The organism is Halosegnis longus (genome assembly GCF_009663395.1).
In the GTDB taxonomy this organism is placed as follows: domain Archaea; phylum Halobacteriota; class Halobacteria; order Halobacteriales; family Haloarculaceae; genus Halosegnis; species Halosegnis longus.
Genome location: NZ_QKNW01000001.1, coordinates 2,368,294 through 2,425,964 on the forward strand (window position 1 = coordinate 2,368,294; position 57,671 = coordinate 2,425,964).

The following is a 57,671-nucleotide window of genomic DNA, read 5'->3' on the forward strand; positions in this document are numbered from 1 at the left end:
TCTCTCTCTTCTTCTCCACCATCTGTGAGGACAAATTGCTCTTCAAACCACTGGAACTCACGGGAGAATTGATCGATTTCCTTGAGATTCCATGGGTCACCGTCCTCGACGTCAGGCCCTTCGTAATACGACTGGACCATATTCCAAATCCAGATGATTTGTGCGAACATAATAAAGAACGCGCCAATTGTTGCGACTTGGTGGAGCGTTGTTACTTGTGCTAACGGTGCGATGAGGCTGTTAAATTCATACGTGGCGTACCGACGGGGCATTCCAAGATATCCCAGAAGCAACATTGCGAAGAACGTCAGGTTCACACCGATAGTTGTGAGCCAGAAATGCCATTTCGCGAGTGCGCCCTGGTACATCTTTCCGGTCACAAGTGGGTACCAGTAGTAGATCCCGGCGAACACTGCATACACTGTTCCTCCCATCAAGAAGTAGTGGAAGTGACCAACGACATAGTAGGTATCATGCAGGATCAAATCCACAGGGATTGCGGCAAGGAACACGCCGGTAATGCCGCCAATAACCAGATTTGCAACGAACCCGATCGAGAACAGCATCGGTGCAGTCAGCCTAATTCTTCCATTCCACATCGTCGCAATCCAATTGAATAGCTTGACGGCTGTTGGTATCGCAATCGCGAGGGTGATTGCCATGAAACTCGCCCGAATGCGGGGGTCAACGCCAGAAGAGAACATATGATGAGCCCACACACCGAAGGAGAGCACACCGATTGCCAGTGTCGAGTATATAACGAATTTGTACCCGAACAGCTCTCTCCCCGAGAACTTCGGAATAATCCATGAGACAAGCCCCATCGCTGGGAGAATAAGGATGTACACCTCGGGGTGCCCCCAAAACCAGAACAGGTGTTGGTATAAGATTGGGCCTCCCCCTTCAACTGAGAAGAACGTTGTAGCGAAGTTACGATCAAGTAGTAACATAATCAGGACGCTTCCCAACAGCGGAAATGCAAACAGAATCTGTCCAGACTGAACTAGTACAGTCCACGAGAAAATATCAAGATTCGCCCACGTCACTTCGTCTCCACGTTCGGTGAATATTGTGGTGATGAAATTAATCGCCCCCATGGTAGCGGAAATCCCGGTCAGGTGCAACCCGAGTAGCATCAAATCAACACCCGGATTTGCCTGTTCCACTGACAAGGGTGCATACATTGTCCACGACGTTTGAGCTGCCTCAACAGCCCCTCCCGTCAGTGGGTCTAAGAAGAAGCCTGCCCAAACAAGGATTGCCCCCGGCGGGAGTAGCCAGAACGCAATAGCATTGATACGGGGGAACGCCATGTCATCAGCCCCGATCAGTAGCGGAATCAGATAATTTGAGAACGCAGCTAGAATTGGCGTCCCAAACAGGATGAGCATCGTGATTCCGTGACTCGTGAGAAGGCCATTGTACAATGCACTTCCACCTAGACCAGCAAGTGCATCCATCCCTGGAGTTGAGAGTTCGATTCGCATTATCGTCGCTGCAACTCCTGCCCAGACAAACATCGCTATGGCATAGACGCCATACATAATCCCGATATCCTTGTGATCAACTGTAGTAAGCCATCGGAGAACGCCAGATGGTTTCGCGTTGCTCACCGTCGTTCCCCCTCCAAAGGCTCCTCGTATATCCAGTGACCGAAGTGTTCCTGCCCTGGACAGGTACGTCACCACCACGACAAGAGCGACTCCCATCAGTACTGTCCCAGCCAATTGTTCGCCTGCCATGGATTTCGTTCATACAGGGGGAGGCATATTCCCACGGTTGGTGTAGAACAACTCTATATTTCTCTGTGAATCTAGCCGTTGTAATCGTGCAGTATTTGAACAACAGTACCTGGGTGAAAAGTCGCTTAGTTCCCTTCTGTGCGTTCTACACTGCTTAAATATTGTAAAAAGTTTGCAAACCAACAGAACAATTTAAGATGCCAGATCCCGTGGCATAGTGTATGGAAACAAACGTCGGCTCAATAGATCAGAGCGTACGTACTGCCCTCGGAGCATCTGCAGGTGGTCTCTCTCTAGCTGTCCTCGCTGGACAGGTAGAACTCCCGATGATTGCTGCTCCAGTGCTTGGCGTTATCGCACTCGTCGCACTGTTTACAGCAGCGACCAAGTCCTGTGGTGTTTACTCAGTACTCGGTGTCAGCACCTGTCCGAGAGACGCACGATAGACCGTCAGTGAACTACCCTGCTCACTCACCGCTGACGCGGTTCGCTCCTTGAGGATAGGGCTTCCTGATTCCACGACGCGCTTTGCAGACACGGAGGTGTCCACAGGGAGTGCAGTCCCCATAGGCGTTGATTCGGAGTGTCCCACTCCTACGTCGTTGAGGCCGCTAGAAAGGATGTTCCATGCCGCGTTCGCGTCTCTGTCCGCCTCGAACCCGCAGCCACGCCTCGAATGAGTGTTAGATATATGGAATGAACATACCAGTAGTGAGGTTTGCAGGCACAACGTCTATTTCTGTTCGTGGGTCCACTTGGCTTAGATGAGTCTGTACAAGAGACTGAAGCAGGGGATTCAGAACATATGGGCACAGTCACCTCATCAGCGGATGTCAAGGGCGCTCATCAAGACGCTCCTATATCGGACACTCATGGTGGTCATCACTATCTCTGTCGCGTTCTTTTTTACTGGGAATACCGGTGATGCCCTCAGTATCGGCCTTGTCTCAAACGTCATCAAGACAGGGACCTACTATGGGTACGAGCGGCTGTGGGATAGAGTCTCGTGGGGAGTAGCGACTACTGATTGATAGGCAAGTCTACTGAGCAATTGGTCCAGAATCTATGATAGACACAGGGCTCTCCCGAGGTCAAGATTCAATCTACTACCTGAACGTCCAGCCGTTGGGCTATTGTGATCGCGGTGGACTCCGTTCGACCGTACTCGTGGATGTGTCCCCTGAGCGCCCCAGCCAGCAAGCTGAGCCAGAGCGTCGTCGTGGACGCAGTATACCCGAAATCGCTACCCAAATCGGTGCCACTATTGGCAGCCAGAGCAACTCCGACAGCGGCCCGGCGGACCCGACAGCCAACAGTTGAAGCGGCAATACGACCACCACGTTGAGTAGGGCGCTCGCGGGGTACATCAAGACCATCGCCGTGAGCCCGGCTAGAACGCCACGCCACACGCGAAGTCGCGGGACTCGCCAGACGACGAATCCAGCGAGGAATCCCTCAGGAACCGTCCCGGCCATTCCAATCACCTGCCCGAACAGCGGTCCATCGTACGCCTCGTCCCCCGAGGATATGATCGTCGAGATACCGACGAGTCGTGTCACTATACTAAAAGCAGTCTTGGTGAGTGCTGCGACAGTTGCCATCGCGTAGTCGGCGCCCGCATCCTGTCGGTGTGGGTACGGAAGCCGGCTCGGGCCGTACGATTAATACTGGACAGGCACATACCGGGTGTCGAGTGTAAACCGAATCACAATCTAACCGCTCGTCATCCTCAGGCATCCACATCGAGTTATGCATGGTAAGCGTCACGGCGGCGGCGAACTCCAGTGTCATCGTCGGGGCCCCGTCCGCGTGCATTGGCGTCACAGTGAGTTCGATACTGCTCACAGTGACGTATTCAGCGACGTCTTGTTTCAATCCCGCGTCGGGTTTTGTCTTTCTCGCATCTTCTCTCCCACCACCCCTCTCCCCACTTTTTTTACGAGCGTTCGTTGTATATTTCTTTCCTATCTAGAATAAGAGAATCTGGAAAGTTTACAGTAGTTAATCTGGCTCTGTTGAAATCCGTTACTGCTGTTACGAAATCGGTGCTGAATACAGGACGCATCCACCAGCCGAAAGCAGTGGGCCGACCAATCTGTGTAGTTCCACCAAGCCCTTACGATTATCTCGACGAACCAGTTGATCAGCCACAGCCCCAGTCCCGAGCCGTGTTCTAAGGCGTGTTCTTCGCCTTTCGATATGACGTTTGCCTCCATGTCGTTGATCCCTGGCCCGTTGTCCGTGACCGAGAGCACGATCCACTCGTCGTCTTCTCTCACGTCGATCGTGACGCGTGGCTCTGGGGCCGTGTTGTGCTTCACGGCGTTTTCGATGAGTTCAGACAGCGCCTCTTCGATTTCGTCGCCGGCACAGAGCGCGCGGTCGGTCCGGACGGACATGTCGAACCTGACATCCGGGTAATCACTGCGATACGATGCAACGATATCCGCAAGGAGCGAATCAATATCGACCCGTTGTGGGTCGATATCTCGATTCGCGATCACTTCGAGGTCACGTGCTTTCTCACCGAGCTCCAGCAACTCCTTGGCTTGCTTTTCGATTCTCTGCCCGAGTTCCCTGCTGTTTTCGTGGGCACCACTGCTGAGTAACGCGCCGTGTCCGCTCACGACGCCCAAGTCGTTTCGGAGATTGTGTCGAAGCACCCGATTGAGGACTTCGAACAATTGCTCCCAGCGTTTCTGCTCGGTGACATCGTTCTGAATCCCGAGGAAGTGCGTCACGGTACCCGTCCCGTCTCGAACCGGGGTAATTCGGACCTGATTCCAGAACGGCGTTCCATCGTTCCGGTAGTTGGCGAGTTCGACAGACACGGGCTCGTGTGCATCGATGTGTTCCCGCAGTGTGGCAACGGCGCTTGGATCAGTCTGCTCACCCTGCAAGAACCGACAGTTTCGCCCGGTGGCACTCGATGCGTCGTAGCCAGTCATTTCCTCGAACCCCTGATTCACGTACACTAACGGCTCGTCCGGCTGCATCGCGTCCGCGAGAGTGATTCCGGCCTGTGCTCCGTCGATCGCCCGATCTTTGATCTGTAAATCGCGTAGCGTCTCTTTTCGCTCCGTAATATCACGAGCAACACCGTGGACGCCGGCGATATCACCATCTTCGATGGCCGGTGTGCCGTTCACTTCCAGCGTCACCGTCTCACCGTCAGCAGTCAGTATGTCGAGCTCGACGTCCTCGATATCGCCGCCGTCAAGCACTGATTCGAACGCAGCCATCGCTTTCGACGCCGACTCTTCGGTAGTGTATTCGACGAACGGCTCGCCGATCATCTCGTCAGGTGCGTATCCCAGAATCCGTTCAGACGCCGAGGAGACGTACGTGAACCGGCCGTCGCGGTCGAAGCGGAACAGCAGGTCGAACGTCGTGTCCGCGATCGCCTTGAACCGGTCTCGCTCGGCTTCGAGATGCGAGCGCGTCGTCGCCAGTTCACTGATTTCGTGGACGACGCCTGCGATCGCCAGATCTCCCGACCCGATTGTCGTCGCGGAGAATTCGAATTCGACAGGCCGCACGTCCCCGTCGTCGGTTCTCAGTTCAGTTTCAACGGTCGTTCTTCCCGACGTTCGAACCCTCTCAAGGGCGGCCTCGTATGTGGATACCTCACTGGAGGGAACGAGTTCGGAGAGGGATGACCCGTGGAGGCTGGCCGCGTCATGGCCCAAGTAGGTTGCCAGCAGTTCAGTAACAAACGTCAACACGCCCTCCTCGTCCAGCAGGAACACTTTCTCGTCGAGCTGACCGAGTGCGCGCTGCAGTCGGCGCATCTCCGTTTCCCGTTCAAGCCGGTCTAAGGCGCTGACTGCCGTCATCGCCAGGAGTTCGACAAGCGCAGCGTCGCCCTCCTCGAACGCGTCCGCTGCCGTCGACCCGATGCCGAGCACCCCGTGCTCACCCAACGGGAGAAACATCCCCGACTCGACCGGCCCGTAATCGACACCCGTCGCCCCGGACAGATCGTCAATCACGACGGGTTCCTGTGACTGGAACGCCCGCCCGGCCGGTCCCTCGTCGTCCTCGAAAACGGGTGGGTCATCGATGGTCTCGCGCGCTTGGGCGGAGTATCTCGTCGGCGGGAGGGTCCCAGACTCGGGGTCGTGCAGTCGAACCGACGCGATTCCGCATTCGAACACGTCTTCGACCTCGTCGATAAGGACCCCGATGAGTTCAGTTTGGTTCGCGACTTCGATGAACGCCTGTGAGGCGGCGAGCAGATCGTTGAGTGTCTGCTCGCGGTCCTTACGCTCCGTCACGTCTTGGGCCGCGCCACGAATCATCACCACTTCCCCGGCCTCGTCGGTGATCGGCACGCCCTGAACGCGAAGCCAGCGGATCTCGTTCTCGGACTTGCGGTAGCGGAGATCCACGTCGAACGGTTCCATCGATTCCATCGCCTCCTCGACGGCCTGCTCGATGATCGGCCGGTCCGCCTCCAGGTACACGTCCAGCGCCTCGTCGAGTGACGGTTCCTCCTCGTACTCGACGCCGAGGAGTTCGAACATGTACTCCGTCCAGAAGACGTCCATCGTCGCCACGTCGATCTCCCAGCCGCCGACGTCGGCGACGCGCTCCGTCTGATTGAGCAGGTCCTGGAACCGGGCGAGTTCCTGTTCTTGCTCTTTCCGCCCAGTGATGTCCGTGAAGTACACCGACAGTCCGTCTTCATCCGGATACGCCCGAACTTCGAACCACACCGCAAGCGGCGGGAAGTACTCCACGAACGAGACGGACTCCTGGGTGTCCAGTGCTTCGTGGTACTTTTGATAGAACGTGGTTTCGACAGCTTCGGGGACGTTCTCCCACAGATGCCGGCCGACGACGTCGGCATCGGGGTCGATCGCCATCGCTTCCCGAAGCACATCAGTCCCCATCTCGTTGCTGTACGTGACCTGCCACTCCGTATCGACGCTGAAGAACGCGTCGTCGACCCGTTCTAGTGTTTGCGCCAGTTCGTCCCGCGCGGATTTCAACTCCTGGCGATACTCTTGCTGTTCGAGCTGTTGGCGCAGCCATTGCGCCATGATCTCGATCAGTGCCTCCTCCCCCTCAGAGAAGTCCGACCGGTGAGGATTTTCGTCCGCGAAACACAGGGTCCCGTACAGCTCTCCGTTCACGTCGATACGGGCACCCATGTAACACCCTAACCCGAACTTCTCGAATGCCGGGTCTGTCCCCATCTCTTCTGCTGCGTTCTCGACAGCGTACGGCGAGTCAGTCTCGGTAGCGATGGTTCGACGACAGTACGTCTTCGACAGCTCACTGGTCAGTCCCGCCTGGATCAGCTCGTGCTCTCCCTGTGCGGCGACGATCTCGAAGTCATTCGATTCCGCGTCGATGTGTGAGAGGAACGCGATATCCACCCCGAACACGTCGGCCCCGAACCCGAGCAACTGGTGCAGTTGCTCGTTGAACAATCGCTCTGGATTCGACGTGATTTGGTGGAGTCGCCGCAGGGTCTCTTGACTCGCTTGTAGCTGTGCCTCGTACTCCTGGCGTTCACGGACCCGAGACACGACGGACTCAATCTGGTTAGCAACGAAACCGCTGTGGACCTCGCCATCGGTCATCTCGACGATCCCGGTCGCTGAACCGTCGAGCACCTGATCGGCGTGTACCGCTCCGGCTGCGATCAGAACCGGGAGTTCCGGATACTCCTCTCGTAACGCAGAGAGTACAGCGACCCCGTCGATCTCGGGAGGGTCATGCCGAGTGATGACACAGTCGATATCCTCGCCAGCAAGAACAGCTCGTGCTTCCTCAAGACCAGAGACCGTCTGAATGTGAAGGCGTTCCTCGTCTTCGAAACTCAACTGCGACGCAAGATTCGTTTCCTCGGCAGGACCCGGCTCGACGATAACCGTCCGGATACTAAACTCAGGTTCCTGTACCATCCAATAATTTGAAATTTGCGGTTAGTGTTGATAATGTTGCCGAATCACGGGGTCACCCCCTGAGAAGTACGTTCGGAGTGGTGAGACAAACGTCTCGAACGGATCGTTTCAATGTCAATTGACTACTGGAAACGATTAAATGTTGCGCAATTGTACATTACAGCTTCTGCATTGCGACTCTAACTGGTAGCGAGGCCGGTCTCACTTATCGGATAGGTCACTCGCTGAATCAAGATAGAGCCGCTGCCCACCACGAATCCTCGATTATACAACAGCGTACAAACAGATAGACGAGGAGGGTACGAACACTGTCGCAAGAGGTGCCACACGTGTCCGAATCCTCGCGAGGCAATCTCGCTCAGTTCGTCACTGAATCATCCCCTCCGTCTTCGTGAATCCAGACCGTCGAGATTCGGGCCCCCTCAGTCCCAGTTACCTCAACGACGTACCCACCGACCTCAATGTAATCGCCACGTTCTGGCGCACGGTTGAGCTGCTCAAGTACGAGCCCACCAATCGTTTCGACCTCGTCGCTTGTGAACTCCTCGTCAATCACATCGCGGACCTCCGATAACGGGACGCCTCCATCGACGTCGTACCCGTCAGTACCATGCTGGCGAATCGAGGCTTCACGCTCGTCCATATCAAACTCATCGCGGAGGTCTCCAACGAGCGCCTCAACGACGTCTTCAATTGTTGCAATCCCCTCAAATGCCCCCCATTCGTCGATGATTGCGACCATTTGCTGCTGATCTTCCTTGAACTGTCTCAGGAGACTACTCAGTGTCATCGTCTCGGGAGCGATGATGATCTCTCGGACGATGTCACCGACTACTTCGGCATCTTCGTCCTCCACTTCGGCTCGCAACACATCTTTGACATCCACGAAGCCAACCACTTGATCGCCGTCGTCGGCATCAAGAACTGGATAGCGGGTGTGACCAGCCTCAAGAATAATCGACTGAATATCTGAGAGCGTGGCATCGGCCGGAACACTCACCACATCCGGTCGTGGAACCATGACCTCTCGCACCACGATATCGTCGAGGTCGAACACCCGCTCAATCATCGCCACTTCTGCAACGTCGATATCTCCTTCCTCACCAGATCGGGTTAGCACCCGAAGAAGTTCCCGTTCGCCGAGCGTCTCATCCGTTTCGGAAGCAGGGGGCACGCCAAGTGCTCGTGTAAATGTGTTTGCAGCTCCATTGAACACGACGATTCCCGGATACAGGATGTAATAGAAAAGTTTCATCGGCGGGGCGAGGAACAGAGAAAGCCGCTCGGTTTGGGAGATAGCGAGCGTTTTCGGCGCGAGTTCACCAAAGACGACGTGGAGGAACGTGATGATACTAAAGCCGATTGCGAAAGCGACGAGATGGATAACACCTCCCGGTAGAATCGGTTCCAACACGGGTTCGAGGAGTGCCGCCACGGCTGGTTCGCCGACCCATCCCAACCCCAAAGAGGCAATGGTGATGCCGAGTTGTGTCGTTGCGAGATAGTCGTCAAGACTCCCCATCACTTCCTGAAGCGTCTTCGCACCGGTGCGTCCCTCCTCAGCAAGTTGCTCGACCGCTGTCCCTCGTATCCGAACGAACGCGAACTCTGCGGCGACGAAAAACCCATTCAACACCACAAGAACCAGCGCAAGGGCGACTTGCGCCAGCGATAACGCGATATTTACCATTGGTAGAGATGAGATCTATGACTGATCGATTCTCGTGTGTCCATAGAGGGACCTCTCGTTCTGTATACTAAACAGGGTGGTTCAGAGGATGTGGTTGAACGGTACATCAAGGAGACAAAACACTAACTCAAGTGTCCGGCTTCACCCCGCTGGTGTCGGTAATCGCGCTGCTGGTAGGTTGTCTCCGGTATCGCGAATAACGGATTCCACCATCCATTTGAGAGAACACAGCAGAGCTCAAGCTCCTCACTGTGGATAGCGACACTCTCGGCGGCACTCCTGACGGACGCGCTGGAATCGACGCCCATCCGTATCACAGACCGGGTAGCGATACCGTTCTCACGCTCCACGTGTGCCTGGGTGTCGAGCGGTATCACTGCCCGTGATAGCATCGGTGTAACCATCTAACACCGGCGTCCGCGAGCGCTTATTGGATTCCCCGTCGTACCTCAATTCGCTACGGATTCACCGTATACATACACATGTCTCAACAGAAATCTGACTACGCAGACGACACTGCTATTGACGGATCGCTTGATGAACTGCCAGCCGAGGAGACGATCGACGCGACCGTGGAAAACCTCGAGGCGAACGGCTTCAACGTCATCGTTGTTGACTCTGCTGATGAAGCGCTGGAGGCGTTGCAGTCGCACATTCCTGCTGACGTCTCGGTCATGAACGGTCACTCGACCACACTCGAAGAGATCGGCTTCATCGAGTATCTGACCGACGGGGACCACGAGTGGGACGCACTCCCGAACGAGATCTGGAGCATCGACGACGACGCCGAACGGCAGGCAGCCCGCCGGCAGTCACAGACGGCCGACTACTTCCTTGGTGGGATCAACGCCATTGCACAGTCCGGTGAACTCGTTGCGGCCGACCTCTCGGGCAGCCGAATCGGTGCCTACCCGTTCGCTGCGAGCAATGTCGTCATCGTCAGCGGAGTCAACAAGATTGTCCCGACGCTCGATGCTGCACTTGACCGACTCGAGTCCGTCGCGTATCCGCTCGAAAACGAGCGCGCGCAGGAAGCGTACGGCGTCGAATCGGCAATCGCCAAGCAGCTCATCTTGCGCCAAGAGCCCGAAGAGGACCGAACGACGATCGTCCTCATCCGCGACCAGCTGGGGTACTAACACGCTCTCGCGACGCTCTCTACACTGCGTAGCTCCCCACATGTCGGGGTCGTCATGGTGGCAGCAGGCTGGAGTGGGCTGGCCTCCGGTGCCAGTCGACACCACGTAGCCACCGCACCCTGTTGAACGCACTGTACGAGCGCGATCATGACGGCTGGGGAGTAACGAGCAACCTCACCGTCCAAATCCGCTGGGGTGAGACGGAATCGCTTCGTAGGGTGCTCGCGTTCGGCAACTCGAAGGTGTATGAAGACAGAAATCATCAGACAGAGACCGCTTAGCAGCCGGATTGCGAGTTGCCTCACCACCTCAAGGACGGGGTCAACCGGAGGAAGCTGCAGTCAAAACGGGATGTCCACTGTCGTATACGAGAAGGCCCCGTCGTCGGGGCGAAGCGTGAACTCAGCCACACCACGGAAGCCCAAGTTGACCAGATGTGGCTGCCCCGCCGGTCCCGTGCCGACATCGTACCCCTGTGCATGGGTATGGCCGCTCACCGCTGTGAAGACGTCGTGAGACTGAATGGCCAGCTGGATGGCGATTGAGCCGGTATGGAGTACTTCGAGTGCTGCATCCCGGTCGCCAACCGAGTGGTGCCGGTCGAACGACGTATTGTACGGTGAAAGGTGAGTCGCAAGCAGGGCGTGTTCGGCGTCGGTGAGTACCCCTTCGAGCGTGTCGTATCTTGCTGCCACTGTTTCGACGCCAGTCTTGAACCGTGCCTGCTCTTCTCGAGTCAGGCCAAGCTCTGTCGCGACTGTAGAAGCTGGCTGCTCCTCGATGATGACTGCCGCACAGGCCTCGAGTAACTGGTCTGCAGCTGCATCCGCTGCGTAGCGTCGTTCACTCGGCGGCTTTGTCGTCGGGTCGAGCGGCTCGAAATCACGCACGTCGAGGGGCGGTTCGAGCGACCGTTGCGTACATCCCCATCCAACGACCGAGAAGTCTCCCGTCTCGAAGGCAGTTTCGTGGGCGACTGCTGCGTCGTTAATGCCGTCGACCACCCGCTCCGGCATCGGCATGTGGTCGTGATTGCCGGGGACATACAAGAGCGGCACCGCGTCGGTGACGTACTCGACGAATTCACGCGCGAGGGCTACGTCATCGGGGCCATCGCGATGCGTCAGATCGCCTACAACGAGTGCAAAATCGATCCCATCCGCAATCGGGATGCCCTCGATAGGGTGGGCCTCGCCGCCAGGCTTGAGATGTAGGTCCCCGCAGACGAGTAGCTCCATGCTTGGAGGCGACTCGCTGCCGGCATCAGTGCTTCGCCGGCTTGTACACCATTCACATCGTCAGTCCCCGTCTATGCGCCGTCCGGAAGTCGGTCGCCAACTCACCCCTGTCTGGAGGTACCAACGCCGTGACCGAGTTATTTGTCGGTCCAAGCGAACAACGACACTAATGAGAGGACTCGCATATGCTCGATGACGACGTTGGCGTTGCGGCGATTGACCGCCGTCGTACCGGCCGAGTACACGACCAACGCGTTGGTGCGACGGCACCCACACAGGCGTGGACGACGGTCGCGGGAGGTGGAGTCGAGCGTGGTCCCGTTGGCATCGACGAGTGTGCGTACGTGTGTACGACCGAGGGGGGCCTCCACGCGATCGATGCGACGACTGGCGAACGTCGGTGGCAGGCTAGTCTTGACGGCCACCCCGTTGGGGCACCGACCGTCGAGCGCAAGTTCCTGTACACTGGCACGAGCGAAGGCACGTTCCACGCCTTCGAGGTTGCAACAGGCGAGCGAGAAGCGACCGTCAGCATGGATGCTGGCTTTGTTGCGCCACCGCTGATTACGCCGAACGGGTGGTACCTGTTTCTGACCGATGCGACGATTCGGAACTACCAACCGGGACATGACGAGGCAGTCATCGATGCACCAGGACGAGCACTCGGTGTCGCTGCGGCCGCAGACGGGATGGTGTATGTTGCGACCGGCTACGGGACGGCAGACGATTCGTTGACACAGCCGGCGATACTGGCAATCGATGAAACCGCCCGCAGCGTTGCGTGGCAGCAAACGCTCCCAGCCGCCGATGGCGTCGAGACTGTAGTCGTCGCTGGCGAGCGACTGCTTGTCGTTGCCCGCGGGCAAGTGCGTGCGCTCGATCGCTCGACCGGAGAGCGTGCGTGGGACCTCCCGCTCAAATCAGTAACCGACGGGAGTGATGACGACCAGACTGGGGGACCTCACCAGCCGCGGCTGGCTGTCGATGCCGAAACCGGGATTGGGGTTGTGAGCTGCTGGGCCGGTCAGCCAGTCGTCGCGCAGTTTGAGCTCGATGCCCCAACGGGATTCGACGAACAGTGGACGCACTCAGCCGACACTGTCACACCCAGTGTCCGGGATGGAACTCCAAGTGGTGGCGTCTCCACGCCACTGGTGTTTGACGATGCCATTGTGGTCTGTGGCCCCGGGTTACGACTCCATGCGCTTGACCGAGAGTCACTCTCGACTCGATGGACTGTCCCGCTTCCGGTCGACAGCGACCGGCCCCTGGCGACGCTGACGGCAGTCGAGGACCGAATCATTGTCGCCGACAACCACGGGGGACTCCACGCGTACCAGCTCACAGGTTGAGCCGGCGTAGCGAGCGTGACTCGTGTCTATCATACGACCACGACAGTACGCAGGGACGTAGTCGTGTGACCCGTTCATCTCCGACGACCGCGGTCGTGTCGCTGGGTCCGCGCTGTCTCACCGGCTCCCTCAGGTCTATATCAGAGGGACAACACACCTTGCTCGATGCGCCAGGTTCGAATGCACAACCCGACCCATCGGTTTGATCAGGACCTCAGGAGACAGACGCCTCTTTCCGCGGAGCCGACGGTTGCTTGGCAAGATGAGTTTGGGGGCCATGTCCGAGAGATTTCGTACTGGGACGGGACCGTCTACTCAGCAACTGGCGAAGATATCGTTGCGGTTGGAACCGATGGACGCGAGCAGTGGCGATTCAACGCAGATGCGACAGTAAACACATCCCCGGCAGTGGTCGATGGGACGGTCTACGCTGCGAGTTACGACCGGCATCTATACGCGCTGAATGCAGCGACTGGACGCGAGCAGTGGCGATTCGAGACGCTTGGAGATATTGGAACCTCACCCGCAGTCGTTAACGACACTGTCTATTTCGGGAGTAACTCCCGTACGGTATTTGCTGTCGACGCAAACAGTGGGCGCGAACAGTGGGGGTTCGATACTCAAGGGGGACTTCAGTCGTCACCGGCCGTCGTCGATGGGACAGTCTACATTGGGACTACGAACCCCGAGAGTCGAATCTATGCTATTGACGCTGGGAGCGGGCGAGAGCGGTGGCACTTCGAGGCGAATGGACCAGTGTGGTCCTCACCAACAGTGATCGACAGCACCGTCTACGTCGGTGACAAAGCTGGCTCTGTTTTTGCACTTGACGCGGCAAGTGGCCGTGAGCGATGGGGCTTCCGGGCTGGCGATGAGGTGGCGGGAGCTCCAGCTGTCGTCGATGGGTCCGTGTATTTCGGCAGTCACGATACCGAGGTCCACGCGGTGGACGCAGCGACGGGTCGGGAGCAGTGGGCCTTTGAGGCGGATGGGTCGGTGAAGGCGGCACCGACGGTGGTCGGTGACGTAGTCTACGCTGGGAGTCTCTACGGGACGGTCTACGCACTGGATAGAAAAGACGGGAGCAAGTTGTGGCAGTTCGAGACCGATGGTGAGGTCGTGACATCGCCACTGATGGCCGACGGGGTCCTGTACGTCGGGTTTGCTGATGGGACAGCGTACGCGCTCGAAGCCGATTCTGGGTCCGGAACCCACGTGTCCAGCGAGGCCGCTCCCAGTTCAGCGTCAGGCTCAAAGCCTCCTTCATTTTGTCCAGAATGTGGCGGTGACCTCTCGGATCACCGGAACGCGAACTACTGTCCAGAGTGTGGCTTCTCACTTTGAGCTGCAGAATCCCACAGTTTCGACCTCTCGCTCGCCACACAGAACACGCATCGCTGGTCTGCCGACTATCGTACACCGTGGACCCCGAATCGCCGGCGGATATCCTCGTTCCGGCGGTATGAGGCAAGCCCGGTGAAATCGGGAGCGTACGTTATCGAGGCGAGCCATCGCCGTCTCGTACCGCAAGCTCGCCCGAGAGGTCATGCTGTGTGGTCGTACTCAGGTCAATCCCGGCAGCGTCACATCGCTGTTTGACCGATTGAATGTACTCCGAGCGGGTGACCGAGAAATCCTCTCGATCCGGGTCCGAAATCCAAAATCGTGCCTGCAACAGCACTGCGCTGTCACCAAGCTCAGTAACACGAACCGAGGGCGCGGGATCGGCCAGTATGTCGTCGTGGTCCGCGGCTGCATCGGTGAGGATTCGCGTCGTCTCATCGATGTCGTCCCCGTAGCCGATACCGAGACTGTAGGAGATCCGGAGCGTCTCGTTGCTCATCCGGTTCGTGACGCCGGTCGTCGCTAACTCCGTATTCGGAACGGTGATGGTCTCGTTATCGAACGTCCGAATTCTTGTCACGCGGAACCCGATATCCTCGATGAAGCCGGCCTTGTCATCCCATTCGATCCAATCGTCAATGTTGAAGTTCTTATCCTGAACGATGAACAGCCCGGCGACGAAGTTCGAGAGCACGTCCTGTGCGGCAAAGCCGACAGCGAGGGTAAGGGCGGCGACGATGAGTGCTGAGCCACCCAGAAAGACAGTGAAGCCGGCCATCCACGCACCAATAGTGATAGCGCCGATTATAACCCCGACCCCCAGAACCTTCTCGAACGCGCGTTCCAACGTCGGTTCGAACTCCTGTCGCTCGAACACCCAGCGCACCGTCGGTACGACCACGATCCGCCCGATCCCGTACACGAGAAGCGAGACAACAACGAACTCGGCCAGCTGACCGAAAAACCCCGTATATTTTGCTACGATGTCGTCGGGAAGCGTTTGCGGGGCCATACCGTGCCAACTTACGGCTGCAAAATGAAGCTTGGCAAAGCTATGCGATGAATCAAGACGTGGGCATAGTTTGCGCGTGAACCGCCTGAAATCGAGACCCTGAGGCACTCGGCCTACTCAGCCTGTAGGCCAGCAACATTCCCGACAGACAGCTCCAACCATACCAAGCTCGTAACGATCCCGCTTGACGGGCTCGACACTCATCCAGTAGCGGGAAGTAGCTCAACGCCACCGATTTCGATCCGGACCCCGTCACGATACGTCGGATCAATTTCGACTGTCCATCCGTGACTACTCGCAATCGCCCGCATTGTCGGAAACAGCATCCCGGTCTCGGCGGACGGCTTCGCCTCACCGTAGGCGAACACATCCTCAATCGTCTCGGCTGGTATCGGCTCCCCGTCAGTTGTGAGCGTAATGATGGTCCCATCAGATTCGACGGCTAACTCGGACGCGCCGTGCAAATCAGCGAAGCGGACGACAGTGGAGAGCAACTCAAGCAGTAGTGACTGATCGGCCCGGAGGGAGATGTCCTCACAGTTGCGAAGTGACAGTCCGTCCGTATCGACATCGGAAAATGCGGCCGCAGCGACCGAACTAAGCTCACACGCCTCCATCTCATCGATTGTCTGTCCACGGCGAGCCAATCGCGCTAAATCGGACACGATGCGTTCCATCCGCTCGTGGGTCTCTTTGACCGTCTCGACAGCCTCGTCGCTACTGTCTTCTGGCCGCTCTTCGGCGATCATCCCGAAGTAGCCGATCGCGATTGTCAGCGTATTCCGGAGCTCGTGGGTAATCGCATCAGCGAAGGCATCAAGTTGCTCGTTTTGTCGGTCGAGTTGCTCGTTCTTGCGTTCGAGCTGTCGGCGCTGGCGTTCCAGGTCGGTTACGTCTGCACACACGACAGCCTGTCCGACGACGACATCGACCTGCGTCAGCGGCGTCTTGGTGACGTAGAGATACCGTTCCGTCTCGTCGTCAGGCTGTCCAACAGTAATGATCTCTCCGCCTTCTTCGGCCGCACAGGCTAGCGATGACACCACATCGGTCAGCGGTGTATCTTCGCGGCCACGCAACTCGGGGAAGATCTCGAGAGCCCGTCGGTTGTAGTCGCGGAGCCGACCGGCACCGTCAGTGACCACGATCGCTTCGTTAATCTCGTCGAGGATCTGCGCGCGCCAGAACCGTGGAATCGCGGTGAACTGCTCGTCAACGAAGTAGAGAGCACCGACAGCGAACACAGCGACACCAAGCGGTTCGTAATGGAGGGTAACGAGGCCGCCGGTGTCGACGAGCGTGGCCAAGTAGAAAACGATCGGTAAGGCCGTTGTTGCCATGAGTGCCCCGAGCATTCGAACGTCTGATTTCGACCTGCTGAGCATCTCGTACAGGAGATAAAATCCGATTGCAGCAAGTGCGTACGACAGGCCAGTAACAATCCAGTGAATCGTGCTCAGTTCAATTACGACGTGGGGAAATGGCTGTGTCGTCGTCGTAGTCTCGAAGTAGAGCCCGTGGAGTGGGTTGGTGATTTTGATAGTGATAATCGCGACGTAAAGACCGAGCGCAGCGCGGCGGATCCATGGTTGTCTGTGGTGGTCGTGGCCAGTATAGGCAGAACAGAAGTACAGCCACGCTCCAATCGTCGCGAGACCGACAACGAGGCCCGTAACGTAAAATCCGAGCTGGCCTGCCGGCGAGATTGGAAGCAGTCGGCCGACGTGCGTAATCGCCCAGAGTCCACTCAGTCCCAACAGCGCTCGGAGTCCGCGCTGTGTGTCCGGGTCGCTAACTCTGGACACCCGTCTGAGGCTCAAAAGACAGGCTACAGCCGCAAAAGTAAACCCCCCGATATACGCCACCCGGACGGCGTCCATGAATAGCCATGCGTATCTGAAATCAAATAATACCTGCCTAATCGGAGTCTATTACATCAATATTCTATCGGAGCCAAGTTTCTCAACCAGGATAGATACGATTAATATGAAAATTCGAAAAATAGAGCTGGGATAAGATACGCAAATACGGGATAGACAAGTCCGGCGGTGAGGTCCGAAGAAAGAATACCGCCCAACGGGCTCCACTCTGCAGTGCTCACTGCCACTTCAGACTGAATCTTCCCATCGGATTCGTACTTGGTGGAGGGACGTGCCACCCAGATGCAGTTCCGCGGCGCTCTTGGAGTGTGCGTCCAAGCGGTACAATAAAATTTCAGCCGACGAGAGTACAGTTCATGGACGACCGCGTCTCCTCAGTCGACAGTACTGATTCTACCCCACCAATCGTCCACATTAGCGACATTCACGGGTATCTTAGCGACGCCCGGAGTGCGCTTCAGGCGCTCGACGACACCGATGAATTCGCCCCAATTGTGACGCAGGACGCCGATGGCACACTCCACTGGGCCGACAACGACTACGTCCTCGTCGTCAACGGCGATGTGGTCGACCGTGGTCCCCGCAACGAGGACTGCGTTGCGCTGGTCCGACGCCTCCAGGCTGAGGCACCGGCCGGCCGGGTCCGATATCATATCGGCAACCACGAGATGGGGATTCTCTTGCCCGACATCTTCCACTGGCCCAACACCTATTCGACATCTCTCGCGGCTGAAAAGCGGGAAGATTTCCTCCGGTACGTCACCGATGGGTGGGTGAGCGCGGCGTACGACGGCTACAGTTACACCTACACGCATGCCGGCTCGAACGACGCGGTCGCTGCTGCGGAACTGAACCAGCAGCTCATCGACGCAGCGACGCAGCTACTCGATGCCGGCTCATCGCTGTCGGAGACCGCCCAGCGAGAGTACATCAACGAGTATCCAGACCTCTTCGGGCTGGGCGGAAGCGGGGGGCGTGGTCCAGGGGCCGGCATCTGTTGGCTGGACTTCGAACACTTGGACCCCGGAGCGCCGTCCCAGATCGTCGGCCACTCGATGCGGGAGTACCCCGTTCGGAACGGAAACGTCGTCTGCGGGAATATTATCCGGCTGAACCACGAGCGGGCCGGAGGGGAGGGCGTCATCGTCGAAGAACCGGACGGGTTGACCGCTGTCACGCGCCGTCCAGACGCGTCCGTCAAAACAGCCGAACTCTGACCCGTTCTCCCCCCGGTCAGCGAGGAGTTACTCCGCTTCGAGAAGCGCCAGCGTCTGCTCGTCGCGTTCGCCATCGTAGTACTGGGAAAGTGCGGCTGTGAAGCTGTCCGTCTCAGTCCCGACAGTCTCGAACAGTGTCATCGACGAACGAAACTTCAGATCGTCGGGACTGCCAAACACCGCTGTCGGGTCTTGCTTCTCAAGCGAACACACGAGCTGCGTGCACTCGCGGAGCCGCGGGCCCAATACAGGATGGGCGAGATATGCTTCTGCCTCGCGTCGCGAATCGATACCGTATCTGTTCGAGGTGGGGCTGCGTCCGAGTCCAGTTAGCTGCGGAAAGATGAACCACATCCAGTGGCTCTGCTTTCGACCGGCTCGTAGCTCGCGCGTGACTCGACTGATTGTCTCAGCTTGCGCGTCGACGAACCGCTGTAGATTGTATGGATCTCCCGACATTCGCTGCGAGCATCTGCAAGCTGAGTGTGACTAAACGTTCTGGCCGAATGCTAACTGCTATTACATCGCTAGTATCACAGCTGTGTTCCACAGGAAGGACAGAAGTTCGTCGCAGAGAGCGCCGAGAGATCTTGGCCACACGTCGGACAGAAGGTCGGCGTGGTTTCTGAGAGCTGTCTCGCAACTTCGTACAGTGCACCGTTGGACGTTCCGTAGTACAGTGACTCTCCGCTGAGTACGAACTGGCTGGGTCGCTGGTGGTCAAATCGGCGCGTATCCTGAACGCGTCCCGTTTCCTTCTCAAGGAGTATGAGCCGACCATCGAGTGCCGCATACACGTACTCGGAATCTACGATGACCGACCCATCACATTCCATCGAGTCAGTTTGTGCGTCCCCCTCCGGGACTTCGTGGTTCCATTTGATATTGCCCGAGTCTGGCTCAAGAGCAAAAACCCGCTTGTTCAAATCGTCAGTGGTGAACACCGACGTGCCGTCGTACGCAACTTGGCCCCCAGACTGGCCGTGTTCCCACTCAATCGTTCCCGTCTGCTTGTCGAGTCTGCTCACGCCGTCTCCCATCGGTGTTCCGTCGGATGAATACTGAGAGAGGTAGACACCGCTGTCGCCAACGGTGACGCTCGATGCCACTTCTCCCCCCTGAACGTGGCCAGCCACGCCCGTCTTCCAGCGCCGTGTGCCGTCGTAGCCGAGGGCGTGGATTTTCCCCTCGACACTCGGCTCCGGGACGTGCGCAACGACGTCCTCTGCGAGAAGATACACGGAGCTATCGTCGGCAGCCGGATGATAGAACTCGCCCGTGGAGCGTCCCGTTTCTTGATGAATCTCCTCTACCGGCGTTGGTTCCAACTGATATCGCCAGAGTTCGTCACCGTCCGTATCGAGACACACCGCCTCGGCGTCACGTGTCGCGATAATCTCTCCAGATGGGGCCACTACTGGACGCCAGTACCGTGAGCTTCCGACGGTATCTGTCGTGCTCGGTTCGATGTATGTCGTCGCTGGCTTTCCTGTCGTCGTCGCATAACCGACGAGTCCGGTCCCGCCGACGAGTAGTTCCTGCCCCCGAAGACACACCCACGGCGAACGGGGATACTGTCCTGCTGTGCCCGGTGCTGCCTGTCTCGTCCAGCGAATCTGCTGGTCTGCTGTGTCAACTGCGACCAGACAGCCATCTGCGCGGGTGAAGTACGCGATGTCCCCGTTCATGACGAGGCTTTCAACCCGTGGATTGGGCGTCACCCGGTTATCACTGTCAGTGCTAGGCAGTTCGGCGGGACCCGTAGCTCGACTCATCCCACGTCGACGTGGCCCTCCCGCATCCATCGTCCACCGGCGAGAGCGTTCTTCAACCATGACCGACCGGTCACTGCCGACCTACTCAACAGTTCGGGTGCCCAGTTGAACCGTTCGCCCGATACATGTCTGTTCCAACTGCGGAACGTGGGGAAGCGGGCCATAGCTCAGCGTGTATCCCAGTGGTCGCTTGGCTGAAACCCTGCTCTGTGGCGCACGGAAGCCGCTGGAATAGTATTATTATCACACAACATAGAAGCTCGTACAATGCCACGGCTGAGTGCGAACGACCTGCGCAAGCTGGGAGTGTACGATGTAGATGCGCTCGCGGGCGAGATCGATGCACTACGATGGTATCTAACGTCTGGCAGTACAGCAGAACAGAACGATGTGAGCGAAGCGATGCGAAAGCTTGCGTACGCATACCCCGACAGAGCCAACGAACTCCGGTCCGAGCTCAACCAACTACAGCGTAATGCGGGGAACAGACGCATCCGCGTGAACCTTCGGAAGGCAAAGTCATTCATCGACGAGCGTTCGACCGGGGTGAAGGACTCAATTCCCGATACCCACTCGAACGATGGATCACCATCGGGTGGGACAAATGTCCACACTCCGTCGTCGAACAACGATACCGAGGTGTACACCGACGATGCGGCCGGCGATACAGCGGTCTATACCGATACCAGTTCGAACACCGCAAGCGGAAGCGCAGGCTTCGACACGAACTTTTGTCCGGAGTGTGGCACCGACCTTTCGTCGCTCGACGGGGGCTCATACTGTCCGGAATGTGGGAACGAACTCCCCACCTGAGCAGCCCACTCAGGGCGTGGCATCCTGCTAAAAACAGACGGGCGCTATCGACCACCCTTTCGGACAGTCACTCCCACTGTGCGCGGATTCGCCGATGGAACACGATCGCCGAGTCAAACCGATCAGCGACCGGCTCTCGTGTCGCACGTTCAAGCACGGACCCGATGGCTGACTCCCGGCCGTAGTCGACGGGACTCAGTCCCTGTTCTGGTCGGTCCTGTGGCAGAGTGCCTACCCGAAGGAAAATCCCCACCAGCCCGAGCTGATACACGTCGGACGCTGCACCAATCGGCTCGTCCATCTCCTCGCGTTTCTCACCGACTTCCGGCGGCGTATACGGCGTCTGTGGGTGAAGAATCGGTCCCGATCCGGCCAGATCAATTGCGATATCGAAGTCGACGAGTGACACTGTCCCGTCGGGCTGGAGAATGATGTCTTCGGGGAGGAGATTCTGCACGATGATATCGTTCGCGTGGCATGTTGCGACGATATCGGTGAGCTCTTCGAGAATGTACACAACCTCGTCGTCGGCAAGTCCCCCCTCCGTCTCGACGAGTTCCTCCAGCGTCATTCCCTCGATGACCTCCTTGACGAGGATGGCTCCGTTCTCGCGCTCGTACTCAGCGATGACCGCTGGCAACGTCTCTGCTAGCTCGGTCTCCTGTAACTTCCGCAGGATTGCGGCTTCGTTTCTGACAAGGTCGGCCCCGTCCCCGGTAGCGAGCTTCAGAATGACGGCGTGACTCGTTTCCGTATCAGTAGCCCTCCAGACGCTCGTCTCTGACTTCCCGCCCAGGGCTTGTTCCAGCCGATAGCGGTCTTCGATAACTGTCCCTGGTTCCAACGTCGACGGGTCGAGATTCATTGTTGCTGGCGAGTCGGTCGTCGTCTCTGCTGTCTGTTCGGCGGCCGATGCTGATTCCTCATCACTATCACCGGAATCGTCTGCGGAACTCGACAAGCTGGCGCTGGCAGTCTCTCGGAGCTCGTCTAACGCATCGTCGTCGGTCTCGGCTCGTCGATAAAACACCTGAAACCCGCTGGGAGTCCCCGGTGCCGGAACCAATCGTCTGGAGAGATACCCGTCGTTCACCAGCTCATCGAGGACGAGTCGTACCGCTTGCGTCGTGAGCTCGAGCTCGTCGACATCGAACCGCTCGGCGACGCGCGTTTCGGTCGCTGTCCGTTGTCCGTCGGCTGGGAGCCCGGTGAGCACATCACTCGGGGTGGACGGTTCCGTGACCTGCTCGTACACCAGTGGCGCAACAATTTCAGCTAGCTCGGCCACGTCTCGTCCCGTCTCAGTGAAGATATCGTCTGAGATTGGCATCTACACTGGCCATTCCATGGTATGCTAATAGTTGTGTTGCCGACTCACAGATGCGGCCTACAGTTCGGTGCCACAGTCCGGACAGAACGCTCCATCCGGGTACGCGGAGAGGTCGGTGCCACAGTAGGGACAAAACCGCGGCGACGCGTCCGTGCTGTCGTCGGTAGTACCGGTCGGCTCCTCCGTAGCCGTAGCTCCACCGGGGTCGTAGACAGACGTCTCGTCGTTCGTGCCTCCGGCGTCGTAGACTTGGGTGTCCCCTGTCTGGTCGGCTGAAGCAGTCGACGTTGTAGCTGTCTCCGATGGCGGAGCGGACGAGGCTGCTGAATGTCCACGCCGAACGTTCAGCGTTCGGGGTCCCTTTTCCGCGAACTCGACCTCAAACGTAACATCGGTTCCTTCGGTTAGATCTGGCCCGTCGAGATCTTCCATGTGGAAGAAGACGTCCTCATCGATTGCTGGTGCTTCGATGAATCCATACCCGCCAGTGTCGTTGAAAAAGTCGACTGTCCCTTCGTACTCGGTGGCGTTCCCGCTGGTGGCCCCGCCGGACGCTGTCGACTGCGCCCGGGAGAGGTCCTCTGCACGCGGCCCCTTGTCCGCCTGCACGATTCGAAACTCGACGGGGGTCCCTTCCGGAAGCTCTGTCAGCGAGGTGTCCTCGATGTGGAAAAATACCTCCTCGTCGGTCGCGTCCGTCTCGATGAACCCGTAGCCCCCGGTATCGTTCCAGAAGTCAACGGTGCCTTCGTGTCTGGTCATGTGGTCGCATGACACAGCAACTACCTAAATCGTTCCGCCGATCGCTCACTCTGTTTTCGCCGCGCGGTAGTAGACACGCTCGTTCCCATTTTGCACGACGACCGCCGTTTGGACGTGGCCCTCGGCGACGAGCTGATTGAGGAAGTACTTGATCACGCGTTTTCGACCTGCGCCAGTCACCGCAGCTTTCACTGTTTCGACGACTCCGCTGCCACGTTCAGTGCTTCCCACCGGGAGGTCAACGTTGTCCGCAATCTCAATCAGCGTGAACGCCTGCTCGGCGTGGTCGGTCAAAAACGAGTGAATCGCCCCCGACGGTGCTGGGTTCGACTGTGGCGACGCCTGGACGACATCGTTTCCCTCCTCCCACTCTGCGGCCGAAATCGGCATATGTAGCCATGATTCTGCACCGACATATAATGTGGGCTACCTGGCTGCTCACAGGCGAGTGAGGTCCGTGCCACATCCCGGACAGAATTTGGGGCCGTCGAGGCCGGTGACATCCGTGCCGCAGTGTGGACAGTGCGTGATATCAGGCGAGACGGCGGTGTCCACCGCCGTGAGATGCTCGCCACACGTCGGGCAGTACTCCCACGCCGGAGGCGCAGACGGGGTATTGACGGTCTCGCCCGAATCATAGATCTGCGTGTCACCGGTCGATTCAGTCGTCGTCGGGGCTGTCTTTGCGGTCGTCGACATCTGGAGGGCGAACACGTCGCCGTTGCTGGTGCCGTAAATCAATCCAGACTCCATCACTGCCGGTGCGCGGGTGAGTTTACCACCGGCGTCTCTGGTCCACTGTTCGCTCCCGGTCTTCGCATCGAGACAGGCGAGCTTTCCGCCCTGGTCTCCGACAATCACTGCCTCGTCAGTTGCAACTGGTGGACAGCGAATAATGCCAAATCCTTCGCTCTTCCAGTTGAGACTGCCATCTGCTGTATCGAGACCGTACACGGAGCCGTGGTCGGTCCCCACGACGACCTGCCCGTTAACGACTGCCGGTGCAGTTTGCACGTAGCCACCGACTGTATAGTCCCATTGCTTGACTCCAGAATCGGCTGCGACGGCGTAGACACGACCGTTGTTCGTACCGGCGTAGACGACTCCGTCAACAACTGTCGGCGGTCCCTCGAAGTTGTCAGCGGCTTCGATACACCACAGCTCGGCGCCAGACTCGAGGTCGAGAGCTCGAAGACAATCATCTCGTCCACCGACAAAGGCCGTCCCAGCCGCAACCGCTGGTGCAGTTTGAACCCACTCATCGGTGTCGAATCGCCAGCGAGTCGCGCCACTCTCTCGATCAAGCGCACAGACGCCGTTGTCCCTGGTCGCGACGATGACAAAATCCTCCGTCACTGCTGCCGGCACCGTCGAGAGTCCCTCCAGCGGTTGAGTCCAGAGGAGGTCACCGGTAGCGGTTACTGCCCGGAGTTCGTCGTTGGCTGTTGCGAAGACTGCCCCCGCATCATCTGCAGTTGGTGGTCCTAGCAATCGCTCTTCAGTTGTTGTCGCGGCCATCACAGACCCATCGGCCGTCAGCATTCGCACTGTTTTGCCGGCGGCGACGTAGAGCGTGTCCGCGGTAGCGCTTACGCCGACAATCGAGTGATCGAACGACTGGCGCCACGCGAGCGTCGGTTCGGTCGTCGGAATCCCAGCTAGCTGCCACTCGCCATGGTGTACGGGGTTGTACTGCCATTCGACGCCCATGTGTGGGCCACTGCCTGCGCTGGCAAAGAGCTACTGCTACATCCGAGGGAGAAGCGCGTGGCCGACCGCGCAATGAGAGCCACACCGGCTCTGCAGAATGCATTTACTTCTCCTCTGTGACGACCACCGTATGGGCGAAGACAGTGTCAATCCGACGCACCGAGGAATGGCAGTTGGAAGCCCGGGTAGCACTGTCGAAGTCGCGTGGGAGCGGCAGTTCGAGGGCGAGTTCGCTACCTTGGCAACAGACGGCGAGACGCTCTACGTCACCGATGGTACGCGGTTGTCTGCGCTCTCTCCGCACGGGGAGACGAAGTGGGAAAGTGACCTTCCGGCCGGCCCTACATATGTTCCTGCTATCGCTGGTGACCTCCTGTACACAACCGGCGACGACGGGGCATTATACGCGATTGCGCTCACGACAGGCGCTGTTCAGTGGCGGTTTTCTCCCCGCAAGCACCTCTATGGCGGCCCGGCCGTCGGTGACGGCTACGTTTTCGTTACCGATAACCACGGAACAATCCACGCAATTGACCAGAAGGCTGGTGAGCGCGTCTGGAAGTGGACGTTCCAAGACTCGACCACGGGACCAGTAACACCGGCAGCTGCACAGCAGACGGTGTACTGTACTGGTAAAATGGGGCCCCTCGCTGCGCTCGATACGAGCGACGGGTCGCTTCGATGGCAGCTGTCGACCGAAGGAGCGCCACGCTCAGTCACTGTCTTGGACGATGTGATTGTCTACCCGACAGATTCTACTGTTATCGCGGCCGCAAGTCCTGCTGGCACCAAACAGTGGCGAACAGACCTCGGGAGCCATCTCGCAAGCCACGGCGCGCCGGCAGTCGTCGGTGATACGGTGTATGCAACGACGACGAACATGGCCCCCGATATCGAGGCAACGACGAATCGAGGGACTGTACACGCACTCGACCTCGCGACTGGTGGTGAGACCTGGAGCTTCGAAGCCCCCGGGCTTGTTGAGACACTCCCTGTCGTTGTCGGCGACACTGTTCTCGTTGGCTGCCACGACGGAACGCTGTACGCCCTCGACCGAGCGACCGGTACTATCAACTGGAGCCAGCAACTCGGCGGCCAGGTCACTGTCACCCCAGTAGTGGCTGGCGAGACCATCTACGTCGGTGCTGCAAGCGGTGAGCAGATCACGATATTTGCACTCCGCGACCCATCAACTGGGAGCGTCGCTCAGACCAACAGCTCAGGAACGAACGTATACGAGCGAGACAGTGACTCCACGCAGGTGTATTGTGTCGAGTGTGGGACTGCTCTGACAGCCCAGCCCACCCCCGACTTCTGTCCCCACTGCGGTGCAAAACAGTGACTGTGTTTGCGAATCTCCGGAGGTGTCTCGACCAATGATACCAGTTCAAACAGCCTCACCCCAGGAAGTCGATATTGATCTCCCTCGCCCGCACCGAAAACGAATTCAAGAGACAGCCACGCCGGGAGACGAGGTCGTGTTGTCGCTCGGGACAGCGACGGCGACGCTACTCGGGAATCAGGGTAAAATACGGGAGAACCGGGAGCTTGACACGGAGATTCCACTCCGGGTGATTGAGACAGGCGAGAGTATCAAACTCGGCTCTCTTCCGAGGCGGATTGATGACGACATCAGAGGCGGACACAAAGGCATCGGTGAAGTCGAGCGGGTCTCCGCAGAGGTAGTCGATATCCACGCCGGTGAAACCGGTGGTACGGAACCCGTCACTGGTGTGAGAGACGCCGAGGCTGACCCACCCCGTAGCGACTCACCCGACGTTCCACCAGCGGAGCATCGGTCGGCCGCTGCAATCCAGTTTTGTCCCCAGTGTGGCGTCGATCTGCGATCACACAGCGACCCCGTATACTGTCCTGAATGTGGCACAGAGCTTCCCACTCAGGAGAGCGAGTAGACAGGTCACAGCGCCCCTGTTGCGGCTCAGAAGAGACTCCACGCATTTGCAGGTAAATTTCATATAGGATGAACGACCAGAGCAACAATCATGGGACCATCTCTCGCTGCGGACCTCCGTGATCTGGCGCATTCTACGGGACTCTTCGTCGTGGGAGAGATGTTGCTCCTCTTGCTGTTCTACTTGCTCGTCTTCCGAGCGCCGCGGGTATTGATGCAAGAGTTTGGGGACTCCTGGCTGCTCTTAATCTCCCCTGTGGTGCTACTGTGTCTTGTGGTAGCACTCTTTTCTGTTCTGCCTGATGAGATTGCTGGACTCTACGTCATCTTGATTCCTGTACTCAGTGTTTTACTCGTAATAAACCTCGGACTCGATGCCATAGCAGGGGATTCTGGGTCGGCCGTTATCGAAGGTGTCCTGTTCGTGCTTTCGGCTCTGCTGCTACTCGTTGTTCTGCTGGGAGGGTGGATTGTCACGAGTTCGACGCTATACTGGATATTAAAACGATACCCAGGTTGGTATGGCACCACGCTTCAGCGACCAATCCTCTGGACGCTCCCGCCACTCATTGTGTGTCTCTCGGTGCCTGTATTGGTCTACTGGGGCGTTGTGAGCGGGATACAGACCATCGCAGCGATTGTTTGGATTGGGTCAGCGGCTACGTTAGCAGCACGCAGCCATGTGTATCTCTCACGAGTTGGATTTAAGAACTCAGGCATAATGTTCCTGCTCGCTGGATCTATCCCGCTTGGAGCCAGTGTCACCTTGACACTCTCTGCGATTACCAAACCGTTGTTCGGACAGCGGTTCGTCATGCTCTTCGACCAGGTTGCCGCACCGATTGACCTGATTATGCTCCCAGTACGCCCGAATGAGATGGGTATTTTGCTCCTCACTCAGCCATCATTCGCGTGTGTGTCGCTGCTTGCGGTCGGGGCTATTTCCTCACTCGCAAGTGATCGAAATCCGTCGAACACACCCGCTACTGATCTCGACTCAACTACGAGTCGCCCCCGGAGTCCTCCCCGACCAAATCAAGACACATCATCGACGGGTACGACCAGCACAGATACTGGTAGCTCGCCGCAGCAGGCAGACTCGGGTAGCGCATCAACGGATGATGCTAGTGAGACCGGCGGTGTCCAGTGGGAGTCTCGGCTGACTCCGGATTATGAGATGTGGGTTGAGTATGCAACCGCCGACAGTAACGGGACCCAACAGTTGCTCGTCGCGTTCCCAGAGTCACAACAGACCGAAGAGGAACTCAAAGAGGCTGCTGCAGAATGGGCGTTCTATCACCCGGATCAGTCCACGGCAGTGTTTGACGACCCCGTCCGTCGCGAATGCTGGTATGCGACCGATGGAGCTATCGCCCGCCGCGATATTGACCGTGTATTTCGAGTCCGGCCCCTCAATCTAAGGGGGCCAGAGACGAGTGCGGTAGACGGCGCTGATTCATCAGCTGATAGTGGAAATACGAAGATTTACGATCCGGATACAGACGGTGACCAGGACAAATCGTAGCCAGCTACTCTCTCACTGGTGTCGAAGCGAATCGACCACCGAAACAGCGTTATCTCGGAGTCGTGGGTGGAGATGCGGCTGTGTCGTCTCTCGAATCGTGTCGAGGGCCGCATCGAACGATACCTCGTGAACGAGCGCGAGCGCCGCGCCAGCAACGGCAACTGACCGACTTGCACCAGCCGAACAGTGGACAACTACGCGGCGATCGGCTGTGAGTCGGTCGACCGTCGTTTGAACTGCTTGGGCGAGCGAGTCACGGTCGTTTTGTGGCCCATCGACCATCGGGTGGTCGTGCACCGACACTGCCTGCGGGTATCCGCCGTCTGGTGGCTCGTGGGTGAGCTTCACCACATCTGATATCTCATGCGTATCGTACCGATGCTGATCACCTGCTTGCTGAATATCTGCGATGAACAACCCGGGCGCTACGTTCTGCATACCAACTCATCACAGCGAACTGAACTTGAATCTATCACAGCTCCCCCGGTTGCTGGGTTACTTTTATAAGCAATTGGACAACGTCTTAGTGTATGTCCGGGGGACCGGCCGCACAGCAGACCGCACAGCAGTACATTCGAACCCAACTCTCGGGATCAGTCGCAGATCTCTCGTACGTCGGTGGGCAGTCGGTCTCTAACGGTCGACGGCTCGGCTTCAAAGTCGCGTGGCAACGTGATTTCACCGTCGTCGGACTGATGCTCGGCGTACTGCTTGGTGGTCTATTTGGGCTTCTCATCTCCATTCTGCTGGGTCTTGTACTCCTCCTCGTCGGCTTCCCGGGAGCGCTCGTCGTACCGTTGGCGTTTCTGGGAACCGTCGGGATAGCTGGACTTGCCGGATACAGCGGGGCCTATCCGATTGAACACGAACGTCTCAGTGTCACGGTTAGCCCGAACAACTCGGTGACGATGGTGAATCGCGAGCTCTCGGAGGGAGAGTTCAGCCGTGCACTCGGCCGGAGTTACGACCGCCAGACCGACCAATTCTCCGAGATGGCGCGAACGGCTAGCATGGAACTTATCCTGCACAAATTTGTCGACCGGTTCGTCAACTCAAACGACAACAATCGCCCTTGAGTCTAGAACTGCGTGCCACAGTTGGGGCAGAAGGCGCCGTCTGCAGGGACATCAGTTCCGCAACTGTCACACGTCGTCGTATCATCGTCGGTTCCGTCCTGTGTCTCGGAGCTACGTTTCATCCCGCCGTCACTCCGGAGACTAGAAAGCCCGCTCAGTGAATCGACGATGGAGTCGGTGAGAGCATCCAGGTTCGTCACCATACGGTAGCCAAGGAGTCCGAGCGGAACGAGAGCGATCAGTAGGAAGGCCAGATCGAACGTCCAGATACCCGGTTGGGGGGTGAGAAATGGCGTCACGATTGGCTTCAAGACGGTGTGGAGGAGGAGAACGGTGAGAAGGAGAATGATTAGTCGCGCACCGCGAGCAGTGGCCTGCACGATGCGGTTGTCCGATGACTTTCCGGTTGAATGAATCCGGAGTCCGACCCACGCGACGACACCGACCATCAACACCCCGATTACGGCACTGACGACCTGGGCCACTGTGAGCTCTGTCGACGGAACTGTGTTCTCAAGGCCCGGCAGGACGGTGACGAAGATGCGGATGACGAGCAGACTCAGTAGCGCGAGTCCAGCCTTCACGATGGGGCGAACGAACGGACGCACGGCAGAGTCGATATCACTGCTCATGGCTACCGGGTTGTGATAAACGAGCCATGAAAGTATTTGGGATGGAGTACCACGCAGTGTAGCCAGGGCAAAATCCGCTCGCAGTGGCCCGAATACATATATACTCGGGATTCAGATACGAAGTCGAACGCCGTGGACGACGACCAAACTGCTGAGCAGCCGTCACCGCCGGAAGACGGCTTCATGACGCTCGATCTGCCTGACGAGACAGGCGGGCAGACTCCCTCGGAGCTCGGCATTTCCCCGACCGCGCTCGCTCACCTGACGCATTACTACACCGAACGAGCCCGGCTCGACCACGACGCGACGCTCCTTCGCTTCGATGAAGACCTTGCACAGATCGCTGTAGCACACAGTCGCGACATGCGGACGCGGGAGTATCTCGGCCACGAATCGCCCGAGGGAGACAACGTCGGTGAACGACTCGACCGCTTCCAGTACGCGCCTCCGGAGTCTGAACGCAGGGGGGTGCGGTTCGGTGAGAACATTGCGCGGAACGCGTATCGCGTACCGGTCGAGTCAGACGGCCGCCATATCAACCACACTGTCGAGGACGTGGCAGCTCACGTTGTCGACCAGTGGTTGGACTCTCCGGGACACCGAGAAAATCTGTTGGACCCGACGTGGGCGCGGGAGGGAATCGGCGTTGCCTTCCATCCACATCGGTCCGGGGCCTTTGTCTTTGTCACGCAGGTCTTCAGTGACGTATAGCACGCTATTCCCTTCGGCGTGAGGACGGTGAAAATCAGCTATATCCCCCATCAGGGGAGTTCAGAGCCGCAATGACCGCAGAAAGCGGCGGCGCTTGCTGGAAGCTGCTCTCCACAGTGTGGGCAAAACTGTGATGCTCCCCGAGAGTCCTCCCCTCCCTCGTTTGGATTGAACACCTCCGTTCGATTCTCTTCGTCGCTCGTTTCTGTCTCGGTCGTCGGTGACTCGTCCCGCGTCGCAGTCTCGCGGGAGGACTCACTTGCGGCGGGTTCAGCACGTGTGCTCGCAGGTTCGTCCTGCTGGGTTTCGGTAGCTGTCGTGCTGGTGTCGGTAGTCGTAGCCGTTTGTGACTGACTCGTCGTGGTGTCGCTTGTGCTGCCTGGAATCTCGGTCACCTGTTGTTCGATTGCGTCGGTCGTCGATTGGGTAGTGGCGTCCGTGCGACGACGAGTCGTCCCGGTGGACGAGCCAACCGACGGTGCCGATTCAAGCGCGGTAATCGCCTGGTCGATCATATCCGGATCAATATCCAAAACCTGCACATCTCGAACCGCTTGGAGGCCTGCGATTGCGTCGTCTGTTGGGGTAACTGTTGACGGGGTTTGGATGGCTGCACTGACAAGCGCGTAGGTTGCGTACCGACGAACGTCGATGCCTTGGGCCGTGAGGAGACGAACGAGTCCGGCTGAGGCTGCGGTGCCGACCCGCTCGGGATACTCAACTGCGACGTTTGACAGCGTCCACGCGGCGTACGTTTGCACCGACTGCTTCGAATCTTCGAGCAGTTCTGAGACGGATTCCGCTGCAGGCTCGACGTCTTCGGGAAACGCAGTGGCGATTTGGCCAAGCGTTCCGACGGCGTTGTGCCGGACGAACTCGTTCGAGTCAGTGAGGAGGCCGACACAGGGGTCGACTGCGTGGCGAATCGACGCCGGCGAGACTTTGCCGAGGTTCCAGGTGACGTAGGCGGCCGACGAGCGAACATTGGATTCGTGATGCTCGAGGAGTCGAATGGCGTCCTCCGTAATCGACTCACACTCCGTCGGATACTCGTCGCTCAGACCGATGAACGCCGAGATTGCAGCGTCCTCTGTTGCCGTATCCTGCAAGCGACGTTTCAGCTGCGCGAGGGCCGGATGTACCTTCTCCGGATACTCGACGGCGATTCGGGAGAGACACCACGTGGCGTTCGCTCGAACGTCATCTGAATCATCAGTAAGTGCTTCCCTGAGTGCCGGAACGACGGTCGAGACGCGTTTGGGTCGCGGCTCTGCTGCTAGCGAGAGACTGTAGGCCGCAGCGTTCCGGATATCCGCCCGGTCAGCTTGCAGCATGTCAGATAACTCGTCAACGTGCTCGGCGGCAGCCTGGGGATCTGATTCTGCGAGCGTTGCCAATTCCTGTGCTCGGTCCGGATCGAAGCGATCGTCTCCCAACAGACCCATTGGGAACGCATAGCATATCCCCCTACAAAATTCTATGTGTGAGCCTCAAGCAACCTCGAAACGGCCACGCAGCTCTCCCGCCAACACGACTTCGTCACCGTCGGCGAGTGATGTCCACTGTTCCGGTGGAAGGCGCGTCCCGTCGAGGACGGTTCCGCCCGTCGAATCTAAGTCCTGCAGCTTGAGTTCACCATCGACCGATTCGACGATGAAATGGTCGCGGCTAATCGCTAACGCTCGCTGTTTCGCGACGCCCTGGTCGACCAAGTGGCGTCGGAGCTCTCGGCCGACTGCAACTCCCGTCGGAATCTCAATCCGGTCTCCCTCGATGTGCAACCAGACCTGTGTGCCCGCTCGGGTACCAACGTCCGGGTCGTAGACTTGCGTGGCGGTGTCGCTGTCCGCCTGCGAGTCAGACGAGCCGTCGACGCTGTCTGGCTGGTGGGCGTGCTGTACTGCTTCGGTATCACCGTCACCTCCGGCGGTTGCTGTGTCTCGCGCAGTAGCACTCGAGCTGTCATCCGACCGCTGTCGTCCCGTCGATGTGTCTGTCCCGCCGGCTGTATCGGGCGTCTCTGCGGAAGATGGTGCAGATGGGGTCCGATTTCGAGTGAGCCACCGGACACTGATTAATAAAATCGCAGAGGAGACGAGGCCGACAACAATTACGAGTGATTCGACGGAGACCATTGTGAGAAACGGTTGGACGGCGCGTTTCAGGAGTCGTCTCCAGAGAGCCGCTCGCGGACCTTGTTTCCGAGTCGCTCCCCCACACCGCCCGACTCAGACTCACCATCAGCAGCTTCAGCCGTGGCATCTGCGTCATCCCCGTCCTGTTCACCCGCCGGGGAATCTGTTGCGTCAGCCGAACCCGCGTTTGATTCAGCTGCGGCGTCATCATCCGCATCGTCCTCACCCCCCATGATGACGGTCTCTTCGTCGCTCACCTTCGTTTCCTCCTCGTCGATACCTCGCGGCGGGAGTGGGTCGGGAGAGTTCCCCCCAATCCCCGGGTCGGCGATGATAATCGAGATGTTATCCTTTCCGCCTCGCTCGTTGGCGATGGTGACGAGCTCCTCGTTCGCTGCTTCGAGCGTGTCGGCGGCAAGTACCGTATCCCGGATTTCGTCGTCGGTCACCGATTTCTCCAGAATCTCCTCTTTGACTTCTTCGTACTCGTCACCGGTGGCGTTCGTCAGTACGGAGTGGTAGTTCGGCGCATCAGTCCACCCGTCGATGAGCCCGTCACTCGTCACCAGGATTTTATCCTCCTGATACAGCGGAACAGAGCCGGTGTCCACGTCGACGGGCCGCATCTGCGGATCGTCGTACTGGTTTCCACCCAGTGCACGGGTAATCTGGTTTCCGTCGGGGTGGACCTCCGCCTCGACGTCATCCACTTCTCCGTCCTGTCGCATCCCCTCGACGGTCGAGTGGTCACGCGTGAGGAGGCTGATCTGGTCGTGGGCCGAGTTGATGAGATACGCCCGGCTATCGCCGACCCAGGCGAAGTGCACGAACCCGTCGTACACAAGCGCAACGACGATTGTCGTCATCGGCTCCGCTTTCGCCTCGGAGGCGTACTCGAGGATATCGGCGTGGGCGGTCTCGATTGCCGCGGTCAGCTGCTCGCGAATCTCCGTCCCGTCCGGGGCGTCATCGGTGATCGACGCCTGCATCGCGACGGCCGTCGCCTCTGGGCGGCGACGTTCAGCCGTTGCGAGGAATCCTGACAGCTCCTCCAGTACCGTGTTTGACGCGATGTACGACGCGACATCACCGTCTTGGTGGCCACCAGCCCCGTCCGCAACGACGAACAGCGCTGCCTCGCGCTCGTCATCCCGGTGGCCGGTGGCGAGCGTCGTCGCGCCGAGACTGTCTTCGTTAATGCCGTTGCTCTGTCGTTTCCGCTTGCCGATGTCGAGGATTGTATCGTATTCCATGTGTCTGTGGTTGAGTGGTCGTGGCTCTGTGAACTATCCGAGGAACTCGCACGTGACGCCGTACGAGGGGTGAACGAATGCGATCATGTCTCCCCGGTCGAGTTGGATTTCGCTGGAGAGGTTCGACGGAACGTCTCGTCCCTGTTGTTGTTGCCGCCGTCGGCCCCGCTGGGAGAGCACCTGCTGCCACCCGTTTCCTTTGTTGACGTAGGTGCCGTTGGTGCTCTTGTCTTTGAGATACCAGTTCCCGCTGTTGTCCGTGTCGAACTCCACCTGGACCGCAGAGATGTACTCCTCGTCGTCCCGGATCGGGATTGCCGGCGGAGGATTTGTCCCCTTTCGACCGAGGGTATCACCGGGGCTAATATCGTGTCGTGCACCCTGCTGTGGGCCTGCAACGCGACGGATACGGGCCTGTTTGGGTGGAACTGGGTCCTTATTCTCCAAGGCCCGTTTCAGGATGAGCGAATTGTTGTATCGGTCCTGCGGGAGTTCCTGGGTCGCTCGTTCGAGGATGTCGCCGAGGTACCCGGGCGCATCAATGCCGAAGTCCGCCGGTCGCACCCCGTTTCCGCGTGGGGCATTGCCGGTGATGAGGAAAAACAGGAACTTCCCCATCGAGTACACGTCTGTGTGCGGACCGAGGGGGAGCGGGTTGAGGACATTCTTGTCCTGCGTGACCTCCTTGGGATACCACTGACTGGAGCCGAACTTGGTCGACCCGTCGTTGTTCGCGCTCGGGTCGGCCTCGAACTTCGACGCGGCGTTCAGGTCGATGAGCTTGAGGTCGCCGTTATTCGTCCGCATGATGTTGTCGGGCTTCAAATCTCGGTAGACGATCTCGTTTTCGTGAAGGAAGTGGATCACGTCGGCGAGTTCAATCCCAATCTGTCTGGCTTCGTTCGGATTGAACGGCTGGCTGTTGACGATTTCGTCGAGGTCTTCGCCGTCGATTAGCTCGACGACGATGAAGTCCAGCCCGCGGTGTTGAAGCGTATCCTGTAGCCCGATTACGTTCGGGTGTCCGCCGGCGTCAGTCACCTCTTCCAGGAGGTCGACTTCCCGCTGAAACCCGCTATCGATGACCGAGTCCGCGTTGGTGCCCCCGAACCGCTGATACCGTGGGTGTTTGACGGCGTACTGCTGGCCGGTCTGCTGGTCGGTCGCTAAAAAGACAATCGCAAAGCCGCCGTGGCCGAGCTGCGATTGGAGTTCGTATCGTCCGCCGACGACGTCTCCTGCTTGTGGCTGGTAACTACTCATCGTCCATCACTCGCGACACGTCGTCACGAGCGGCGCGGGGATCATCGCCTTCGACGATTGTCTGGTGGTCCTCTTCAAGGCGAGTGACCTCCTCGTGGTCCGGATGGAGTTCCTCCATCTCCTCGATTCGAGTTTCGACCTGTTCCTGCTCGACTTGGGTCTCGGCTTCGATCATCTCGTTGCGAAGCTTCGTCCCCTCGAATGCGACCTCGACGTCCTCGTTGTTCACCCGGAGCTTGTCCGGATCGTCCGTGTAGTCGATTGCGAACTGTTCGTTTTGCTCGCCGCTTCCGGTCGATAGCGTGGCGTTTGCAAGCAGGAACTCCTGTCCGGCCTCTCGCTCCGGCGCCTGGAACTTGAACACGAGCTTCTGTGCGCTCCCTTCGGCCAGGTCGGGGATTTTGATTACCGCCGTGTTATCCTGCCAGTCCACATCGACCGGCTGGACCTGTGGCATCCCCATGTACACTTCCTGAACCTCGGTTCCGGTGGTCACGTTCAGCGTGAGTTCCGGATTCGCTGCGACCACGGTCGATGCCTCCTCGACCTTGTCGCCGAAGAAGTCGCGAATGTCGTTTGCCTCCTCCAGATGTCGCCACTCACCCTGAGATTTCTCACCGAGGGTCCGCACCACGTCTTCGTCGTAATCGGTGCCGATCCCGGCTGACATGATGGACATGCCCATGTCAGCACACTCCTCTGCGAGCCGCTCGAAGTTCCCCGTGTCCTGACCGTCGGTGAGGAGCAGGATTCGACGCGCCGTCTGGTCGTCGTCCGGAAGCTGTTGGAGCGTTTGGCGGGCCTTGCGAATCCCGTCCTGGATGTCCGTTCCGCCACCGGTCGACATCTGGTCGACCATCGAGCGCACGCGGTCTTTCTGGTCTTCCGTCATTTTCGTGGCGCTTAACAGCTCGTCGGCACTGGAGTTGAACGTCACCAGACTCAGATGGTCGGCGTCGTCCAACAGTCCCAGCACCCACTGGATTCCCTGGCGAACGGAGTCAATCTTCTCGCCGTGCATCGAGCCGCTGACATCGACACAGAGTGCAATCTGGCGGGCGGCATTCCCGCTTCCGCTGTCTGGGTCGATGACCATCTCGCCGTAGGTGATTCCGCCTTTGTCCGGCAGGTTCGGTCGACTCAGCCGAGTATCGATTGAATGTCCCATTGTTGTGGTGTTGTCGTCGTTGTTTGGTTGCTGTGTCTACCGCACTCACGTGATGTGTACGTCCAGCTTAGCGATACCAGACAGCTCGATTGAACTCCCGTCGCTCACCTTCGTTTCGTCACCTTCCGTCAGCGATTGTCCATCGACCTCCGTCGTGTTGCGGCCGTGATCCACGACGTACACGCCGTCGTCTCGCATCTCGAATTCGATGTGTTCACGGTGGATGTACCGGGCTTCGTCGCGGTCGGTACCGTCTCTCACGAGGGCCTCTCGAACCTCTCCTCCGACGATGTCGCCGTGTGCAATCGACATGCGCTCTCCCGCAACTTCGATCTCGACGTCTGGGTCCCCATCGTCCGGCACAGGCGTGGTGTCATCAACGTCGTCACCTGGCGGCGTATCGTCGCTCGTGTCTGTTCCGGTGTCTGGAAGTTCGGTCCCACAGTTCGAACAGTATTCGAACTCTGTGGAGGATTCCGTCCCACAGCCCGGACACTGGACGGTTCCGGGGTCTCCACCGTCGTCGTCATCGTCGTCATCGTCGTCTACGGTCAGTTCGCTTCCACATTCTCCACAGAAGTCGAATGAGGCGTCGACCTCCGACCCGCAGTTGCTACACTCAACGAGGGAGGAATCACTGCCAGTATCGTCTCCCGAATCCGTCGACTCAGTGGTAGAGCCGCCAGTATTGCCGTCATCACCGTCGGAATCTGACTTCGCCTGTGGATGTTGTGCACCACAATCAGGGTTCGTGCAGTAGCCGCCGCTGGCCCATAAGTCAAACTGCTCCCCACACCGAGGACACTCTACTGAATCACTCGACATGTTTGGTGGCCATACTGCCTCTGTATTAAATCTGGCCGTGAGGTGACATCCCACACACCCACACCTACCGCGGTGGGACACTGCGCCGACGAGCAGAAACTGATAATGATAACATTCCGACCCGAACAATTATATTGAGTAGTGTTAACAACCTCGGTGTGTCTTCAGTTGAGCAATTTTACGACATCCTGGGCGTCTCAGCGGACGCTGAGCCGGGGGATATAAACGAATACGCCCGGGAGAGCGTGGACTCGTTTCGCGACCGGGTCGAGAACGCTGATGACCCGAAAGCTGAAGAGCGCAAGTTGCTCGTCGCGTACGAGGTCCTCACGGACCCGGAAGAGCGGTATCTCTACGAGCTATACGGCCACGACGAGTACGTCCAACGACGGCTGGATGGCGAGGAGCTCACGGAGATAGAAGCAGCCTCCGGGTCGGGGGGACTCACGCCCGTGTTCGGAGCCGAGGACGATACTGGCTCCAACACGCAGATTTTCGACCCGACCGAAGCCGACGGGGCTGAAACCGCCATCCAGGATGACGGAAGCGATGAGACGGTTATCCAAGGCGAAGGAGGCGACGAGACCGTCATCCAAGACAGCGCAGATGGGTCAGCAGCGACGGATGCGACCACCATAGAGGATAGCGAGGCCTCAGACGCAGATACCGACGAGACGGTCATCCAAGACGACGAGGAGAGCCAGGAGCCGGACAAGGACGGAATTGAAACGCTCGAGGAGTCAGAGACAGTTACGAGTAAGCTTTCGCGGTTCGGAGTCTCCAAATCACCGCTTGCGACAGCCCCAGGGATTAGTAATCAGGAATACGGCCACGTCGCGGCAGCCGGATACGCGGTTGCACTGCTCGCCGTTGTCGGTCTCATTGGAACAGTCCTCCCGTTCGGGAGCCCAGTGCTCGGGGCGTTTGCGGCTAGCGCACTGGTCCTCGGTGTCGGAATCACGTACACAGCGGCGTGTTACGGCTACCACCGCGATATCCGGACGCGGACCGCGATTGGCGCCGTGGCTCCGGTCTTCCTGTTAGTCGTTCCGGAGTTCGGTCTCTTCCCAGCAGTTCCCGGGGCTGTCCTCGCTATGGTCGGGCTGAGCGTTGGGCTAGCCGGCGTCTTAGGCGCTAACTCATACATTGAAGCGACACGCAACAATCTCCGTGAGCAGCGCAAAGGTGACACGTCGCGAGGCGGGGAGAATCATGCACGCACGGACCCGCGGTCCGGCACGCCCGACGATTCGATCCCCGCGATAGACATCCTCGAAACGTTCGCGGATGAGTACACGACACGAACCTCGACCGTTGCGGAGGATCTGACCGACGAATCCACGATTCACTCGACGCGACACTTCGTTCCGGAGCGGCACATCAAGCGCAAGCTCATCGTCACGGATACACAGCACAACAGAGAGGTGCCGGCTAGCGACTTTGCGGCCGTCGAAAGCCGGCTCCGACATGATGTCCACGAGCGAAACAACCACCACCCGACCGGGTTCGAGACAGCAACCTACAACTATCTCGTTCCGGAGACAGTCGAGCAGCTGACCTGTCCGAAGTGTAGCGGCCGCACTCGCGTGCAGTGTCCGACCTGTTCGGGGCACGGTGAAGTGCACTGCAGCAAATGCGGCGGTGACGCACGGAATCAGTGCCGGCGGTGTAGCGGCCGCGGCCGTGTAGAGGATAGTGACGGGAACTACTCCATCTGCAGCAACTGCGGCGGCGATGGCCACAATCCGTGTGGCCGCTGTCAGGCGACCGGAACAGAGCGGTGCAGCCGGTGTAGCGGTCAGGGAGAGATTACGTGCGACCGCTGTGAGGGTGACGGCAACGTCGCCCAGTACGTCGAACTCATTCGCGAATACGAACCCCAAGAGACTGTCAGCTACGTATCACACAGTATTCCCGAGAAGTATCTGACTGACCCGGAGGGCAAGCAGGTGCAGAAGGATCGGTCGTACAACAGCAACGTCGACGCGACGGAGGGTGATGTCTTCATGTCTGAACACGAGATTCGGGAGATTCCCTCGGACGTCATCACCTACGAGTACGCCGGCGACCTATACGAAACGTACGAAATCGAAGACGAGGTCGTCGCTCCGACTCACCCGAGAGAGCTTGGCGGTCGTGTGCGCATCTTTGCTGGCCTGAGCGCTGTGTTCGCGCTCGTGTACGTGTACGCCGTAGCTGTCGGGCCGGCTGGACTCCCCTGAGTGGAAGGGTGTCCGAACATCTTTGCCGGTGGGGTCTGGACTCGTGGATATGGTCGACCCGTTCATTCAGTGGACCCCCGAACGGTTGCGACTCATCGGGTTCACAGCAGCAATAGCGGGTGCGTCGGTGCTTCTGACGCTTCCCCTCTCAGAGCTCGATACGACACCGCGACAGCGGCTTGTCTTGGCACTGTTCGTGGGTGCGAGTAGCTACTACATGACCGACCAGTACCCCATTTTGATGACTGCAGTCACCGTTGCGAGTCTTGGGCTGGCTCTCGCTGTACCACTAATCCTCAGCTTCCGAGTTGCTCATGATACCATCCGTAACTAGCACACTCCCCCCGTTACAGATTGGATGGTTCTTCGATCCGGAGCCATCGCTGCTGCCGATCTGGCTAATTGCGCTGGGACTGGAGGCGATGTTCCTTGGCGGAACGTACCAGGCATTCGAGAACTTCTCTGGCTTACAGAGTATCTCGCAGGTCGAAAAGGCAGTCGCTGTCGGTGGGCTCGCCTTCGGATATCTGTTCTTGACACTGTCCGTTCTGCGAACGTCGTATGCAGGCTATGCTGGCTTTCTGTATCTCGTGTTCCGGGGTGTCGAGGGCGTTGCTGCGACTCATCTGTACGTGAAAATATACAATTTCCTACAGGGGAAGGGGTTGAGCGGGGATTATGCACTGAAGGCAAAGCACATGCTGGGCGTCTTCTTCGTGTTCGCCCTTGGAAGCTATCTGGCTCTGAAAGCAATCGTTGACGCGCCACAGATCGCGGGGTATCAGTACAATCTGACGATGGTTTACACGGGGGTCGTTGCAACCGTTTCGGTGCTGGCCGTGCGATGGCGCTATCGAGATGTCGCGAAGGACCTGAATCCAGGGATTGTCGGCGGGCTAGCCCTGTGTATCGCTGGGTCGCAGATCTTCGGATTCTCGCTCAGGGGAGACGTTCTGTTGACGGTGGCTGGGAGCGTCATCTACTCGCTCGGCTTCTGGATTAGTGCGTACTTTCTCTGGGCAAACATCATCGCGGGCAGTACACACTCGGGAAATACGTGTCCACAGTGTCAGCAGACACCACCGGGCGGCACAACACCGCAGTACTGCCCTCATTGTGGACACGAGCTTTAGCACACTGGGAGAGAGTCACGACAGACCAAGGGCTGTCGCAACCGGGATTCTCATAGTGGTGGGCTGATTTGCCACAGACACATGACGGCAGGGAACCCACCAGTCTCACGGCTTGCTGACCGGTACGTCGTGGAAGAGCAGGTTGGAAGTGGTGGCTTCGCGACAGTCTGGCGCGCTCGCGACACCGCTGGTGGCCCTGATATCGCGGTGAAGTTCCCGAAGTCCGAGTCAGAGACCAACAACAGTAGCGACGAGGTAGCAGCCCGCTTTCGACAGGAGTACGACTCCTACTCCCAGTTCGAGGGAGCGCCGCTGCCCTCGTCGATTGCGCGCTTCGTCGTCGGAAGTCGGTCAGCCCCGGCCTACATCGGTATGGAGTTTCTCGACGGAACGGAGTTGGGCAGCGTTTTGACGAGTGGCACAGCCCGTCCGAGCCGGTCCACGATGCAGACGTATGGACTCCCCATCGTCCGTGCGCTCGCGTATCTCCATGCAAACGGGATGTGCCATCTGGACTGTAAGCCCGATAACGTGATGGTGCGGACGGCGACGGACTCACCGGCGCTGATCGATTTCAACACCGTCACAACGACCCAAGAAGCCGGAAGCACGCTGTTTTACGAAGATGGGTACAAGCCACCTGAGCAGACCCCGAGCGAGCGACGGGAGGAACCAGTCGGGCCGTGGTCGGACGTGTACGCTGTCGGAAAGCTTCTCTGCTACTTGCTCTCTGGACAAACGTTAGACACCTCTGATACCCCACGGACGGGGATGGACCCCACGGCGTACGGGGCTGACTGCTCACCAGCAGTAGCGAGTATTCTCGAACGGGCGACCAAGGCGGACCACACCGCCAGACAACAGCACGGTGGTGAGCTGATGACGCAACTGCTCGATGCACTGGGCGAATCGACGCAGACGAGTCTGCTCCGCGATGTCGATTCAGGGAAGCAGTGTCTGGTTCGTCCGGGCGATACAGTTGGTCGCGTCACCGACAACGATACACTGCCGACGATTACCGTCGAAGACACCGAACGCCACATTTCGCCCGTTCATTTCGCGTGCACCGTTGACGGCGGCTGGCAGCTCGAAGACCGGAGTCTGAATGGGACATACGTGAATCTGAGCGATGAGTGGGTGTTTCTCCTCAGCGACAGGGGGTATGAACAGCTCTCGAAGGCCGGCCACGAGCGCGTCGCTGATGGCCGGCCGTACTCGGCGGCGCGGCTGTCCGGGCGCACAATTATCTCACCTGTCGACCCGTCGTACCCGCTCACGCTTGAGTTATCTCCCGACACGACTCCGTCGTCGTAGCCGTCACGCGTGGGCGACCAGCGCCTCCGGGGAGGAAACGGTCAGATGGAGCGTCACTAGTTAGCAAGGTACTGATTAACAAAGCATTCAATAGATTGTACTTCGCGTTCACGAATATGAGCAATTCCCGGTCTGTCTACCGCACCTCGACCTCGCAGGACAGAAACGTCGAGAGCGTTCGTTCGATTATCGAGTCGCGCGACCAGTACGGGACCAAAGAAACTGTACTCAGGGCCCTGAGGAGTATCAACGAACAGGGTATCCAGCAGGCTGGCGAGCAGTCGCTGCCGTATTACGGGACACTAGCGCTTGCCGCCATCATCGCTGCGATTGTCGCCAGTGTAATCCTCCCGTCCGTGCTTGGTAGTCTGGTCGGGTCGGTAGCTAACTTGGCCTTTGCCGGGCTCACTATTGCGACACCAGCGATCATCTACTGGGACTGTAAGGCGGCCGATCGGTATCTCAACGCGAATTGGGTCGGTGGGAAGTTCATCGCCGTTGTTTCGCTGTTTCTGACAGCGCTCGTGCTCCCGTTTTATCTGTATTATCGAATCAAGAAGATGCCAAACTAAGACAGCCGGCAGCCACGAAGCGCACGGCCCCAGCATTTTTGTTCCGGTGCTTGCCAACTACCAGCATGGCCGTGGCGAATCCCGACTACTACTGGATTCGAATCAAGGACATCTACAAGCTCGTCTTTGGCTCGCTCGCGCTCCTGTTCGTTACCGGTATCATCGGTGGGGCCGTCCAGGGATTTGCCGCACTCTTGTTTCTCGCTGCTGTGGGTATCGGTCCGTTCGCATTCGTCTACTACACGTACAAGGACAAGCAAGCGCTCGCTGCGCGTCACGACGATGTTAACGAGCGCCACTGGCTGACGATTGCAATCTTTATGTGGCTTACTGGTGGTTTGTACGCTCTCTGGTACACATTCGTTCGAGCGAGTAACTACGACCTCGTCAACCCTGGACAGACGCAAACGGGGACGCAGAAACTCCTCACCGCTGGACAATCAGTGATGAAGCAGTTTGGCGACGACAGTAGTGCGGCTAGCAGTTCGAGCCAGTCGCAGTCGAGCGGGAGCACCACTGCGACATCCTCCGCATCTTCCTCGTCCTCGTCGAGTCGCTCCGCATCCTCCAGTTCGGCTTCAACTCGCTCAACGAGCAGTAGCAGCTCGCAGCACTCCGCTTCGTCCTCCTCTCGTGATGGTGCCAACGGGTCAGGCTCGCCGTCGACCAGTACGAGCGGACAGGGGTCGAACACGAACCTGTACACAGATGACACCGACGATGGGACGGGGAACACTGAAGTGTACAACCCGGCGACCGACGGAAGTTCGGGCTCGGCGACCGCATCGTCAGGGTCAGCCAGCGAAAGTTCCGACACGCGATTTTGTAGCTACTGCGGCATAGATTTACGCCCACATGGCAATCCGAGCTTCTGTCCGGAGTGTGGAACCGAAACCGAGTGAACTTCGTCCGCGTTAGCCGTCGAAGACCTTCGTCACCTGGTCTTCGTAGGCGGTAACGCTGGTATCGCCGGCCACGAATAGCTGGTCTCCGACGGGGGCGATAGCATCGATTGGATGTGTGAGTTGAACTCGAGCCGTCTCGGCTCCCGTCTCGATATTGAGCGCCGTAATCTGTCGACCAGTAGTGAGATAGAACGTGTCGCCGGCGCTGGCTCTGGGATCGTCGTACTCCGGGGTGTCGTTGATGCCGGTCAGCGATTGTTCCCACTCGACAGAGCCGTCGGCCAACCGTTGACACGTAACATCACCGTTGCTCGCGACGAGTGCGACGTTACCTACCAAGTGGCACTGGCTCAGTGCGCTAATGGTATTATCAACCAGAATCCCACCGTCATCTTTCCGCAGCAATGTCACGAAGTACGAATGGCCGAGCGTCCCGCCGGGATTCCCCTTTACCAGTACCCCCTCTGGACGAGCGCCACGGAGCGCGTCATAATGCGCTTCTGCGTCGTCACGGATGATCTCCCACCGCTGTCGTCCACTGTCCAAAACAACTGCGTGGATACGCTCGTGGACCCGTGTGTATGCGTGGTCGTCACCGACGACGAACTCATGTGCCGGCCGCCCGCCGGCTTGCCAGAGGAGGCTACCGTCAGTGGTGTCGTACGCAGCCAACCCATCCGTCGTATTTACGATTAGCGTCGTTTCCGTGACCGCGAGACTATCGGGCCGGTCGGCGGTTGGTGCGATATCAATCGGGAATGTGTCGACTTCGGCACCGGACTGTGCATCAATCGCGACGACGCCGGTGTCGGTTCCGAGATAGACACGGCCCTCGGCGTACTCGACGCCGTGGGTCGGTGCCGCTTGCGTGTAGTTCCAGCGCTGGGACCCGGAGTCGGTGTCGAGGACGGACAGGCCATCAGAGCGGCCGACCAAGAGACCGTATGGCGTTGTTCGCAGCGCTTCACCGAGGACAGTTGCGTCCCGCAGTCCAACGCTCCACTGTTCGGTTAGCTGTGAGACGCTGCTCTCGCTGTCGATTGTCGCGGTCCGGGCCGGTCCCCCTCGGTATCCACGCCAGTACTCGCCACTCATGTGGGATGCTGTTACATGCGACGACAAAAGTGTAGGTGCCAGCATCCGGCCGGACGCCGAACTATCGTCTCAGTAGCTCGTCTCGATGAGTACTGGCTAGTGGTGCACTGCGCCGAAAGACTCCCTGGGGGCTGGTAGCATCCGCCAGAAATTTTACGACACTGCGACGAACCAGTGAATACCGTATGAGAATGCACCGAGGGTGGTCTCGCGATGGGTGAGACGGTGTGGGAGGTTACGATTGGGGAGAACGTCACCTCCTCCCGTTATTTTCGCGACTTCGATGTTGTGGGAGTTCCCAGCGATAGTACGTACACGATTCTCACCGCTGGCGACGGGACAGAGCTGCTGAGAGTCGATACCGATACGGTCGCACACAGGTCAAAACCGCTTCCCGACGAGAATCTATTGTTACTTTCGACCGGCGGTGAAACGATCGCCGTCGACACGCAACAGTGGGAGGTCCAGTGGCGAAGCGACGGTGGGACGCCAGAGGCGATTGGTGAAGATCGGATTGTACTCGCTGATGAGGCAACCATCACAGGTGTTAACAAAGCAAGCGGTCGGCGCGAGTGGCGAGAGACACTGAGTGAGGATAGAATCGATGTGCTGTGTATCTCACAGGGAACAGTCGTACTGAGTCCCGGCGACTGGGATGATAACACGCTCATTGGAATCGACGCCGGGTCAGGCCGTCAGCGTTGGAGACACGTCGAGGACTACTGGAAGAGTTTCGAGGCCTACGAAGACGGGGTTCTCGTTGAGTGCAAGGAGTGGCCGGACGGGGATTCGTACTACTCGCTCACGAAAATCAACCCGGTGAATGGTCAAGAGCAGTGGCATGTCGACGAGTATCTCAGTCTCATCAGCGGCGAGCTCATCGGTGACTTGTTCGTCAGTAATGGCGACCGGCTTTCGGCGGTCAATACCCGCACAGGGCGGATTGTGTGGGCAAACGAGTATCCGTCGATTAACAACCAGTTCTGGCTCTCAGAGCACGAAGAGCTGTTTGTCAGCGTGCAAGAGCCAGATTATGATGAACACCGCATCAAACAGATTGACCCCGAAACGGGGGACACAGAGTGGGACCTGGTCGTTGATGATCAGATTCGCGGGATCGAGCGGCTCAACAATCAGGGGTTGGACAACTGGATCGCCGGCTCGTGGACGTATGAGCAAGAGGACGACTCTTCGTTCGTGTACCGGTTATCAAGCACGTACAGTATGTGGCAGACGAACCTGCCCGAGGAGGTCAATCAGTTCGACGCGACTGGCTCGCCGGTCATTGGCGTTGGTCGCAACAATACACTGTATGCGTTTGATGAGGACGACGGAACGCTGGAATGGACGTTCAGCGACGAGCGGCTAAATCTCATTAGTGCCGGTGACGAGAGTCTCGTCGTGTTAGCTGCCGGTGAACGGTACCTCATCAGCCGTGAAGACGGCCGGATTGAGGAGGTGTTTACCGATGGGTCTGTGGCGAGCGCCGAACAGGGAGCGATTTGGACACACGACCAGACCGTTGAGGCATATTCCCTCGGAACAGGGTCTCCTCTTGGCGATACGTCCGGGGGTACAACTGCAGACAGCGGTGATACGCAAGTCTACGCCGGTGGCGACACCGGTCCCGACGAGACGAATGTGTACGCCGACGACAGCGGAGAATCGACCCAAGCCTCGACGACAGTCGATGACACGACGATTTCGTTTTGCCCGTCGTGTGGCTCGAATCTCGACGGCTTCGACTCCGTCGCCTTTTGTCCCAGCTGCGGGACAGAGTTGTAGGCGACACCGTGTCGACGGGCGGGGGACTCGCGCCGCTGGCTCGACTGCGACTACTCGAGGTCGTAGCCGCAGCCGGGGCAGAAATCAGGTGATGCGACCTGCTGGAGGTCCTGTCCACACATCGGGCAGTAATCCTGGGTGGGACTGAACACGCGCGTCGATGTACCGCTGGATTGTGGCGCTGGGGTCCCCGTCGGCCGCTGGACAGCGTACACGTGGTGGTCGCCGCTGGAGATGTAGACGGTGTTGCCAGCGACGGTCGGTGCTGACCGAACGCGGCCCTTGGTTTCGAAGACCCACTCTTCGCTCCCGTCGCTCGCGTCGAGGGCGTACATGTGACCGTCAGTGCTCCCGAAGAACACCGTTCCGTCATCGATGACGGGAGTACAGGTGATACGACGGTCAGCGCTGAACGTCCACCGCACGCTCCCGTCACTGCGAGCCAGCGCGTACAGCGTCTCATCGTCGCTGCCGACGTACACCGTATCCACAGTGACCGCCGGCGAATGGCGAATCATATCGTTCGTTTCGAACTCCCACTCGACGTTACCCGTGTCCCTGTCGAGCGCGTAAACGAAGTTGTCATCGCCCGCAACGAAAATCATCCCACGGTCCGCTGTCGGCGGCGCTCGAATCCGTGCCCCGGTTTTCTGTTGCCAATCGAGCGAGAGACTCACACACAGCCCTGATACATCACCGCTGAAATAGCTTCCCCAAAAGCACCAATATTTATTTTGTTGTCACTGACACACACAGCCATGGCACAGGACCAACTGGCATACAGCGACATTCCGCCGGTGTACGTCAGCACGCCGAATTACGACGATATGGGGGCGATCCTTGATCGGCTCGGTATCTCCTACACCGATCTGGATATGGTTGACTTGTCGATGGCAAACGGGGGAGTGGTCATGCTGAACTGCTCGTTCTCGTGGCGAGATGAAGTCGATCTCGATGCCCTCGAGCAGTTCGTGGCCGACGGGGGAACGCTGATGGCCTCAGACCTGACGTCGGATGCAATCGAGTATTTCACCAGTGCGACCTTCGGCTCCGGTGGGTGGGGAAACAGCGTGCCTGCTGAAGTAGTCGATACTGAGCTCGTCGATCTACTCGGCCAGGAGACGCTCGAACTCGACTTCGACACGGCAATCAACGAGCCGAACTCGCTACCACCCGGTTCGACGCCGCTCCTTCGAGCATCGAACCGGGACTCCGTCATTGCGTACAAGTTCTCGTATCAGCGCGGAACCGTGGTCTACACTGTCTTCCACAACCACTCACAGCCGACGGACGTCGAGGACGCACTGCTCCAAGCGCTGCTCATGGTGCCGATTGCGGAATCAGCAGACACGACAGTCGAGGAGACGTACACGACAATCGTCGGCGAACCGTCCGGTGGAGGCGACACCCAACTGCTGGATGAATCCGGAAACACGACCGAGGTGTATCGGCAGAGCGGTGGGGGGTCAGAGACGGGGATCCGAACAGAGACAAACACGACGACGGTTACCCTGCGGGCGGTCTCGGGTGGAAGCGGCGAGCTGAGCTGGACGATTGAGCCGGGGGACTCAGTCACGCTCGGTCGCGGCGAATTGGGCGATATCGTCAACGACCAACACCAGTCGTACGTCTCGGGTCGCCACCTCGAGATTACACACCCGGACTCACACGGTCCGCTGAAGATTCGGGACACCGACAGCACGAATGGCACCCAGCTCGCGGGGCAAGACATCTCTGATGGGCGAACGCGTACACTCGAGATGGGGATGGAGCTAGCGCTCGCCGGAGACCGTGTCACGCTGGAGGTAGAGGTGTAGTGGCTGGTGCATCCGGCACCGCCCGTCGTCGTGTCAACCGCGGAGTCGCCACCGGCTGACTGGACCGAAGGACAAGCAGCGTTTCACACCGCCGTCCAAGGCCATGGATGCTGATGAGAAGCGCACGTTGGTCCGAGTGTTACAGGAGTCGGGGGGCCAAATGTACCAGTCAGATCTCGGCGACATGCTTGGTTGGTCGGCGACGAAAACGTCGGCGGCTGCGACCGAACTGAGTGAGGCTGGACGGATCAAGAAGATACGACTGGGGACGGAGAACATTCTGGTGCTTCCAGACGAGACAGTACCAGAGGCCGACGACAGTGATTCGGCCACGGACACTGGCGAAACGAGCGTGTACGATCCATCTGCGACCAGCGCCGAGAGCGAGTCTGTCGAGACAAACGTCTACAGCGTCGACGACGCAGAGACGGCGACTCCAGACACCGAGGAGTCGTCCGAGACGCCAGAGTTCTGTACGAACTGTGGGGCAGATGTGCAGGCGTACACCGAGCCGACCTTCTGTCCGGAGTGTGGCTCGTCGCTCGGCCCCGACGACTGAGGACTCTACCCCTGCCGTCGGGGGAAACTATTTCAACGGCGGCTGCTCCTGATTTGATATCCATGGCCAGTCAGCTCCGGGGCCGGCTGTGACGACTTCCATCGATGTTTCCACCAGCGTCCCTTCTCCAATCGTCTCCGTCAACCGCAGTTGGACTGGTTACCAGTGACCTCGCGACCGGTGCGATGCCGGATTCGCTGGGCAAGACAGTGCTTGAGCGGCTCCGTAGCCGGGATTCATCGGCAGTAGCAGACGCGATACCGTCACTGATTGAGGCTGTTGAGACCGGGCTGGAACCACCACAGAAGACGTACCGTGCACACCTCACACAGTTCCTGCTCGAGACCGGCCGGACCCATCCGTCGATGGCGGCGCAGCTGTCGCCGCTGCTGGGAACGATCGACGAGCACATCTTCGATGAGGAACGGATTGCCCGCTTGTTCATCGCTGTCGCTGTGCATGAGCCGGAGCACATCGCGAGGTGGGTACCCCACGTGTTATCGACAGCACACACTCCGAGCATCATCGACCACGGTCGTGGTTGGGGGCTCGCCCGAGCGGCGGCGACCGATGCAGTTGCCCTCACAGAGACACTCCCGAAGATTGAGCCAGGGGCGGCGTCCACTGCTGTCTCAGCAAGCGCCATCGAGCAACTCGGACAGGTGGGGCTTGTCGCGCCACAGCTCGTCGAGCTACAGCTTCCAGCGCTTTTGACACTTGCTGGCGAGTCGGGGGATGACCGGCGGGCCGCTGCGCTGCGAGCGGTTGGCCGGACGCTCGGGGTCGCAGCGACCGGTGGTGACCGGTACGGGCTTGCAAGTACACACACAGCGACGACGGCAGTGGAGGTTGCTGCAACTGCCCTGACAGCCGAGTCGGCGGTAGTAATCGAGGCAGCGGCAGAGACACTCGGCTCGATTGGGGTTGCGCCACCGCAGCCGGCGGCTCCGGCCATGGAGACCCTTGTCGACGGTCTGGAGACGACTCCTGCCCCTGCCCGCGAAACCGTTCTCGAGAATCTAGAAACCATCACGGAGCGCCGCCCGCTTCCGGCGGCTGCAATCGCACCGCTTCGCCAGGTGCTGGCGGTCGCACCGTCCGACGAGCAGCGTCAGGCGCTTCGCCTTCTCGGTCGCGTTGCGGAGACGGAGGGGGTGGATGTGGCCATCACAGAGGCCATTGTGACGGGATTCCGCGAGGGGACCCACCACACTCGCCGCGGGGCAGTCACGGCGTGTGAGCGGCTGCTATCGACGTGGACGGACCCGCCGACAGCACTGCGGGAGCTGCTTTATGACGCGACGGAGGATTCACACAGATGGGTTCGCGATGACGCGTACTCGGCGCTTGCAGCGGGACCAGCCTCGACGCGAACGGAACAGACGCTACAGACGGCTGCACAGACCGCCAGCCACGTGCAGGCGGCGCTCTCGGCCGCACGGGCGCTAGACTTGCCAGCAGTGACGACGACCGCCGTCGAACAGTTTGCAGCAGCGCTTCCGCTGTCCCAAGACGAGGACGAGGGTGACCAACGAGAGATCGACTGGAAGCGGTACGCCAGCGCGCTCACCACTGTTGCTGATGACCGACCAATCCATCTCGCTCCGCACGTGGACACCCTATGTTCCCTGCTGGAGACGCGAACGGCGGGCGGGGAGGCGATTGCAGCCATGCTGCACAACGTAGCGTCGGCTGTGCCGACAGCAATCGACGGCGAGACCGACCGCTTGCGCCGATACTGTACGACGCACCCCGAACAGCCACACACTGGTGCGGTATTAGCAGCGTTGCTGGCCACGGACTGGTACGATTCGGACTGTGTCGCGCAGGTGGCGCGTCGGGGGCCAACTGGACGGCTGGCACCGGCTGCACCGGCGATAGCAGACCGACAGCCGGCACACGTCTTCGAAATGCTAGCTGCGCTCGAAACCCGGTTCCTCCACGATACGACTCACGAGGAGAACGAATGGTGGCTCCACGAGCTTCCGGCGCTCGCCGAAGCGACGCAACTCGTCCACCAGCCGTTAGTCGACTTGAGCGAGCGACTACTTCGGGCGCAGGATGAAGACTGGGTCCGTTGGGACGGAGCGAAGACGCTGGCAGCAGTCGGCCGTCCCCGACCGACATCGCTGCGGCTTGCTGAAGCAGCGATGCTGGACGGCCTCGACGATTGGAACTCAAACGTCCCGCTGTGGACCCTTCGGGCGGTTCGCCGGCTCCCGAACGACCAGATTCGCCAGTCACCACCGGTCCAGAGCTTCCGGGGACACCCGTACGGCAACATTCGGCGTGCAGGGTATGCGTCTCGTGCCGGGCCGGCCGACGAGTCACTGACAGCGAACCGCTGGGCAACTGCAATCCGGGCAGGCGAGTCACACGCCCGGTCGGTCGCGACTGTATTTCGGGACGTATCGCCGGCCGAGCGGACGACGGCCATCGAAGTAGCCTGCACTGGGCTTCGGTCACCGGAGCCAGCGGTACGTGAACGCGCAGTCGAGGGCCTGACAGCGGTAGTTAGCGGAGAGCCTGAGACAGCAAGTGACGCGTTGATTGCACTGCTCGGTGAGGGTACGCCCGCCGAGCAGGCGCTTGCCGTGTACACTGCAGGCGAGATAGCAGCAGGGGAGACAGATGCGAATCTGGATCGCTTGCGCGCCTGTCTCGAGACCGGGCTGACAGCGTCACCGCTGGCTGTCCGTCGGTGGGCGGTTCGTAGCCTTGGTCGCTTGGCGACGACGGCTCCGCTGGTGACTGCGACAGCCCTACCGGACGTGATAGCGGCGCTCGAAAGTGATGACGCGTGTGTGCGAGCGTACGCTGCTTGGACACTCGCAGAGCTAGCGTGGACACGCCCGGCCGCCGCACGTCCGGCCGCCCAGGCTATCGTATCGGCGCTTGCCACAGCCGATAACAACGTCACGAGTCACCTCGTGAGGGCACTGCAGGCACTTCCGCCTGATGCAGTGGCCGCTGTCTCAGAAGCGCCCCGACTTCTCACGACGGTTCTCGAGGCTAGCGAACCACCACTGGCGGACGCGGTCGGAGCAGCTATCGCCGTCTTGGCACAGGCTGCACCGGAATCCCTTGAGCCGTACGTCCACCAGCTTGCAGCGAATATGGACGTTGACGGGGTGGCAGCGGCGGTTGCTCGTGTCGCTGCCGTGGCCCCGGCCGCGGTTAGCGATACCATCGACGCGGTGATTGACGCACAGAACGGCCTGGCGCGTCGCGAAGCACTTGCGTGGTGTGGCGCAGACGAGTATCCAGCGGCGCTCGAATCACCACTTGCGGCAGGAACGACGTCACTCGCAGTCGAACGGGAGTCGATCATCGTGTACCTGACGCGTGCCACCACGCAGACACAGCGCCGTGCTGCGTTGCAGGCAGCGATGACAGGCGGGAACAGCACAGATGTGCTGCATGGACTCCTTCAGGGGCTCTGTGAGGCGGCAGAACACACGGAAGCGACGACTCGCCAGCGCGCTGTGGTGAGTATCGCTGACGCTGTCGAACTGTGTGACAGCTCGCTCGAGCCGGTCGCGGAGCAGCTGTTGGCGACACTGCTGGCGCGAACACGCGATGCTGATGCAGACGTACGCAGCCAGGCGTTCCGGACGCTCACGTACGTCATTCCGACCGTCGAGGCGACACGTATCCGAGACGCACGCGCTGCGATTATTACTGCCGGAATCGAGGCGTTAGACGACACGAACGCCTGGGTGTATCGGCATGCCGCGACCGTGCTAGGTCTCCTCCCCCGTGATGTGCAGTCGGAGACGAATCTGGTTCAACAGTTGATTGCGGAGTGTCGCGACGCGACGCCGATTCCCCCGGGCGTCAATCTGGCACTGGCCGAAACAGCCCAAACTGCCGGTGAGTGGGAAACCGTAACCGAGTTACTCGCCCAGCAGCTCACCGCCGAGTCACTTCGCGTTCGCCAAACCGCCTATCGTGGCCTCGCGAAGGTCGCAGAGCGGCGACGGACCGCCGGCCAGCCCGTTGGTACGCTTCCGTCGGAGCCTGTCGAGGTGATTCGTACCCAGCTTGTCGCGCACACCGACGCGGAGTTTCCCGTTATCGCCGAAGCAGCCCAGGCCGCTGTAGAGTATTTCGAGTCCCAGTAGTTCGCCCACAGCTATTTGATAGATGAAACGTAGGAGGGTGATATGGGGACAGAGGAGAAGTATTACGAGAAGCTGGAGGAAGCAGAGACCCTGTTGCAGCACTTCCAGAAGTGTGCTGATGATGTCGCGAGAGCTCACCCGAATGGGAACATGCAGGCTCAACGCTCCGAGCTCGAGTCCATCAAAGAGGAGTATCGCGACATCATAGAGGAGGTTCGCTCGCTCGACGACACTGAAAGGGGACTGAATCTCCTCATTCGAGTTTGTGCACAGTTGGAGGCAGAGTTAGAAGAGTGGCACAACAAAGGAATAACAGATCGGTACACCGCCCGATATGCGACAGATTCGGCAACTGATCAGTCATCTCGGAGTTCCAGCGACTCGGACACGAATTCCGAGACGCGAATTTTCGACCCGTAGACGGAGAGCCGAGTCGTCCCTATATTATCGAGAGAGACCGTCTTCCGTACCCGCCTGTCGCGTCATGTGTTCTGTCGAGTAGTTGGCGCACAAGTATTTTGCTGGGTTGTTCACACCTATCGTCATGATCAGTAGGATTAGTCGGGGCGAGTGTGATCTCTGTATGGCCGAGGCTGAGGTGACAGAGCCACAAATGTATGATCTCCCGTCAGATCACCCAAAACAGCGGTGGGCGCACCTTACACTCTGTCCACTGTGTCAAGCAGCATATGAGCCGCGGACTCTCCCGGAGGATATGGATTCGGTGACATTTAGACGGGTGTCCTGTCCGTCCTGTGGAAATGAAAATATCAGATGGATCGGCACTCCGGATTGGGCGAATCCACAGGCCCTGCAACAGTACTGTCTCGAGCCCGGGGAGAGAGACTCAAAGGCGCTTCCGTCGTCCGTCGTGAATAGGAAACTCACCAGAGCGACCGCTGTCTGTCGGGACTGCATCCCCTCGGTCTCTGCCGCAGTCATTCGTGAAGAACTAACACTGAGTGCCGAGGAGGCCACTGTCGAGGGAGAGACCATGCCGGGAACGCCACAGTGGGCATTCGAGACAGGCAATCAGGTTCGGTCGTCGCCAGCCGTCGCTGATGGAATCATCTACACCGGAAGTACCGATTGGAAGCTGTACGCAGTAGATGCCGAGAGCGGCCGCAAACGCTGGGAGTTCGCGACCGGTGGGCGAATTAAATCCTCACCAGCCGTCGAGGATGGGAGCGTATACATCGGGAGCAACGACGAACACGTGTACGCTGTCGACGCTGAAACCGGACGCGAGGAGTGGAGGTGTGACACGGGCCACTGGGGCCGGGCGTCGCCAGTTGTGGACGACGGAACCGTGTATATCGGGAGCTACGATACCAATCTATACGCGATCGATTCAGCCACCGGCAGCGTCCGCTGGCAGTTCGACACCCAGGGGATGGTCAATTGCTCGCCTGCAGTGGTAGCCGGTACTGTGTACGTGGCCACCGACGGACGACGACTGTACGCCGTAGATGCCGGGAGTGGACGTGAACAGTGGCAATTCTATACGGGGGAGAAAATGCGCTCTTCACCGACAGTAGCCGATGGCACCGTCTATGCCGGGAGCAACGGCGGAACCCTGTACGCAGTAGACGCCACCACCGGCGAGGAGCGATGGCAGTTTGGAACTGATGGGTGGATCAAAGGCTCGTCAGTAGTCATTAATGAGACCGTGTTCGCTGGGAGTCTTGACGGGACGCTCTATGCCGTCGACGCAGCCGACGGCCGAGAACACTGGCGGTTCGAAACGAATGACCGGATTCGATCCGCACCAGTCGCGGCTGACGGCACAGTGTACGTTGGCAGTCTCGACCACAATCTCTACGCGGTCGATATCGCAACAGGGCGCGAGCGGTGGCGGTTCGAGACGGGCCACCAGATTCGATACTCACCAGTAGTGGATGACAATTTCGTGTACGTCGGCAGTCTCGATGGGTCGCTGTACGCAATCAAACAAGCGGGGCCGAGCGCGGAGGAGGAAGTGAAACGGGTAATACCGACTACCGGTACAACTCTCTTTGATTCGTCGGAGGAGCAAGCATCTGAAGCGATCGAGACAGCCTCGGAGTCAAACGAGCCGGTATCTCAAGGAATTGGGACAGTATCAGAACCACATGGAGCATCTGAAGAGGGTGAAACAACGTGGTGTGGGTCCTGCGGACGCGAGCTGTCGTCGGACACCGTGGCGTTTTGCCCCGAATGTGGGACACAGCGACGGTGTCGTGAGTGCGGCTTTGACTTCACCGACCGGGACGAGGTGCCGAACTACTGTCCGTCCTGTGGCGAAGAACAGTGAGTGAGCAGTGGCCGACAGAGCAACTGGACGCAACCGTCACACGCTTCGTCGAACTTCGTCGAACTACGTCCAGCCACGTCGGTGAGCGCTCTGCTCAAATAACGGGGTTTGGAACATCGGCTGAGAGTGTGGACGACAGCCGGGGGCTATTCGGTGCGAACGACCGCAGAGAACTCCGAGAGCCAATTCTCAGTCGTAGTGAATCCCTCGACACGGACTACACAGCGCCCTCCGTGCCCGGCAACCACCGAAGCAATTAGGCCCGGTGCACGCCACCAACCTATCACCGCGCGCACTGCCAGCTGTGTCGGCTACCCTGCCGAAAGGGAGCGAGACCACTAGACCACTGGCCAACTCAGCTGCCGTGGTGACTCCACCAGCGCGACACCACCATGCACACAGATACAGAGCCGCTTCCCCCAGCGACCCACCTTGGACGAACGGCCCTTCTCGTATCGGATCTCACGGGGATGGTCGAGTTCTACCGGGACGTGGTCGGACTCACCGTCCGCAGCCACACCAGTACGACAGCAGTACTGGGCGTCGAAGGGACGCCACTACTTATCCTGGAGGCCGACCCCGAGGCTCCATCCAGACCGCCGGCCGGAGCAGGTCTCTTCCACACCGCCTTTCGGGTGCCGTCGCGGGGGGCGCTTGGAGACGCGCTAGCACGCATTCAGACACACTGGGAGCTCAGTGGTGCCTCCGATCACGGCGTCAGCGAAGCGCTGTATTTGACCGACCCGGAAGGGAACGGGGTTGAACTCTACCGAGATTACCCCCGTGAAGACTGGCCTCGGACCGGTGATGGACGAGTTCGAATGGGGACGTATCACCTCGATCTCGAGCCGCTGGAAGCGGCAGCCGCCGGACAGCCAGGGGTGCCGGCTGAAACTGATATCGGCCACGTCCACCTGGAAGTAACGTCACTAGAGACGTTCAGCGACTTCTACGTAGATACGGTCGGATTTGAGCCGCAGACAGAGCTGCAGGCTGCACGCTTCGTCGGTGCAGGCGGCTATCACCATCATATCGGGGCAAATACGTGGAACAACCGAACCGAACCAATCAGGGGTACCGGGTTGTCCTGGTTCGAAGTGGTGCTTCCCGACACAGAGACACTGGTGAAGCTTCGGGAGCGACTCACGGCGGGTCAGTATCCACTGACCGAAACAGAGACCGGCTTCGCGGTCACGGGCCCGGACGAAATCCAGATGCGCTTGCGCAGTACAGAAGAGTGAGACCCCATCGGTGTCAATTGGGCTGGCTTTTATGTAACAGCTCTTCACAGTGGCCACATGGTCGATCTCGGTCCAGAATCACCGATTGATGAGTCGCAACTCGTCCCTGGTGCGGATCTCTCCGGCGCTGACCTCTACAGCGACGACCTCTCTGGTGCAAACCTCCGGGGAGCGGACCTCAGTGGAGCCGACCTTCGGCATACTGATTTCCGCCGTGCTGACCTCTCGGGGGCGGATCTCCGGAACGCCGATCTCGCGTTTGCCGATCTCCGAGACGCCGACCTGCAAAATGCCGACACAGACGGCGCGATCCTTGACGGGGTGATCTTCGACGGATCGACTACGCAAGACGAGGGAGGGGATGCTAATACGGCCGTTAACGAGCAGTCACCAGCGACGGGAGGGACGGACGTCTTGGAGGAAGAGACACCAGAAGGCAACACAGACGTGTTTACCAACGGTTCAACAGACAATCGCGCAGCATCGTCGGGAGATGGTTCAGCTGTCGCGTTCTGTCCGAGCTGTGGAACGGACCTCTCGGAACTTCGAGAGCGACAGCTCGAATTCTGCCCCGAGTGTGGCACAAACCTTCCTGAGTGACGCCATCCGCGAGATCGTCGCAACGCACCCACGGTGTCGGTTGCTGGCGCGATGGAAAGCTCACTGCTTCGCACCACAGTGCGGACAGAAGTTCTGAGTAGGATCCGCAGCGAGGTCGGCGTCGCAGTTCGAACAGCGCTCGTAGACATTCGTCGTCGATTCGGATTGTGCAGTCCCGTTGGTAAACACCTCCGTCCCGGTTCCACCCAGTGCAAAAGCACTCCCCCCATTGCTTCCGGCGAAGACAGTCCCAGCCGCGATGACCGGCGACGCGAACACTGGTGTCTCACTCTCGAACAGCCACCGCCGGGAGCCGCCGTTGGCGTCAAGCGCACGAACCCCGCTGCTACATCCAATGAAGACGGTCCCATCTACCACCATCGGCGATGAGCTTATCGGGCCATGTGTCTCGAACGTCCACTCCTTGGCCCCGATAGCTGCATCCAACGCGTAGATGGTTCCGTCGGTGTCGCCGACGAAGACGGTGCCATCGACCACTGCCGCCGATGCGACCACCTGTCCGCCGGTCTCGAACACCCAGCGTGTACTCCCCGTCGTGGCATCGAGCGCGTAAACGTGGTTGTCTTGGTCG

Annotated in this window: 48 protein-coding genes and 3 pseudogenes (2 of these 51 only partly in view); 25 read left to right on the top strand and 26 right to left on the bottom strand. The window is 59.1% G+C overall.

The window, feature by feature from the left end; translation table 11 throughout:
- Positions 1-1,742, bottom strand: the 5' portion of a protein-coding gene (locus DM818_RS12855) for a cbb3-type cytochrome c oxidase subunit I (RefSeq protein ID WP_075936343.1). It extends 37 nt beyond the left edge of the window; the window shows 1,742 of its 1,779 coding nt (coding positions 1-1,742); the start codon lies at positions 1,740-1,742; the stop codon falls past the left edge of the window.
- A gap of 221 nt (positions 1,743-1,963) precedes the next feature.
- On the opposite strand from DM818_RS12855, the gene DM818_RS12860 reads away from it, so the two are divergent.
- The gene (locus DM818_RS12860) at positions 1,964-2,188 is read left to right on the top strand and encodes a YgaP family membrane protein (protein ID WP_153952670.1); all 225 of its coding nucleotides are present in this window, start codon (positions 1,964-1,966) and stop codon (positions 2,186-2,188) included.
- Between the two features lie 20 nt (positions 2,189-2,208).
- Here the strand turns inward: DM818_RS12860 and DM818_RS12865 are convergent.
- Positions 2,209-2,421 (bottom strand): annotated as a pseudogene (locus tag DM818_RS12865) (RNA-guided endonuclease TnpB family protein); the annotation flags it as partial.
- A gap of 85 nt (positions 2,422-2,506) precedes the next feature.
- On the opposite strand from DM818_RS12865, the gene DM818_RS12870 reads away from it, so the two are divergent.
- Positions 2,507-2,773 carry a DUF2061 domain-containing protein gene (locus DM818_RS12870; protein WP_079988845.1) on the top strand — a complete coding sequence of 89 codons (267 nt, stop codon included), beginning with the start codon at positions 2,507-2,509 and terminating at the stop codon, positions 2,771-2,773.
- Positions 2,774-3,706: 933 nt separating this feature from the next.
- On the opposite strand, the gene DM818_RS12875 is transcribed toward DM818_RS12870, so the two are convergent.
- Positions 3,707-7,279, bottom strand: coding sequence for a PAS domain S-box protein (locus tag DM818_RS12875; protein ID WP_172977321.1), 3,573 nt, complete (start codon positions 7,277-7,279; stop codon positions 3,707-3,709).
- Positions 7,280-8,015: 736 nt separating this feature from the next.
- Positions 8,016-9,347, bottom strand: coding sequence for a hemolysin family protein (locus DM818_RS12880; protein WP_075936340.1), 1,332 nt, complete (start codon positions 9,345-9,347; stop codon positions 8,016-8,018).
- Positions 9,348-9,829: 482 nt separating this feature from the next.
- Here DM818_RS12880 and DM818_RS12885 point away from each other — a divergent pair, with 482 nt between their 5' ends.
- Complete coding sequence (locus tag DM818_RS12885; protein ID WP_075936339.1) at positions 9,830-10,486, top strand: lactate utilization protein; 657 nt, start codon at positions 9,830-9,832, stop codon at positions 10,484-10,486.
- A 341-nt stretch (positions 10,487-10,827) separates the two neighbouring features.
- Here DM818_RS12885 and DM818_RS12890 read toward each other — a convergent pair whose 3' ends face one another.
- Positions 10,828-11,724 carry a metallophosphoesterase family protein gene (locus tag DM818_RS12890; protein ID WP_075936338.1) on the bottom strand — a complete coding sequence of 299 codons (897 nt, stop codon included), beginning with the start codon at positions 11,722-11,724 and terminating at the stop codon, positions 10,828-10,830.
- A 185-nt stretch (positions 11,725-11,909) separates the two neighbouring features.
- Here DM818_RS12890 and DM818_RS12895 point away from each other — a divergent pair, with 185 nt between their 5' ends.
- Entirely contained in the window at positions 11,910-13,076 is a 1,167-nt protein-coding gene (locus DM818_RS12895) for an outer membrane protein assembly factor BamB family protein (RefSeq protein WP_075936337.1), read from the top strand.
- Between the two features lie 165 nt (positions 13,077-13,241).
- Positions 13,242-14,420, top strand: a complete 1,179-nt coding sequence (locus DM818_RS12900; protein WP_075936336.1) for an outer membrane protein assembly factor BamB family protein — start codon at positions 13,242-13,244, stop codon at positions 14,418-14,420.
- Between the two features lie 151 nt (positions 14,421-14,571).
- On the opposite strand, the gene DM818_RS12905 is transcribed toward DM818_RS12900, so the two are convergent.
- Both DM818_RS12905 and DM818_RS12910 read right to left on the bottom strand, forming a co-directional pair.
- Positions 14,572-15,432, bottom strand: coding sequence for a mechanosensitive ion channel family protein (locus DM818_RS12905; RefSeq protein WP_075936335.1), 861 nt, complete (start codon positions 15,430-15,432; stop codon positions 14,572-14,574).
- 200 nt (positions 15,433-15,632) lie between these two features.
- Positions 15,633-17,312: a histidine kinase N-terminal 7TM domain-containing protein gene (locus DM818_RS12910; protein WP_079988844.1), complete on the bottom strand. Its 1,680-nt coding sequence runs from the start codon at positions 17,310-17,312 to the stop codon at positions 15,633-15,635.
- A 356-nt stretch (positions 17,313-17,668) separates the two neighbouring features.
- On the opposite strand from DM818_RS12910, the gene DM818_RS12915 reads away from it, so the two are divergent.
- Positions 17,669-18,529, top strand: coding sequence for a metallophosphoesterase (locus tag DM818_RS12915; RefSeq protein ID WP_075936334.1), 861 nt, complete (start codon positions 17,669-17,671; stop codon positions 18,527-18,529).
- Positions 18,530-18,556: 27 nt separating this feature from the next.
- Here DM818_RS12915 and DM818_RS12920 read toward each other — a convergent pair whose 3' ends face one another.
- Positions 18,557-18,988 carry a DUF1810 domain-containing protein gene (locus DM818_RS12920; protein WP_075936333.1) on the bottom strand — a complete coding sequence of 144 codons (432 nt, stop codon included), beginning with the start codon at positions 18,986-18,988 and terminating at the stop codon, positions 18,557-18,559.
- Between the two features lie 74 nt (positions 18,989-19,062).
- Positions 19,063-20,364 carry an outer membrane protein assembly factor BamB family protein gene (locus tag DM818_RS12925; protein ID WP_079988843.1) on the bottom strand — a complete coding sequence of 434 codons (1,302 nt, stop codon included), beginning with the start codon at positions 20,362-20,364 and terminating at the stop codon, positions 19,063-19,065.
- Between the two features lie 207 nt (positions 20,365-20,571).
- On the opposite strand from DM818_RS12925, the gene DM818_RS12930 reads away from it, so the two are divergent.
- Positions 20,572-21,117, top strand: a complete 546-nt coding sequence (locus DM818_RS12930; protein ID WP_075936331.1) for a zinc ribbon domain-containing protein — start codon at positions 20,572-20,574, stop codon at positions 21,115-21,117.
- A gap of 67 nt (positions 21,118-21,184) precedes the next feature.
- Here DM818_RS12930 and DM818_RS12935 read toward each other — a convergent pair whose 3' ends face one another.
- From DM818_RS12935 to DM818_RS12950, 5 genes and pseudogenes are all read right to left on the bottom strand, one after another.
- A complete protein-coding gene (locus tag DM818_RS12935; RefSeq protein ID WP_075936330.1) occupies positions 21,185-22,447 on the bottom strand; it encodes a protein kinase domain-containing protein in 1,263 nt (420 codons plus the stop codon).
- 333 nt (positions 22,448-22,780) lie between these two features.
- A pseudogene (locus tag DM818_RS15220) lies at positions 22,781-22,963 on the bottom strand (cold shock domain-containing protein); the annotation flags it as partial.
- A gap of 51 nt (positions 22,964-23,014) precedes the next feature.
- A pseudogene (locus DM818_RS15225) lies at positions 23,015-23,209 on the bottom strand (cold-shock protein); the annotation flags it as partial.
- A gap of 45 nt (positions 23,210-23,254) precedes the next feature.
- Positions 23,255-23,599: a hypothetical protein gene (locus DM818_RS12945; protein WP_075936329.1), complete on the bottom strand. Its 345-nt coding sequence runs from the start codon at positions 23,597-23,599 to the stop codon at positions 23,255-23,257.
- A 48-nt stretch (positions 23,600-23,647) separates the two neighbouring features.
- Positions 23,648-24,919 carry an outer membrane protein assembly factor BamB family protein gene (locus tag DM818_RS12950; protein WP_075936328.1) on the bottom strand — a complete coding sequence of 424 codons (1,272 nt, stop codon included), beginning with the start codon at positions 24,917-24,919 and terminating at the stop codon, positions 23,648-23,650.
- Between the two features lie 130 nt (positions 24,920-25,049).
- On the opposite strand from DM818_RS12950, the gene DM818_RS12955 reads away from it, so the two are divergent.
- The 3 genes from DM818_RS12955 (at position 25,050) to DM818_RS12965 (ending at position 28,356) form a co-directional block, all read left to right on the top strand.
- Positions 25,050-26,261, top strand: coding sequence for an outer membrane protein assembly factor BamB family protein (locus tag DM818_RS12955; RefSeq protein ID WP_075936327.1), 1,212 nt, complete (start codon positions 25,050-25,052; stop codon positions 26,259-26,261).
- A 34-nt stretch (positions 26,262-26,295) separates the two neighbouring features.
- A complete protein-coding gene (locus tag DM818_RS12960) occupies positions 26,296-26,832 on the top strand; it encodes a zinc ribbon domain-containing protein (RefSeq protein WP_143823771.1) in 537 nt (178 codons plus the stop codon).
- Positions 26,833-26,922: 90 nt separating this feature from the next.
- Complete coding sequence (locus DM818_RS12965) at positions 26,923-28,356, top strand: hypothetical protein (RefSeq protein ID WP_075936325.1); 1,434 nt, start codon at positions 26,923-26,925, stop codon at positions 28,354-28,356.
- A 12-nt stretch (positions 28,357-28,368) separates the two neighbouring features.
- Here DM818_RS12965 and DM818_RS12970 read toward each other — a convergent pair whose 3' ends face one another.
- Complete coding sequence (locus DM818_RS12970; protein WP_075936324.1) at positions 28,369-28,794, bottom strand: dual specificity protein phosphatase family protein; 426 nt, start codon at positions 28,792-28,794, stop codon at positions 28,369-28,371.
- 92 nt (positions 28,795-28,886) lie between these two features.
- Between DM818_RS12970 and DM818_RS12975 the strand changes: the two genes are divergently transcribed.
- Complete coding sequence (locus DM818_RS12975) at positions 28,887-29,432, top strand: hypothetical protein (protein ID WP_075936323.1); 546 nt, start codon at positions 28,887-28,889, stop codon at positions 29,430-29,432.
- Between the two features lie 2 nt (positions 29,433-29,434).
- Here DM818_RS12975 and DM818_RS12980 read toward each other — a convergent pair whose 3' ends face one another.
- Complete coding sequence (locus DM818_RS12980; RefSeq protein ID WP_075936322.1) at positions 29,435-30,064, bottom strand: zinc ribbon domain-containing protein; 630 nt, start codon at positions 30,062-30,064, stop codon at positions 29,435-29,437.
- 132 nt (positions 30,065-30,196) lie between these two features.
- On the opposite strand from DM818_RS12980, the gene DM818_RS12985 reads away from it, so the two are divergent.
- Positions 30,197-30,775, top strand: coding sequence for a CAP domain-containing protein (locus DM818_RS12985; RefSeq protein ID WP_075936321.1), 579 nt, complete (start codon positions 30,197-30,199; stop codon positions 30,773-30,775).
- Between the two features lie 50 nt (positions 30,776-30,825).
- Here DM818_RS12985 and DM818_RS12990 read toward each other — a convergent pair whose 3' ends face one another.
- From DM818_RS12990 to DM818_RS13015, 6 genes are all read right to left on the bottom strand, one after another.
- Entirely contained in the window at positions 30,826-32,220 is a 1,395-nt protein-coding gene (locus DM818_RS12990; RefSeq protein ID WP_075936320.1) for a HEAT repeat domain-containing protein, read from the bottom strand.
- A 45-nt stretch (positions 32,221-32,265) separates the two neighbouring features.
- Positions 32,266-32,556, bottom strand: coding sequence for an FHA domain-containing protein (locus DM818_RS15035; protein ID WP_159436326.1), 291 nt, complete (start codon positions 32,554-32,556; stop codon positions 32,266-32,268).
- Between the two features lie 380 nt (positions 32,557-32,936).
- The gene (locus tag DM818_RS13000; protein ID WP_075936318.1) at positions 32,937-34,163 is read right to left on the bottom strand and encodes a protein phosphatase 2C domain-containing protein; all 1,227 of its coding nucleotides are present in this window, start codon (positions 34,161-34,163) and stop codon (positions 32,937-32,939) included.
- 33 nt (positions 34,164-34,196) lie between these two features.
- Positions 34,197-35,426: an FHA domain-containing serine/threonine-protein kinase gene (locus DM818_RS13005; RefSeq protein WP_075936317.1), complete on the bottom strand. Its 1,230-nt coding sequence runs from the start codon at positions 35,424-35,426 to the stop codon at positions 34,197-34,199.
- Complete coding sequence (locus tag DM818_RS13010) at positions 35,419-36,594, bottom strand: vWA domain-containing protein (protein WP_075936316.1); 1,176 nt, start codon at positions 36,592-36,594, stop codon at positions 35,419-35,421. Before DM818_RS13010 ends, DM818_RS13005 begins: the two co-directional genes overlap by 8 nt.
- A 45-nt stretch (positions 36,595-36,639) precedes the next feature.
- Entirely contained in the window at positions 36,640-37,419 is a 780-nt protein-coding gene (locus tag DM818_RS13015) for a zinc ribbon domain-containing protein (protein WP_075936315.1), read from the bottom strand.
- A 158-nt stretch (positions 37,420-37,577) separates the two neighbouring features.
- On the opposite strand from DM818_RS13015, the gene DM818_RS13020 reads away from it, so the two are divergent.
- The 5 genes from DM818_RS13020 to DM818_RS13040 all read left to right on the top strand — a co-directional run bounded on the left by DM818_RS13020 (position 37,578) and on the right by DM818_RS13040 (position 42,660).
- Positions 37,578-39,641: a DnaJ-like cysteine-rich domain-containing protein gene (locus DM818_RS13020; protein WP_075936314.1), complete on the top strand. Its 2,064-nt coding sequence runs from the start codon at positions 37,578-37,580 to the stop codon at positions 39,639-39,641.
- Positions 39,642-39,690: 49 nt separating this feature from the next.
- Positions 39,691-39,975, top strand: a complete 285-nt coding sequence (locus DM818_RS13025) for a hypothetical protein (protein WP_075936313.1) — start codon at positions 39,691-39,693, stop codon at positions 39,973-39,975.
- Positions 39,956-40,774 (top strand): hypothetical protein, encoded by an 819-nt coding sequence (locus tag DM818_RS13030; protein WP_143823770.1) that lies wholly within the window; start codon positions 39,956-39,958, stop codon positions 40,772-40,774. Before DM818_RS13025 ends, DM818_RS13030 begins: the two co-directional genes overlap by 20 nt.
- An 81-nt stretch (positions 40,775-40,855) precedes the next feature.
- A complete protein-coding gene (locus DM818_RS13035) occupies positions 40,856-42,088 on the top strand; it encodes a serine/threonine-protein kinase (RefSeq protein WP_079988840.1) in 1,233 nt (410 codons plus the stop codon).
- 116 nt (positions 42,089-42,204) lie between these two features.
- Entirely contained in the window at positions 42,205-42,660 is a 456-nt protein-coding gene (locus DM818_RS13040) for a hypothetical protein (RefSeq protein ID WP_075936310.1), read from the top strand.
- A gap of 376 nt (positions 42,661-43,036) precedes the next feature.
- Here the strand turns inward: DM818_RS13040 and DM818_RS13045 are convergent, their stop codons facing one another.
- Positions 43,037-43,477 carry a hypothetical protein gene (locus DM818_RS13045; protein WP_075936309.1) on the bottom strand — a complete coding sequence of 147 codons (441 nt, stop codon included), beginning with the start codon at positions 43,475-43,477 and terminating at the stop codon, positions 43,037-43,039.
- Between the two features lie 97 nt (positions 43,478-43,574).
- The gene (locus DM818_RS13050; protein ID WP_075936308.1) at positions 43,575-44,660 is read right to left on the bottom strand and encodes an outer membrane protein assembly factor BamB family protein; all 1,086 of its coding nucleotides are present in this window, start codon (positions 44,658-44,660) and stop codon (positions 43,575-43,577) included.
- 213 nt (positions 44,661-44,873) lie between these two features.
- Here DM818_RS13050 and DM818_RS13055 point away from each other — a divergent pair, with 213 nt between their 5' ends.
- A complete protein-coding gene (locus DM818_RS13055) occupies positions 44,874-46,445 on the top strand; it encodes an outer membrane protein assembly factor BamB family protein (protein ID WP_075936307.1) in 1,572 nt (523 codons plus the stop codon).
- A gap of 50 nt (positions 46,446-46,495) precedes the next feature.
- On the opposite strand, the gene DM818_RS13060 is transcribed toward DM818_RS13055, so the two are convergent.
- The gene (locus tag DM818_RS13060) at positions 46,496-47,122 is read right to left on the bottom strand and encodes an outer membrane protein assembly factor BamB family protein (RefSeq protein WP_075936306.1); all 627 of its coding nucleotides are present in this window, start codon (positions 47,120-47,122) and stop codon (positions 46,496-46,498) included.
- Positions 47,123-47,203: 81 nt separating this feature from the next.
- Between DM818_RS13060 and DM818_RS13065 the strand changes: the two genes are divergently transcribed.
- From DM818_RS13065 to DM818_RS13095, 7 genes are all read left to right on the top strand, one after another.
- Complete coding sequence (locus DM818_RS13065; RefSeq protein WP_075936305.1) at positions 47,204-48,262, top strand: FHA domain-containing protein; 1,059 nt, start codon at positions 47,204-47,206, stop codon at positions 48,260-48,262.
- Between the two features lie 103 nt (positions 48,263-48,365).
- Positions 48,366-48,821 carry a DUF7343 domain-containing protein gene (locus DM818_RS13070; RefSeq protein WP_143823769.1) on the top strand — a complete coding sequence of 152 codons (456 nt, stop codon included), beginning with the start codon at positions 48,366-48,368 and terminating at the stop codon, positions 48,819-48,821.
- Between the two features lie 185 nt (positions 48,822-49,006).
- A complete protein-coding gene (locus DM818_RS13075) occupies positions 49,007-52,945 on the top strand; it encodes a hypothetical protein (RefSeq protein WP_075936303.1) in 3,939 nt (1,312 codons plus the stop codon).
- Between the two features lie 42 nt (positions 52,946-52,987).
- Entirely contained in the window at positions 52,988-53,365 is a 378-nt protein-coding gene (locus tag DM818_RS13080) for a hypothetical protein (protein ID WP_075936302.1), read from the top strand.
- Positions 53,366-53,660: 295 nt separating this feature from the next.
- The gene (locus DM818_RS13085) at positions 53,661-55,238 is read left to right on the top strand and encodes an outer membrane protein assembly factor BamB family protein (protein ID WP_159436324.1); all 1,578 of its coding nucleotides are present in this window, start codon (positions 53,661-53,663) and stop codon (positions 55,236-55,238) included.
- A 392-nt stretch (positions 55,239-55,630) separates the two neighbouring features.
- Entirely contained in the window at positions 55,631-56,479 is an 849-nt protein-coding gene (locus DM818_RS13090) for a VOC family protein (RefSeq protein ID WP_075936300.1), read from the top strand.
- Between the two features lie 57 nt (positions 56,480-56,536).
- The gene (locus tag DM818_RS13095; protein WP_075936299.1) at positions 56,537-57,079 is read left to right on the top strand and encodes a pentapeptide repeat-containing protein; all 543 of its coding nucleotides are present in this window, start codon (positions 56,537-56,539) and stop codon (positions 57,077-57,079) included.
- Between the two features lie 60 nt (positions 57,080-57,139).
- On the opposite strand, the gene DM818_RS13100 is transcribed toward DM818_RS13095, so the two are convergent.
- Positions 57,140-57,671, bottom strand: partial view of an outer membrane protein assembly factor BamB family protein gene (locus tag DM818_RS13100; RefSeq protein ID WP_075936298.1) — the 3' end only. It continues 659 nt past the right edge of the window; only the last 532 of its 1,191 coding nucleotides appear in the window; its start codon lies beyond the right edge, outside the window — the gene reads right to left on this strand; its stop codon occupies positions 57,140-57,142.

Coding starts and splice junctions, on each gene's coding strand:
- DM818_RS13005 (WP_075936317.1), bottom strand. CDS start 35,426: ATGAGTAGTTACCAGCCACAAGCAGGAGACGTCGTCGGCGGACGATAC.
- DM818_RS12895 (WP_075936337.1), top strand. CDS start 11,910: ATGCTCGATGACGACGTTGGCGTTGCGGCGATTGACCGCCGTCGTACC.
- DM818_RS13085 (WP_159436324.1), top strand. CDS start 53,661: ATGGATTCGGTGACATTTAGACGGGTGTCCTGTCCGTCCTGTGGAAAT.
- DM818_RS12960 (WP_143823771.1), top strand. CDS start 26,296: ATGATACCAGTTCAAACAGCCTCACCCCAGGAAGTCGATATTGATCTC.
- DM818_RS13025 (WP_075936313.1), top strand. CDS start 39,691: ATGGTCGACCCGTTCATTCAGTGGACCCCCGAACGGTTGCGACTCATC.
- DM818_RS12870 (WP_079988845.1), top strand. CDS start 2,507: ATGAGTCTGTACAAGAGACTGAAGCAGGGGATTCAGAACATATGGGCA.
- DM818_RS13080 (WP_075936302.1), top strand. CDS start 52,988: ATGGGGACAGAGGAGAAGTATTACGAGAAGCTGGAGGAAGCAGAGACC.
- DM818_RS13010 (WP_075936316.1), bottom strand. CDS start 36,594: ATGGGACATTCAATCGATACTCGGCTGAGTCGACCGAACCTGCCGGAC.
- DM818_RS12905 (WP_075936335.1), bottom strand. CDS start 15,432: ATGGCCCCGCAAACGCTTCCCGACGACATCGTAGCAAAATATACGGGG.
- DM818_RS13075 (WP_075936303.1), top strand. CDS start 49,007: ATGCCGGATTCGCTGGGCAAGACAGTGCTTGAGCGGCTCCGTAGCCGG.
- DM818_RS13095 (WP_075936299.1), top strand. CDS start 56,537: ATGGTCGATCTCGGTCCAGAATCACCGATTGATGAGTCGCAACTCGTC.
- DM818_RS13070 (WP_143823769.1), top strand. CDS start 48,366: ATGGATGCTGATGAGAAGCGCACGTTGGTCCGAGTGTTACAGGAGTCG.
- DM818_RS13050 (WP_075936308.1), bottom strand. CDS start 44,660: ATGAGTGGCGAGTACTGGCGTGGATACCGAGGGGGACCGGCCCGGACC.
- DM818_RS12950 (WP_075936328.1), bottom strand. CDS start 24,919: ATGGGCGTCGAATGGCAGTACAACCCCGTACACCATGGCGAGTGGCAG.
- DM818_RS12925 (WP_079988843.1), bottom strand. CDS start 20,364: ATGGTTGAAGAACGCTCTCGCCGGTGGACGATGGATGCGGGAGGGCCA.
- DM818_RS13090 (WP_075936300.1), top strand. CDS start 55,631: ATGCACACAGATACAGAGCCGCTTCCCCCAGCGACCCACCTTGGACGA.
- DM818_RS13055 (WP_075936307.1), top strand. CDS start 44,874: ATGGGTGAGACGGTGTGGGAGGTTACGATTGGGGAGAACGTCACCTCC.
- DM818_RS13035 (WP_079988840.1), top strand. CDS start 40,856: ATGACGGCAGGGAACCCACCAGTCTCACGGCTTGCTGACCGGTACGTC.
- DM818_RS12880 (WP_075936340.1), bottom strand. CDS start 9,347: ATGGTAAATATCGCGTTATCGCTGGCGCAAGTCGCCCTTGCGCTGGTT.
- DM818_RS13065 (WP_075936305.1), top strand. CDS start 47,204: ATGGCACAGGACCAACTGGCATACAGCGACATTCCGCCGGTGTACGTC.
- DM818_RS12910 (WP_079988844.1), bottom strand. CDS start 17,312: ATGGACGCCGTCCGGGTGGCGTATATCGGGGGGTTTACTTTTGCGGCT.
- DM818_RS13000 (WP_075936318.1), bottom strand. CDS start 34,163: ATGGAATACGATACAATCCTCGACATCGGCAAGCGGAAACGACAGAGC.
- DM818_RS12980 (WP_075936322.1), bottom strand. CDS start 30,064: ATGAGCAGTGATATCGACTCTGCCGTGCGTCCGTTCGTTCGCCCCATC.
- DM818_RS12920 (WP_075936333.1), bottom strand. CDS start 18,988: ATGTCGGGAGATCCATACAATCTACAGCGGTTCGTCGACGCGCAAGCT.
- DM818_RS12890 (WP_075936338.1), bottom strand. CDS start 11,724: ATGGAGCTACTCGTCTGCGGGGACCTACATCTCAAGCCTGGCGGCGAG.
- DM818_RS12860 (WP_153952670.1), top strand. CDS start 1,964: ATGGAAACAAACGTCGGCTCAATAGATCAGAGCGTACGTACTGCCCTC.
- DM818_RS12955 (WP_075936327.1), top strand. CDS start 25,050: ATGGGCGAAGACAGTGTCAATCCGACGCACCGAGGAATGGCAGTTGGA.
- DM818_RS12930 (WP_075936331.1), top strand. CDS start 20,572: ATGCCACGGCTGAGTGCGAACGACCTGCGCAAGCTGGGAGTGTACGAT.
- DM818_RS12970 (WP_075936324.1), bottom strand. CDS start 28,794: ATGCAGAACGTAGCGCCCGGGTTGTTCATCGCAGATATTCAGCAAGCA.
- DM818_RS12990 (WP_075936320.1), bottom strand. CDS start 32,220: ATGGGTCTGTTGGGAGACGATCGCTTCGATCCGGACCGAGCACAGGAA.
- DM818_RS13015 (WP_075936315.1), bottom strand. CDS start 37,419: ATGTCGAGTGATTCAGTAGAGTGTCCTCGGTGTGGGGAGCAGTTTGAC.
- DM818_RS12965 (WP_075936325.1), top strand. CDS start 26,923: ATGGGACCATCTCTCGCTGCGGACCTCCGTGATCTGGCGCATTCTACG.
- DM818_RS12975 (WP_075936323.1), top strand. CDS start 28,887: ATGTCCGGGGGACCGGCCGCACAGCAGACCGCACAGCAGTACATTCGA.
- DM818_RS12935 (WP_075936330.1), bottom strand. CDS start 22,447: ATGCCAATCTCAGACGATATCTTCACTGAGACGGGACGAGACGTGGCC.
- DM818_RS12885 (WP_075936339.1), top strand. CDS start 9,830: ATGTCTCAACAGAAATCTGACTACGCAGACGACACTGCTATTGACGGA.
- DM818_RS12900 (WP_075936336.1), top strand. CDS start 13,242: ATGCGCCAGGTTCGAATGCACAACCCGACCCATCGGTTTGATCAGGAC.
- DM818_RS13030 (WP_143823770.1), top strand. CDS start 39,956: ATGATACCATCCGTAACTAGCACACTCCCCCCGTTACAGATTGGATGG.
- DM818_RS13040 (WP_075936310.1), top strand. CDS start 42,205: ATGAGCAATTCCCGGTCTGTCTACCGCACCTCGACCTCGCAGGACAGA.
- DM818_RS12945 (WP_075936329.1), bottom strand. CDS start 23,599: ATGCCGATTTCGGCCGCAGAGTGGGAGGAGGGAAACGATGTCGTCCAG.
- DM818_RS12915 (WP_075936334.1), top strand. CDS start 17,669: ATGGACGACCGCGTCTCCTCAGTCGACAGTACTGATTCTACCCCACCA.